This window comes from Photorhabdus sp. RM96S, assembly GCF_042879335.1.
Classification (GTDB): Bacteria; Pseudomonadota; Gammaproteobacteria; order Enterobacterales; family Enterobacteriaceae; genus Photorhabdus; species Photorhabdus kayaii.
On the sequence record NZ_JBHFKT010000001.1, the window covers coordinates 1 to 57,671 of the forward strand.

The window sequence follows — 57,671 nt, forward strand, 5'->3', positions numbered from 1 at the left end:
CAGCTATGAGATGGACGCCGATAAAATTATCCGGGAAATCAACAGTTATCTGCACCTGAATGAACAGGCGCGGATTGTAATTCTGCATGACCCGGTAGGCCGTCAGCGGGATATTGTGGAAGCCTACTCTATCCTGAATTTGTGGCAACAGAGCTATAACGCCTCCAATATTTACCCACTGACCATCGGTTTCTATGTCGAAAAGCTCAAAGCCACCAAAAACCCGGAGCTAAAAAAGAAAATAGATGACAGTATTGATTCTGACGCCTGGGAAAATGACTGGCCGAAACTGAAAAAAGTCACCGAAGATTTTGAAGCGCGTCAGGCGATGTTTATGAAACTGTTTGAAGCCTTTGCGGATAACCCGGACCTCAGTTATCAAGTCGGCGGGCTGCAAAATTACTTTCACTACTTCTTTTCACTGCAAGATGAAAAAGAGACGCTGGAAGAAGAGGACACGCTGGAGTTCCGGTTTTTCAGTGAAATCCTCTCCGGTCTGCTCGGCAACCTGCAATCATCCTTGCCCGGCCAGCAGGTTTTGGCAAAGCTGGCGGCCAAAGAGTCAGACGGCAACGGGGATGGCAACTTCTGGCGCACCATTACCAGTGGGGTTATCGCTGTGCTGAATAACGACAAAGTAAAATCACCGCTCCTGAAGGGCCCGTTTATTAGTGGAGTCGATAATATTCTGTTAGGTATGGGGACCTTTCTGGCTGACCCGGCGGTGCGTCAACAGGCTATCGGGGAACGGATAATTAACTGGAGTAAACGTCTGGAATCACTCGGCACTAAACCGGTAATAACTCTGCCGGAAGTCAAGACCAGTGTGGACTCGCCGGTTCAACTTTTTACCTTAGAAGGGGCTGGTAAACCCTCTATTGGTTTACTGTTTGATTCTTCATTGACCGGTGTCAGCCTGTTTCTGAATGCCTTCACCCTGGCCGATGTGGTTATGCAGACAGAATATGCCCGCAACAACCCGTTACAACCCGGACCTACCTATATGAATCTGATGCGCTTTAGTACCGCGGTAATTGGTATGAGTGCCGATTTGACTTCTATTGGTTCGCCGCTGGCTCTGTCATGACAGCAGGATTGCTAGCATGGCTGGCTGCGGGAATCAGTTTGCTTGTCGGTGGCAGTATTGGACAGGCCAGCAGTGCCTGGTCAGATTTGGAGAAGGTACTGAATAACTGTTTTTGGGGAGCGGGAAATAAATATGCTTTTTGGCCAGTGGATGAACGACCAACTATCTTAAAGCAATTACAAGATGCTAGAGAAATGAGCGATACCATTAAGAATGCTTTTCTTATCGAAAACCAGGAATTTTTAAATCTGTTTATTCAGCCACAACTAAAGATACATAGAGAATATAGAAAAACCACCTATAGATTTACCTTACCTGCTTTCCAAATGGGTGTTTCAGAAATATACGGACTATTCGTTAAAGAAAACGAAATATACTATCTTGGTGCACAAGTTATCACTATCACCATTAACCATCGCCAGTATACGCGGGACACTTTTCGTGATGCTACATTTGAGGCTGCACGAAAACAGGCAAAACTGATTTTGAATGGAAATACAGCCACACTAGAAATAGTCACTACAGAAGGGCGCGAAACAAATCCTTATCGCAGCAAGTTATATTGGTATTACCAACAGTCAGACAATGTTATTGCCCCTCTGCGCTATTTCTGGGGAGAGAAACCAACAGAGGAAAATACGCTTAAAGGCAGCTTTGACGGAGAATTTATATGAAACAACGATTAAAAGATCTACTCAAAAAATGGTTTCCTACGATTCATCCTCTACCAGCCAAACGGCTGGTACGCTGGGAAAAAGAAATCTTGTCTGTACCGCCGGATATTAAAGATGAAGAAACCATTAAGCATGTAGAAATACTGGATTACCTTAACGATAAGGAGTGTTGGGTTAGAAACCCTCAGCGCCGTTTCCGGAGTATCACATTAATCCCAGTAACACTGGGTATTATTAGTAGTTTGGTGTTAAACATTAACGATTTTATAGAGTCAAGAAAAAAAAACGAGGAAGCTATTCATCGATGGGTTGGTTACGCAAAAAAAAATATGGTGAAGAATTCTATCTGCGTAATGATCTACCTGTAGATATGGAAGATGTGCGTTATATCGGTAACGATAAAGAAATTTCATTAAGGAAATATTTATATTATCGTTATACCTTTTTCCCAAGTAGCTCTCAACTACTCATAATTGATATAAGTTTCCTGCTACTTTATCTACTGATTATTCCACCCTTTGTCTATTGTATATTTTTCTGGCAGAGCCAAGCGCCATTAATTATCGATCGCGAGCAGCAAATTTTTTACACCTGGTATAAAGGTAAAGCCTATGCCGCCCGTTATCCACAATTAGGTATGATGGAAAAAACCAATATTCTGTATCTCAAAGTCTACGGATTGGATGAAAATAATAACCTTATCGAACGTGTCTTTATCCCTAATGTCAGCAGTTATACTTTTGCTTTCTTAAGTAGTGGCAATGATAAAGCTCTGGCAGTCGCCTTTATGGTGAAATTCTTATTAAACGGCAAAGAAGCAGTCAGTAAAGTGGACTATAAACGCCGTGAGCCGCTTATTTGGTGGAGTAAAGATAAAAGACCCGCTGATTTAGAGACACAAATTCCGTTGATTCTGGCAGAACTGGATCGCTTAGGTCCCCCTGATGAAGATCTTTCCGAATGAAAGCTAGCGTCAAAAAATAATTTCCTACTATTCATCTTATGCCAGCCAAATGGCTGGCCCGCTGGGAAAAAGAACTTCTGGCAGCACCACCGGATATTAAGGATGAAAAAATCGTTAAACATGCGAAAGTGCCGTATTGCCTGAATGATTTCTTTCTATCCGCATTTACGATTTATTCACAAGCATAGTTGTAATAATAACGTTTATTGAGGCGAACAGTAAAAATCCTTATTTTCTGCCTTTTCCATCATATAGGGATAAAATTGCCAGAATAGTGCTTCGAAATCAGCGTAATGTTGCTCTATATCCTGAAATGATCCAGATAAAGCCGATAATCTGGGATGTCTTCGGGCCATGCCTTTTAATACATCTGCGATAAATGCAAGATCTGCATAACGGATCAGCCAGTTTTGCGGCCATAAAAACTCATTCAGTTCCTGAAATTTTTCGGGAGTGTAATAAAGATGAGGTTCAATCTGATTGCGAGCATGGTGAATAAATGTCGGTAATGAGTAGGTGGGAACCAGTTTATCCCAATTCAAGGAGAGGAAGTGATCCCAGATAATATCCAAAGTAATCGGCGCAACCCGTCGATATGAATTACTGAATAAATGACGGGCTTGAATAACCCGTGGATGGGTATCTGTTAATACGTCAACACGCCGATGCATACGAATACCTGCAACTACATCAGCGCTGTATTGTCCTTCTGGATTACCGCGCACAAAATCTGCCATCAGATTTCCTAGTAGGGAGCTGTCAGCCAGAGTAGCTAAATGAAGGTGAGCGAGAAAATTCATTTGGTGATTATAATATATACCCTATTGATTTCAAGATGCATCGCGGCGGCAAAGGAGCGAATCCCCGGGAGCATAGATAACTATGTGACTGGGGTGAGTGAGTGCAGCCAACAAAGAGGCAACTTGAAAGATGACGGGTATAAATCCGCGAAGTTATGTGCTTATTTGTTGCACCCTTAGAGCCGCGGCACTAGACTAGTCCGCCTGTTTTTCTGAATGATTAAATATAATGCGTGTCTCCGATTTTACTTTTGAACTTCCTGACGAAATGATTGCTCATTACCCTCAACCGCAACGCAGTGGCTGCCGTTTGCTCTCGCTTGATGGTGAAACGGGAAAATTAACGCATGGTATTTTTACGGATGTTCTCGATAAGCTGAATGCCGGAGATTTGCTGGTTTTCAATAATACCCGTGTCATACCTGCGCGTATTTTCGGCCGAAAAGCCACGGGCGGTAAGTTGGAAGTGTTAGTTGAAAGGGTGCTGGATGATAAGCGGGTACTTGCACATGTGCGTGCTTCCAAAGCGCCAAAAGTGGGGACTGAATTGTTATTGGGTGATAATGAAAGTCTTAAAGCAATCATGTTGGCCCGCCATGATACCCTGTTCGAAATACGTTTTGATGATGAACGTGATGTGTTGTCCATTTTGGATGACATAGGTCATATGCCTTTGCCGCCTTATATTAATCGTCCTGATGAAGAGGCAGACCGTGAGTTGTACCAAACTGTATACAGCGAACGGCCCGGGGCGGTAGCTGCACCAACGGCCGGTCTTCATTTTGATGAGCCATTATTGGAAGCGCTGTGTAAAAAAGGCGTGGAAATGGTTTTTGTGACATTGCATGTTGGTGCGGGTACTTTCCAGCCTGTGCGGGTGGAAACCATTGAAGACCATATTATGCATGCTGAGTATGCAGAAGTGCCACAGGATGTGGTTGATGCTGTGCTGGCATGTAAGGCGCGAGGTAATAAAGTTGTTGCCGTTGGCACAACGTCAGTTCGATCGCTGGAAAGTGCCGCAAAAGCCTGTCAGGATGGGTTAATTGCGCCATTTTTTAATGACACGCAAATTTTTATCTATCCGGGTTTTGAATATCAGGTTGTGGACGCGTTGATTACTAATTTCCATTTACCGGAATCGACACTTATTATGCTGGTTTCTGCGTTTGCGGGTTATAAAAATACGATGAATGCCTATCAAGAAGCGGTTGCAGAAAAATATCGTTTCTTTAGTTACGGTGATGCTATGTTTATTCGTCGTAATCCCTTCGCTTGCAAGGAAAAGATTTCTTAATGTAATAATTATGGCATTGACTGGAATATATTGTTGAATTTGTTGAAAATAGGGTTATGTGAATATCTCAGCTCAACGGTAAATTTCAACTTTGTCTGGTTTTAAATAACAGCATCGGACTGTTTATCTGATGCCTGGAGGTTAAGTGAAATTTGAATTACAAACTACCGACGGTCAAGCCCGTCGTGGTCGTCTGATTTTTGAGCGTGGCGTGGTAGAAACGCCAGCATTTATGCCAGTTGGAACTTATGGCACAGTAAAAGGAATGACACCGGAAGAAGTGAAAGAAACCGGTGCGCAGATCCTGCTTGGCAATACTTTCCATCTGTGGCTACGCCCAGGGCAGGAAATCATGAAGCTTCATGGTGATTTGCATGGATTTATGCAGTGGCATGGTCCAATCTTGACGGATTCAGGTGGTTTTCAGGTATTCAGCCTTGGCGCAATGCGTAAAATCAAAGAGGAAGGTGTACATTTCCGTAACCCAATTAATGGTACGCCGGTTTTCCTCAGCCCAGAAAAATCGATGGAAATCCAGTATGACTTAGGTTCTGATATTGTCATGATTTTTGATGAATGTACGCCATATCCTGCTGATTGGGATTATGCGAAACGTTCGATGGAGATGTCCTTACGTTGGGCGGCGCGTAGTCGTCAGCGTTTTGATGAGCTACAGAATAAAAACGCTTTGTTTGGTATTATTCAGGGAAGCATTTATGAAGATTTACGTGATATCTCAGTAAAAGGTCTGGTAGAGATTGGTTTTGATGGATACGCTGTAGGTGGTCTGGCGGTAGGGGAGCCTAAAGAGGATATGCACCGCATTCTTGAACATGTCTGTCCGCAAATCCCGCAAGACAAACCACGTTATCTGATGGGAGTAGGAAAACCAGAGGATTTGGTGGAAGGGGTTCGTCGCGGCATTGATATGTTCGATTGTGTGATGCCAACCCGTAATGCCCGTAATGGTCATCTTTTTGTGACCGATGGTGTGATTAAAATCCGTAATGCCAAACATAAAGAGGATACTTCGCCACTGGATGAGCAGTGTGACTGCTATACTTGCCGAAATTATAGTCGGGCATATTTGCATCATCTTGACCGTTGTAACGAAATTCTCGGTGCAAGGCTGAATACTATCCATAATTTGCGGTATTATCAGCGCCTGATGGCTAAGATCCGTCAAGCCATCGAGGAAGGTAATCTTGAACAGTTTGTTGAAGATTTTTATCAACGGATTGGTAAACCCGTTCCGGCATTAAGTATTTGACTTAAGTAGTGATTGACTGGTTTCAGTGTGTATAGCATATTGCGGCTGGTTTTTGATTACTATTGAATTTGATAACATTGAGGGAAGTTTAATGAGTATTATTTCTGAAGCAGCAGCATCTGCTGGCGCACCGGCTCAGGGAAGCCCATATTCTTTGATCATCATGCTGGTTGTTTTCGGCTTGATTTTCTATTTCATGATCCTGCGTCCACAACAGAAACGTACCAAAGAACATAGAAAGCTGATGGATTCTATTTCCAAAGGTGATGAGGTGATGACCAATGGTGGTTTGATTGGTCGTGTCACTAAAGTTTCTGACACCGGTTATATCGTTGTAGCACTGAATGACACTACTGAAGTAACCATTAAACGTGATTTCGTCGCTGCCGTTTTACCGAAAGGTACAATGAAGGCTCTGTAATTTCTGATTTTCCCGAAGGGAACTGCCGTGCTAAACCGTTATCCTTTGTGGAAGTATCTGATGCTGATCGCTGCGATCCTCATCGGTTTGCTTTATGCACTTCCCAACCTTTATGGTGAGGATCCGGCTGTACAAATCACTGGTGCGCGAGGCATTGCCGCCAGTGAGCAAACGCTGGTCCAAGTCCATAATGTTTTAGAAAAAAATCAAATCGCGAGTAAATCTATTGCGCTGGAAAATGGTGCGATTCTTGCTCGTTTCAATAATTCCGATATTCAGCTTCGTGCCCGTGAAGTATTGATGTCCACATTAGGCGATCAGTACGTGGTGGCATTGAACCTGGCACCAGCAACACCAACTTGGTTAAGTAAGGTTGGTGCCGAACCAATGAAACTGGGCCTTGATCTGCGAGGTGGGGTGCACTTCCTGATGGAAGTGGATATGGAAACCGCATTAGGCAAACTGCAAGAGCAGAATATTGATGGCCTGCGCACTGATTTGCGTGAAAAAGGCATTCCTTATTCCACTGCCCGTAAAATTGATAATTATGGTGTAGAAATCCGCTTCCGTGATGAAAAAGCGCGGTCTGAGGCGGAAAACTATCTTACTGGCCGCCACCGTGATTTAGTTTTCAGTATTGGAAGCAATAATACTCTGAAAGCGGTGATGAGTGATGAACGTCAGCGCGAAGCCCGATCTTATGCGGTGCAGCAGAACATTACCATTCTACGTAACCGTGTTAATCAACTGGGTGTGGCTGAACCATTGGTTCAGCGTCAGGGCGCTGACCGTATCGTGGTTGAATTACCGGGTATTCAGGATACTGCTCGTGCAAAAGAGATTCTTGGTGCGACAGCGACGTTGGAATTCCGTTTGGTCAATACCGGTATTGACTCTACCGCAGCTACATCAGGCCGTGTGCCAGGTGATTCTGAGGTGAAGAGCACCCGTGATGGTAATCCGGTTGTGTTATATAAACGTGTTATTCTGACCGGTGATCATATTACAGATTCAACCCCTGGTACCGATGAATACGGTAGTCCAGAGGTGAGTATTTCACTGGACAGTGCTGGTGGCTCCGCGATGTCTAATTTCACCAAGGACAATGTTGGTAAGCCAATGGCGACATTGTTTGTGGAATATAAAGACAGCGGTAAGAAAGATGCTAATGGTCGGGCGGTGTTAGTTAAACATGAAGAAGTGATTAACATTGCTAATATTCAGACTCGTCTGGGGAACAATTTCCGTATCACGGGCCTTTCCAACGCAACCGAAGCGCGTCAGTTATCCTTATTGTTGCGTGCGGGTGCTCTGATTGCGCCGATTCAGATTGTAGAAGAGCGTACCATTGGGCCAACCCTTGGTCTGCAAAACATTGAACAAGGTTTAGAAGCTTGTCTGTGGGGCTTAATTGCATCAATTCTGTTTATGGTGATTTACTATCGCAAATTCGGTGTGATTGCGAGCAGTGCGTTGTTGGCTAACCTAGTGCTGATTGTTGGTATCATGTCTCTGTTACCAGGGGCGACGTTAACCATGCCGGGGATCGCGGGTATTGTGCTAACGCTGGCTGTGGCGGTTGATGCGAACGTGCTGATCAACGAACGTATTAAAGAAGAGTTGAGTAATGGCCGGACAGTACAACAAGCGATACATGAAGGTTATAAAGGGGCTTTCTCCAGTATTATTGATGCTAATTTGACCACGTTGATTACCGCGGTCATTCTTTATGCTGTTGGTACCGGGTCAATTAAAGGCTTTGCGATAACAACGTCAATTGGTGTCGCGACTTCTATGTTCACCGCTATTGTAGGTACTAGAGGGATCGTCAACCTGCTATACGGCGGTAAGCGTATTAAGAAGCTGTCAATTTAAGGAGCACGTTGTGGCACAGGATTATACTGTTGAACAATTGAACTACGGTCGCAGAGTCTATGACTTTATGCGCTGGGACAACGTTGCTTTCGGAATTTCGTTGCTACTGTTGGTAGCTTCTGTTTTTGTGATGGCAACCCGCGGGTTTAACTGGGGACTCGATTTTACCGGTGGTACGGTAATCGAAATCAAGCTCAGTCAATCTGCTGATTTGGATAAGATGCGTGATAACCTGGCAAAAGCGGGCTTTGAAGATCCTCTGTTGCAAAATTTCGGTAGTAGCCGTGATGTAATGGTGCGTATGCCACCAGTTACGGGTGCGGCTAATGAGGAGCTGGGTAAAAAGGTTATTAAAGTCATTAATGACACCATTGATAAAGATGCGAGTGTCAATCGTATTGAAATTGTTGGGCCGAGTGTCGGTGCTGAGCTCGCCCAAGATGGTGCAATGGCGTTGCTGGCGGCGCTTATCTGTATCTTGATTTATGTTGGATTCCGTTTTGAATGGCGTTTAGCATTGGGTGCGGTTCTTGCGCTTGCCCATGATGTCATCATCACGCTAGGGGTTCTGTCATTGTTCCATATCGAGATTGATCTGACCATTGTGGCATCGCTGATGTCGGTTATCGGTTACTCATTGAATGACAGTATCGTGGTTTCTGACCGTATCCGTGAGAATTTCCGTAAGATCCGTCGTGGTACGTCGTATGAAATTATGAACGTCTCTCTGACGCAAACATTGAGCCGTACAATCATGACATCTGCAACAACTTTACTGGTGGTGCTGATGTTGTATATTTTCGGTGGTGCAATGTTGAAAGGTTTCTCACTAGCGATGTTAATTGGTGTTTCTATCGGTACGGTATCTTCTATCTATGTTGCTTCCGCTTTAGCGTTGAAACTGGGTATGAAGCGTGAACACATGATCCAGCAAAAGGTTGAGAAGGAAGGGGCTGATCAGCCATCTTTATTGCCTTAATTATTCTGCCTTGATGCTGTTCAAACACCCTGTGAGTATCCGGCTGACAGGGTGTTTTTTATTCAGATTAAGGATAAACTGTAAATTTAGTTCGGATTAACCATCAGGAAACGATATGCATTGCCCATTTTGTGCTGCTGTTGATACTAAAGTGATTGACTCTCGTTTGGTCGGGGATGGCTCGCAGGTGCGCCGGCGGCGTCAGTGTCTTGAGTGTCATGAACGATTCACCACTTTTGAAATGGCTGAGCTGGTTATGCCTAGAGTAATAAAAAGTGACGATATCCGAGAGCCGTTCGATGAAGAAAAATTGCGTCGTGGTATGCAAAAAGCACTGGAAAAGCGCCCGGTCAGTTCTGATGATGTAGAAATGGCGATGAGCTATATTAAATCTCAGTTACGTGCTACCGGTGAGCGGGAAATTCCATCCAAAATGATTGGTAATCTGGTCATGGATGAATTGAAGAAGTTGGATAAAGTCGCCTATATCCGTTTTGCTTCTGTCTATCGCAGCTTTGAAGATATTCGTGAATTTGGCGAAGAGATTGCTAAATTACAAGGTTGAGCCAGTGAATAACGATAAAAAATATATGGCGTGCGCTTTGGAATTGGCGCATCAAGGGCGCTTTACTACGCCACCTAATCCTAACGTTGGTTGTGTAATTGTGCGTGATGGACAAATTGTTGGGGAAGGTTTTCATTTACGTTCTGGTGAGCCACATGCTGAGGTTCACGCTTTACGGATAGCCGGAGATAAAGCTAAAGGCGCAACTGTTTATGTCACGCTTGAACCGTGCAGCCATCACGGTAAAACACCGCCTTGTGCCGATGCGTTGATTGCGGCTGGCGTTAGCCGTGTGGTTGCGGCGATGCAGGATCCCAATCCACAGGTAGCAGGAAGGGGGCTTTATAAGCTGCAACAAGCTGGTATTGCAGTAGAACATGGACTGATGATGGAAGAAGCTGAATCTCTCAACCGGGGGTTTTTGAAGCGGATGCGTACCGGGTTTCCATATATTCAGTTGAAGATGGCTTCTTCTCTTGATGGCCGAACGGCATTAGCTTCTGGCGAAAGTAAATGGATTACATCACCTCAAGCTCGCGATGATGTACAAAAATTCCGTGCTCAATGTAGCGCGATTCTGAGTTCCAGTAGCACTGTTTTAGCTGATGATCCTCACTTGACAGTTCGTTGGCGTGAATTAGACGCAGAAACCCAGGCGGTTTATCCCGAGGAAAATCTTTGTCAACCGGTACGTGTTATTGTTGACAGTCAGAATCGTGTTGGCCCTCAGCATCAGGTCATACAGCAGCCCGGTTATTGTTGGCTGGCTCGCACTAAAGCAGATGAACATGACTTATCCGAAAATGTAGAACAGATACTGTTACCTGCTCATGGTATTGGGGTAGATTTGGTGTCATTGATGATGCAGTTGGGTAAGCGCCAAATCAACACAGTCTGGACTGAGTGTGGGGCATTGCTGGCGGGGGCATTGCTAACTTTAGGGTTGGTGGATGAATTGGTTCTTTATGTTGCGCCAAAAGTGCTAGGTGATACGGCTTGTGGTTTGTTCACTATTCCTGAACTCAAAAATTTGGCAGAGGCGCCGGAATTTGACATTTTTGATGTACAGCAGGTGGGACCTGATCTTCGTCTGCGTCTGCGGCCTGTATACTGACTGAATATGTGAGTGTGGGTTAGTTTGCCTGTATTTATGCTCTGTTGCTAAATCGGCAGGCGCAGCTAACGAAAGAATATGATAGAATCCGCCCCCCTGCGGATATGAACAGATGGAAGGAAGGCTATGAACGTAATCAAAGGTGGTGTTGCAGCTCCACAAGCTCGTGTGGCGATTGCCATTGCACGTTTTAACAACTTCATTAATGACAGTCTGTTAGGCGGAGCGGTGGATGCGCTTGAGCGTATCGGTCAGGTTGCTTCAGAGAATATCACTGTTGTCTGGGTTCCTGGTGCTTACGAGTTGCCATTGGCAGTGAAGACATTGGTCGAAACTCAAAAATATGACGCTGTTGTCGCGCTAGGAACAGTTATCCGTGGTGGTACCGCTCATTTTGAATACGTTGCTGGTGAATGCAGTTCTGGTCTGTCTAGTGTGGCGATGGCTAGTGAAATTCCAGTAGCGTTTGGTGTTCTGACCACAGAAAGCATTGAACAGGCGATTGAGCGCGCTGGAACCAAAGCGGGTAATAAAGGTGCAGAAGCTGCATTAACCGCACTGGAAATGATCAATGTAATTAATGCCATTAAAGGCTGATTTTAGTTTTAATTAAGGGGAATCTTGTGAAACCTGCTGCTCGTCGTCGTGCTCGTGAGTGCGCTGTTCAGGCTATATATTCATGGCAATTATCTGGCAATAGCATTGCTGATGTTGAATTACAGTTTCTGTCGGAGCAGGACGTCACTGGTGTTGACGTAACCTATTTTCGTGAATTGCTGTCAGGAGTAGCTGTAAATGCGGCTAAGCTGGATGCTTTGATGGCCCCTTATCTTTCCCGTCAGCTCGAAGAGTTAGGTCAGGTAGAAAAAGCCATTTTGCGTGTTGCTATGTTTGAACTAAGTTATCGTGATGATGTCCCTTATAAAGTGGCTATTAACGAAGCTATCGAATTGGCAAAAGTCTTCGGTGCTGAAGATAGCCATAAGTTCGTAAACGGGGTACTGGATAAATCTGGCCCGGCAGTACGCAGAAAAAGATAAGCTACTGCTTGTCGGGTTTTTCCCACCGTAGACGATGATTTGTAAGGCCGGGATACCGGCCTTATGTTCATGATCATCAGTAACTTTTTGGGATTCTATTATGGTATGTGGCGAATTTGACCTCATTGCGCGTTATTTTGATCGTCGGGAGATTAGCCGGCGTGATGTAAATCTAGGTATTGGTGATGATTGTGCACTGATGACACTAGCCGATAAACAACAATTGGCGGTTAGTACGGATACCTTGGTTTCAGGCGTACATTTTTTACCTGATATTTCCCCTGAAGATTTAGCTTACAAATCTCTTGCTGTGAATCTGAGTGATCTGGCCGCAGTCGGCGCTGATCCTGCTTGGCTTTCATTGGCGTTAACATTACCGGAAGTGGATGAACGCTGGCTGGGTGGTTTCAGTGACAGTCTGTTTGAGCAGTTGCGTTATTATGGTATGCAGCTTATTGGTGGTGACACTACCCGCGGTCCGATGAGTCTGACGTTGACGATTCATGGTTTGGTTCCCGCAGGCAGGGCGTTACGGCGTACTAGCGCAAAAAATGGTGATTGGATTTATGTGAGTGGATCGTTGGGTGATAGTGCGGCGGGTTTGGCTCTGTTACAAAACCGTCTACAAATTTCTGATCCGGTATCCCGCAACTGGTTGGTTCAGCGTCATCTCAGGCCGCAACCTCGTATTTTACAAGGGCAAGCACTACGTGGCTTGGCAACATCAGCAATTGATTTGTCTGATGGTTTGATTTCCGATTTAGGTCACATTCTGAAAGCCAGCCGATGTGGAGCCAGAATAAATCTGGATGCGCTTCCTTACTCTGATGCAATGAAACAGTACGTTGAACCGCAACAAGCTTTGATGTGGGCTTTGAGTGGTGGGGAGGACTATGAATTGTGTTTTACCGTCCCGGAGAGGAATCGTGGTGCGTTGGAAATTGCGTTGGCGCATACCGGAGCTGGTTTTAGCTGTGTTGGACAGATTATGGCGGAATCGGAGGGCGTTCGTTATTACAGCAATAATAAAGAGATTAAATTAGATCTAAAAGGGTTCGATCACTTTATTACTGAGGAGGCACATGGATAAGGCAAAGTGTCGTTTACGGATGAGTAATCCCTGGCATCTATTAGCGACAGGTTTTGGTAGTGGGCTGTCGCCGGTTGTGCCGGGAACAATGGGATCGGCGGCGGCTATTCCATTCTGGTTATTGCTGGTCCAGTTTCCGGAATGGATTTGCTGGTTGGTTATTATTGTCGGGATGTTTTTCGGCATAATGATTTGTCAGCGTACTTCTGATGATATGAAAGTTCATGACCACGGTAGTATTGTCTGGGATGAATTTATCGGTATGTGGATCACATTGATGGCAATCCCTGTGGTTAATTGGCAGTGGATTTTGACCGGTTTTATGGTGTTTCGTATTCTCGATATGTGGAAACCGTGGCCCATTCGCTGGTTTGATCGCTATGTTCATGGCGGTTTAGGCATCATGTTGGATGATATTATTGCGGGTGTATTTTCTTTCGTGATTGTTTGGTTACTAGCGTTTTATCAGATTTTTATTTTCTGAGGTGTGGTGTAGATGGAAAGTCTAATGAAATTACTACAATTCCCGAACCCCTGAACAGGTTGCCACTGAAAGGTAATATCGTTGCTTTTTGCTTTATACTTCAGCATTTTCTTCTCTGGGCTAAGATTGCTTAATATCAAAATTAGGACTACGATAGCACTACAAAAATCAGCATGTACGAGGTATTAAATGGGTACTGAAACTTATGTTCGCACACGTATAGATTCTGCAATTAAGCAAGAGGCAACCGATGTTTTAGCTGCTATTGGGATTAAAATGTCTGACTTTCTACGCATTGCTGTAACGATGGTGGCCAAAGAAAAGGCGCTACCTTTCGAGATCAAGAAAATCCCTAACAGAGTTACTGTTGAGGCTATGAATGAGGCGAGAAGCTCAATGAATGCACGTTTTAACGATGCGGATGATTTAATTCATGACATTGAAAAAGACTGCGGCAAGTAAGCGCGCTAGCTTTCCGCGTCGCTCAGACTATACAAAACAGTTCGGTAAAGATTGGCAACGATTGAGCCGTTCTGGGCGCTATGACATGAACCGATTAAAATCTGTTGTAATGCTCCTCATTGCTAATGATTCACCTCTAGGAGCTGAATATAAAGATCATGAGTTAGTCGGAGATTGGGCTGGATTTAGAGAGTGTCATATTGGGGGGGATTTTCTTTTAATTTATCTTCTGGACGAACAGAAAAATGCAATAGAGTTTGTCAGAACCGGTACACATGCGGAATTGTTCGAGTGAGAAAGGAATTTAATAGGCTATTATTTCATTGATAACGAATTTCTATATCTTTCAAGTTGCCTCTTTGTTGGCTGCACTCACTCACCCCGGTCACATAGTTACCTATGCTCCCGGGGATTCGCTCCCTTGCCGTCGCGATCCATCTTGAAATCCATAGGGTATATACTCAGGAAAATAGCCTTTTATTGATGCTATTTTGAATACCTGCGGCATCAAGCCCTAACTCCGCTCTAATTTCTTCCTGACTACCTTGTGGCACAAATTGGTCAGGCAAGCCAATATTCAGAATTTGCACTAGGCGACCTTCCTGCATTAGTAGTTCATTAACGCCACTTCCGGCGCCGCCCATAATGGCATTTTCTTCCAGCGTGACCAATAAATCATGGTTATCAGCCATTTCTAATATCAATTCTTTATCCAGTGGTTTGACAAAACGCATATCAACAACAGTCGCATCCAGTGATTCTGCTGCTGTTATTGCATCAGGTAACAGAGTACCAAAGTTCAGGATCGCTACCTTCTTACCCTGACGGCGAATAATACCTTTACCAATTGGTAATTGTTCAAATGGTTGGGGTTCTGCCCCCGTTCCGGTTCCTCGTGGATAACGCACGGCTACAGGACCTTGCTGATAATGATAGCCAGTATGCAGCATCTGTCGGCATTCGTTCTCATCACTTGGCGCCATAATTACCATGTTGGGGATACAACGAAGGAATGAAAGATCAAAGGCACCTTGATGTGTCTGACCATCAGCACCTACGATACCGCCGCGATCTATTGCAAATAGAACAGGTAGATTCTGGATGGCGACATCATGGATAACTTGGTCATAAGCACGTTGGAGGAATGTCGAATAGATTGCAACAATTGGCCTGTAACCACCAATTGCCAAACCTGCGGCAAAAGTCACGGCATGTTGTTCTGCAATGGCGACATCGAAGTATTGATCAGGATATTCGCGGGAAAAACGTACCATACCAGAGCCTTCACGCATGGCAGGTGTGATCGCCATCAGCTTTTTGTCGCTAGCGGCCTCTTCGCATAACCAGTCTCCAAAGATTTTGGAGAAAGTAGGGCGGTTGTCTGAGCTTTTAGGTAATGCGCCAGTGGTCGGATCAAATTTAGGCACCGCATGCCAACTGATAGGATCTTTTTCGGCGGGGGCATAGCCACGACCCTTTTTGGTCATGATGTGCAGAAGCTGTGGCCCTTTCAATTCACGCATATTTTTCAGCGTTTGGGTCAATGTCAGTACATCATGTCCGTCGATGGGGCCAATGTAATTAAAGCCTAATTCTTCAAACAGAGTGCCAGGAACAACCATGCCTTTGATATGTTCTTCAGTTTTTTTCAGTAGCTCTTTAATCGGTGGTAGATTGGAAAAGACTTTTTTCCCGCCTTCCCGCAACGTGGTGTAGAGTTTACCGGATAGAAGTTGAGCTAGATGGTTGTTTAACGCTCCGACGTTCTCTGAGATGGACATTTCGTTGTCGTTAAGAATGACTAACATATCTGGGTCGATATCCCCGGCATGGTTCATCGCTTCGAAAGCCATCCCCGCTGTTATCGCACCATCACCGATAACACAAACTGTACGGCGGCCTTTGCCTTCGCGTTGAGCCGCAATTGCCATACCTAATCCAGCGCTGATAGAGGTCGATGAGTGCCCAACACATAAGGTGTCATATTCACTTTCATCTCGCCACGGGAAAGGATGAAGACCATTTTTTTGACGAATCGTATCAATGCGATCTCGACGTCCTGTCAGGATTTTGTGAGGATAAGCCTGATGGCCAACATCCCATACCAATTTATCGAAAGGCGTTTTATAGACGTAATGTAATGCTACAGTCAGCTCAACAGTACCAAGACCGGAGGCAAAATGACCACTGGAGCGACTGACACTGTTTAGCAGGAATTGCCGAAGTTCATCGCATAACTTCGGCAGGCTCTCTTTTGGCAACATACGAAGTTCTTCAGGATTTTCCGCTAATGCCAATGTGGGGTATTTGGCTATATCAATGCTCATTTGATGCTCGTTAAGAAGTGTTTATTAATAGCGCTGCCAGCAGGTAGATTTACCGGCAGACCTTAGTTATTACGTTCAATAATAAAGCTGGCAAGTGCGCGCAGCATTGTTGTGTTATAGGATTTATCTTCCAGTTTATTCAAAGCTTTTAAGGCTTCTTGATACAGTTCGTATGCTTTTTTCTGTGCTTGTTCTAACCCTAGTAATGCGGGGTAAGTGCTTTTTCCTAGCTGTTGGTCACTGCCTTGACGTTTTCCTATCATTTCGGTATCGCCAATGACATCAAGAATATCGTCCTGAACTTGGAATGCGAGACCAATAGCTTGGGCATATTGATCCAATTCAGGCAGGGCGTCATGCCCACTTTGGCCTGCGCCATATGCGCCCATTCTGATGGCGCAACGAATAAGCGCACCTGTTTTATGGCGATGAATTTGTTCCAGCATATGGAGATCAATGTGTCTGCCTTCAGCGGCCAAGTCTAGGGCTTGTCCACCACACATACCGGCTATACCACTGGCGGTTGCCAATTCAGCAACCATTTCAAGGCGATCTGCTGTTGTAACATCCGGCATTTCTCTTTTAGATAGGATTTCAAACGCCAGAGCCTGTAATGCATCTCCCGCTAGAATCGCGTGAGCTTCACCAAATTTTATGTGGCAGGTTGGTTGTCCACGGCGTAAATCATCGTTATCCATCGCCGGTAAATCGTCATGAATTAATGAAAAGGCGTGGATACATTCAACGGCTGCTGCTGGAGCATCCAGATTATTTGCGGATAATCCAAACATTTCACCAACGGCATAAACTAAAAATGGGCGCAGGCGTTTACCACCGAGTAAAGTACCATGTTGCATTGTGTGAACGAGTGGATTGTCTGCAAATGCCAGTGAAGATAGTGTGCTTATCAGAACGTTATTGACTCGTTGTTGACAGATTTTAAGCTGTTCTTTAAATTGGGTTGAATTTTGTTCAGACATAGGCTTATTCAGTATCCGGGGAGAAATGACTCAGTGGAGATTGGACATCATCGTTAAGCAGAATCTGCACTCGCTGTTCTGCTTGTTGCAACGTTTGTTGCCCTCGACGGGCTAATTGAATACCACGCTCAAACTCGCTTAGGGCTTCTTCCAGTGCCAGTTCACCTGATTCTAGCCGGGCGACAATCTGTTCCAGCTCTTTTAATGAGCTTTCAAATGTCATTGTCGCCGCAGTTTCTGGCGTACTGTTTGTACTTTCTGATATTGCATTTTTCTTTGGCATAATTTTTTACTATTTACAGAGTTCGCCTAAGGGTTGCAGACTATCTTATTATGCTGGTGCAAACAAATCCTTAACTGATTTTGTGTTTTTTCCGGGCTATATCACGAGATAGTGTTATACTTCGCGGCCTGATTTGACAACCAAGACATACCATCAGTTTTTTTTATCAAAATGCCTAACTACTACTATAACTCACTATGAAGTTTATTATTAAATTATTCCCTGAAATCACGATCAAGAGCCAAACTGTTCGTTTGCGCTTTATTAAAATTCTCGCTAGTAATATTCGCAATGTGCTTAAAACGTTAGGAGATAATATTGCAGTGGTTCGCCATTGGGATAATATCGAAGTTCGTACTAAAGATGAAAACCTTGGCGCTCAAATTTGTGATGCGCTGACACGTATCCCCGGTATTCACCATATTCTGCAAGTAGAGGAGCGTGAGTTTCGTGACATGCATCATATCTTTGAACAAGCTTATGAGGCTTATGGCGAATCGCTCCACAATAAGACATTTTGCGTGCGGGTTAAACGTCGCGGTAAACATCAATTTACTTCCAATGAAGTAGAACGTTATGTCGGTGGTGGTTTAAACCAGCATATTGAATCTGCAAAAGTAAAACTCAATCATCCTGATGTGACTGTTAATCTGGAAATTGATCAAGATGTACTGATTCTGGTAAAAGCCCGTTATGAAGGAATTGGTGGTTTTCCTATCGGAACGCAGGAAGATGTATTATCTCTAATTTCTGGAGGCTTTGATTCTGGTGTTTCCAGCTATATGCTAATGCGCCGTGGCTGTCGTGTTCACTATTGCTTCTTCAATCTTGGCGGTTCTGCTCATGAAGTTGGTGTGAAACAGGTTGCTCATTATCTTTGGAATCGTTTTGGCAGTTCCCATAAAGTCCGTTTCGTTGCCGTGGATTTTGAACCTGTTGTCGCTGAAATTTTGGAAAAAGTTGATGACGGTCAAATGGGGGTGGTGCTTAAACGGATGATGGTAAGAGCGGCATCTAAAGTTGCAGAGCGTTATGGCGTGCAGGCGATTGTTACCGGTGAGGCTTTGGGACAGGTTTCCAGCCAGACACTCACTAATTTGCGTTTGATTGATAATGCATCGGATACGTTGATTCTGCGGCCGCTGATTTCTCATGATAAAGAGCACATTATCAGGTTGGCACGTGAAATAGGCACTGAGGATTTTGCCCGTACAATGCCTGAATTCTGTGGTGTTATTTCAAAAAGCCCGACAGTAAAAGCTGTTAAAGCTAAAATTGAAGCAGAAGAGGCGAATTTCGATTTTAATATTTTGGAAAAAGTTGTCAGTGAAGCTCAGAATATTGATATTCGCCAGATCGCAGAACAAAGCAATCAGCAAGTGGTTGAAATTGAAACGGTGACAGCGTTCGCTCCGACGGATGTGTTATTGGATATTCGTTCGCCTGATGAACAAGATGATCGGCCATTGCAGTTAAATGGTGTGGAAATTAAATCATTGCCATTCTATAAGTTGAGCAGCCAGTTTGGTGATTTGCCAAAGGATAAGACTTATTTGCTCTATTGTGAACGTGGGGTAATGAGTCGTTTGCAGGCACTCTATTTATCTGAGCAGGGTTTTGATAACGTGAAAGTTTATCGGCCTTAATTGTTTTAATTATACATTTCGGGGTTCCTATTATGTGAACCCCGAATCGTATAAAGTAAGGTGTTTTTGTCTATTTTTTCAGTCCTGATAAGAATATACACCTAGTGGTAATATGAGTTGAGCTGCCACCTCGGCTGCTGTTGCTCGTCCTTTTAATAATTCAATGAGTTTTAATGCGAAATCAAAAGCTGTCGCTGGCCCTTGGCTGGTCAATAGATTGACACGATCATCAAAACAGACTCGGCAATCAATCCATTTATCGGATGAAATTTTGTCTTGCAAACCGGGGTAGCCGGTCATTTTGCCAGTAGGGAATAAATTATGGTGTTCAAGCACGATAGCAGGCACGGCACAAATTGCAGCGATAATTTTTCCTTGATAATGTGCCTTGCGGATTTTTTCGATAACGAGTGGATTATCACGGAAACACTCGGCACCCTGCATACCGCCGGGTAAGATGATGGCATCGAAAGATTCATCAATAACTTTTTCCAGAGGGACATCAGCAACCAATTTCACACCTCTGGAGCAAGTTAAAACTAATTCTCCATCGCTGGCGGTGCTGGCGATCGTAACACTGATGCCAGCGCGTACCAGTAAATCAATGGTTGCAACGGCTTCTATTTCTTCACTACCGTGAGTTAGGCAGATGAGTGCTGAAGGATTCATAATCATCTTTCCTTATGTTTTACTAGGTTATAGATACGGGTATTTTCAGGGGTAGAAAGACCATGTGCACGGGCCCGGCGTAATAAATAACCAGTGATATAGTCAATTTCAGTGCGACGCTTTGCGCGGACATCCTGCAACATGGATGAGTAGTTTTTTGCTGTAAGCTTAATCACATCGTAGACATAGGCAATCAGCTTGTCGATAGTGGTATGGATGTTTTCTCGTTGCATAACCTGAATAATTTCTTCGCACAAAATATTCAATTGTTCCGGGTAGCGAAGCAGATCTCCATTTTGGCATTCATAAAGCGCAGTCAGCGGGTTTACGACACAGTTAGCGGCAAGTTTCAGCCAACTAATCGAGAGAATTTCATTATGCCATGCAACATCTGGCAAAGATTGATGTAATACATTAGCCAGAGAGCTAAGCCCAGTTGCATTTGACGTTGCTGGGCCAATATGGGTTAGCCCGGAAGCGGTATGATAAACCCGTTGGTCATCCTGATATGCACCATGCGTTGTGACGCCAAGCAGTATTGGATTAGGCGCTGATAATAGTTCTTCTTGGGTACCCATACCATTGTGTAGTAATAAGATTGGGCAATTAGGTGAAAGTTTGGGGAGTAAATTATTCACTGCATCAGCGACTTGCCATGCTTTCAAACAGACAATCAGTAATTCGCTGTTGGCAAGATGGTCGTTGTTATTAGTTGGGATTGGTTGGTTGAAGACTTGCCCATTCATTTCGTCAATATGAACAGATAAATAAGACCGAGAACTTTTTAGCCAACCCTGTACTTGATGTTTTTGTTGTGATAATGCTGCTAGCCACAGTTTTCCTATAGCGCCACAGCCAAGAACGGTTATCTTCATATACACCTTTTGAAAGACGCTGCCATAATATTGGATGGAAATAATAAGATCCCGCTAATCCGAGTATAGCGCTTTTGCTGACAATGGAAAGCGGTTATCATGCCAACTTATTGATTATCAGGAGGTCATGGATAATGCCATCTTTCGATATTGTTTCAGAAATTGATATGCATGAAGTTCGCAACGCGGTAGAAAATGCGCAGCGCGAGCTTGCTAGCCGTTGGGATTTCCGTAATGTCAGCGCCAATTTCGAGTTAAATGAAAAAAATGAATCTATCAAGATTGCCAGTGAGTCAGATTTTCAGGTAAATCAGTTGGTTGATATCATGCGTGAAAAGTTGGCTAAACGTGGTATCGATGGTGCTGCATTGAATATCCCTGATGATATGTTGCACAGTGGTAAAACTTACAGCGTTGAAGCGACTCTGAAGCAGGGGATTGATACCCCTACGGCGAAAAAGATCGTGAAGCTGATTAAGGATAGTAAGCTGAAAGTACAGGCACAGATTCAGGGTGAGCAAGTGCGAGTGACAGGTAAAGCTCGTGATGATTTGCAAAGTGTTATGGCATTAGTTCGTGGCGCAGAGCTGGGACAGCCATTCCAGTTTACTAATTTTCGGGATTGATTTTCCGACTAATGGATTGATATATCTAGCCTAATGTGGAGTGGGGTATTCCTGACCAGGAATCCCACTCCCAATCTCCCTTAATATCGAATCGGAGTGAGTAGGGGTTATCTGGTTTGATACTTAATCTATCGTGTTATTATTAGCTATCAATTGCTCAAGTTGTGCTCTGCTTGTCAGCTTAGTATCTACTTTTATGTAAGCACTATGCTCCTCCGGAACAATAACGACCTCGCAAACGCCTGGCTGAACAAGAATTTTTTGTTCCAGCAATGCCTTATTGACTATATTTTCTGGTAGAGAAATTCTGATGTTGCTGACATATGCAGATTGTTTCATTGTTATGCTAATAATGAGCCAAATGATTGTCAGAACGATACCTGCCGCAAATACCAGCGGTGCTCCTTTTAATTCATATAACCAACCACCGAGGCCACCCCCTAAAGCGACACCTAAAAATTGGCTGGTGGAGTAGATACCCATTGCTGTACCTTTATAACCCGCTGGTGCTTCTTTACTGATAAGTGATGGCAGGATAGCTTCCATTACATTGAAAGCAATAAAGAAAATTTGTATGCCGATAAAAATCACCCATAAGTGATGTCCCGCCGCCCACAATACAATTTCAGCAATCAGTAGCATCGTGATACACAGTGAAAACACTTGTTTCATGCGGCGCTTTTTTTCTGCGTAAATAATGAAAGGTAAAACAGATAAGAATGAAACTAGCATAGTGATCAGATAAACCTTCCAGTGTTGTTGGGTAGGGAGCCCCGCTTGTTGCATCACCAAAGGAAGGGCGACAAAACTTGCCATTAACAAAGTGTGCAAACTGAGAATGCCAAAGTTAAGTTTCAGCAACTGGCTATCAGCCAGAACCTTACTGAAACTGTGACGAATAATGCCTGATTCACGGTTAATAATGTGTTTATCGGTGGAAGGAACAGCAAATAATGTTATCAGAATGGCACTACCGGCCAGAATGGTAATTCCCCAAAATAGGCCATTTAATCCAATGGCATTCGTAAGGATTGGGCCAAGTACAATGGCGATGGCGAAAGTTATTCCGAAGCTAATGCCAATAAAAGCCATTGCTTTAGTTCGATTTTGTTCACGGGTTAAATCAGAAAGTAGCGCCATAATTGCAGCAGATATCGCTCCAGCGCCTTGTAACGCTCGTCCAATTATTATGCCCCAGATGGAGTCACTGAGAGCAGCAATAATACTGCCAAGGACGAATAGCAATAATCCGCCAACAATTAAGGGCTTACGGCCAATTTTGTCAGAAAACAGGCCAACAGGGATCTGGAAAATTGCTTGGGTTAGACCATAAATGCCAATGGCGATGCCAATAAGTGTTTCGGTGGCATCTTTTAGATGAAGTCCATAGGTTGTTAATACAGGAAGAACCATGAACATGCCTAGCATTCGCAGAGAAAAAACTGAACCTAGGCCCCATGTCGCCCGAAGCTCAAGTGGCGTCATTTTATTATCGTTCATGATTACCTCGAAATATTTTGATGCGTCATTGTAGATAGGTTTTCAATAAGGGGTAAATAGTTAATTAAATTAATAATATTGAAGTATCAAGGAGAGGGGATAACAGGCTGGAAGGAAACTGATGGCAGAAGGGGTAGCCACTGCCATCAGGGAAAATTACCGGACGTAAGTTAGGAAGGCTTCTGAGGGCACATGTGGGTCAATAGACATCATGACACTCAGGGAAGTGATTGCCACAATGGAAAATATAAATAATTTACGAGCCCAAATGCGGTCATTATCAGTTTTGTAACCGGATAACGCCATTCCTAGCCACCAGACGCTCACTGCTGCTGCAACAACCAGATATTTGTAACCAGCGTAACCGCTGATGGCTAACATAAGGGTTGCAATCATAAATGCCAGGATATAAAGGATAATGTGGTTTTTCGCCACAGATATGCCTTTAATGACGGGCAGTACAGGAATATTGGCTGCCTGGTAATCTTTGAAACGAAAAATAGCAATGGCGTAGGAGTGCGGCATTTGCCACAGGCTGAAAATCAGTAACAGGATCAACGCGCCCGTATCAAACTGACCAGTTACTGCACAATAACCAATAACCGGAGGTGCAGCACCGGACAAACTGCCGATCAACGTGCCATAAACAGATTTCCTTTTCATATAGAGGCTGTAAACCCCTACATAGATGACAAAACCGATAATCGCTAATTGCATTGCTAAAGCATTGGCTGCTGCATAGAGCAGCACTATGCCAGCAATACCCAGTATTGATGCATAAATCAGGCTGATTTTCGGATCAATAAGCCCTTTTACAAGGACGCGGTTTTTTGTTCTTTCCATGATCCGATCGATGTCACGGTCAATGTAGTTGTTAAATACACAACCAGAAGCCACGACTAATGAAACGCCGAGCAGAGTCGAGATGAACAAAGGGTAATCAATCACCCCTTTCGAGGCGAGTAGAAAACCACCGATCACAGAAATTAAATTGCCGAAAATAATTCCTGGTTTAGTTACTTGCAGGTATTGCTTAATCATATATGCAGCTCTTTAATCAACCATCATATTAATGTTGAGGTTGTACATAATCCATAGTGAGCCAACAACAACAATACCGATAATCAAGATAGTGAACAGCAATGCGACTAAGTTCCAGCGCTCTTCTGACGAAGTGTTCATGTGCAGGAAGTAAATAAAATGAACAATAATCTGCACCACAGCCAGCGCGACTACTGTTGTCAGGATAGTCGTATGGGAGGCGGAACCATCCATTACCATCCAAAACGGAATCACTGTCAGGATGACCGAAAGAACAAAGCCGATCAGATAAGACTTCAGGCTACCGTGGCTAGCTCCAGTATGAGCGGTATTGGAATGACTCATTACATAGCTCCTAACAGATAAACAACGGTAAATACACAGATCCATACCACATCCAGGAAGTGCCAGAACAAGCTCAGGCAGTTCAGACGGGTTTTATTTACATCAGTTAAACCGCGGCGGGTTACTTGGATTATCATGATGATAATCCAGACCAGACCACAGGTAACGTGGATACCGTGAGTAGCAACCAGTGCGAAGAATCCGGACAAGAATGCACTGCGGTCAGGGCCGTGGCCGTCAACAATCAGGTGATGGAATTCGTACAATTCCATCGCCACGAAGCCAAGGCCGAACAGGAAAGTCATACCGAGCCAGGCGTTAACCTGGCCGACTTTTCCTTTGTTCATGCCTAACATGGCAAAGCCATAAGTGATACTACTGAATAACAGTAGGAAAGTTTCGACCAATACGAAAGAGAGGTCGAAAATCTCTTTACCCGATTTGCCGCCTGCGGTTCCGTTAACGAGTACTGCATAAGTCGCAAATAGACATGCGAACAAAATACAGTCACTCATTAAGTAGACCCAGAAACCGAATACTTTAGTGGCTCCCGCATTGTGATGCTCGTGGGCATGATTGTGGTTAGTCATAGTTTCAGTTGACATGGTTCAGACCTGCCTTGCTAATTTGTTCATGGTGTTGATTCTCAATTTGCTCAACTTCAGCAACGGGTACGTAGTAATCAACATCTTCATCAAAGCTTTTTGCAATCCAAGTGATAATCATGCCCGCAAAGCTTGCGATAGCTAGCCACCAGATATGCCAAATCATGGCGAAACCAAACAGCAAGCTGAAGCCAGCAATAATTACACCCGCACCGGCATTTTTAGGCATATGAATTTCTTCATACTTAGCAGGACGTTTATAAGCTGTGCCTTTTTCTTTCATATCCCACCATGCATCACGCGTTTGCACATGTGGAACGTCAGCAAAGTTATAAAACGGTGGTGGAGAAGATGTTGCCCACTCCAGAGTACGCCCGCCCCAAGGGTCGCCGGTCAGGTCACGGTTTTGGTCACGGTCACGGATACTAACGTAGAATTGAATGACCTGACACAGGATACCAACGGCAATCAGTGCAACACCAATCGCGGAGACGACCAGCAGAGTATGGAATTCAGGGTTGATATCTTGGCTAATACGACGAGTCATCCCCATAAAGCCGAGCGCGTAAACTGGCATAAAGGCGATAAAGAAGCCGATAATCCAGAACCAGAATGCGCGGATACCCCATTTTTCGTTCAGTGTGAAACCGAAAGCTTTCGGGAACCAGTAAGCAGTACCGGCAAAACAACCGAAGACAACACCACCGATAATAACGTTATGGAAGTGTGCGATCAGGAACAAGCTGTTATGCAGAACGAAGTTTGCGCCTGGAACTGCCAGCAGAACGCCAGTCATACCACCGATAGAGAAGGTGACGATGAAGCCAACGGTCCACAACATCGGTGTTTTATACTCAATACGGCCTCGATACATTGTGAACAGCCAGTTGAATATCTTAACGCCTGTCGGAATCGAGATAATCATGGTGGCTATGCCAAAGAAGGCGTTAACGTTCGCACCCGAACCCATCGTAAAGAAGTGGTGCAGCCATACAATGAACGACAGTACGGTAATGGCAATGGTTGCCCATACCAGAGATGTATAGCCGAACAGTCGTTTTTTCGAGAACGTCGCAGTCACTTCAGAGAAAACACCAAAGACCGGCAACACCAGAATGTAAACTTCAGGGTGACCCCAAGCCCATATCAGGTTGATGTACATCATCATGTTGCCACCCATATCATTGGTGAAGAAATGGGTGCCCATGTAGCGGTCAAAAGTTAGCAGGGCAATGGTAACTGTCAGAATTGGGAATGCGGCGATGATCAATACGTTAGTACAGAGTGCTGCCCAAGAGAATACAGGCATTTTCATCATGGACATGCCTGGAGCACGCATACGCAGGATCGTCGCAAAGAAGTTAACGCCTGTCAGCAAGGTACCAATGCCGGATATCTGAAGACTCCATATCCAATAATCGACCCCAACGCCTGGACTATACTCTATACCTGAGAGCGGAGGATAAGCTAACCAGCCGGTCTGAGCGAATTCACCTACACCCAGAGAGATGTTAATCAGTGCAACGCCGACGACGAAAAACCAGAAGCTCAGTGAGTTCAGGAATGGGAATGCCACGTCACGAGCGCCGATCTGTAGTGGAACCACGACGTTCATCAGACCGACAACAAAAGGTGTCGCCATGAAGAAAATCATGATGACGCCGTGGGCGGTAAAAATCTGGTCATAGTGATGCGGTGGCAGGAAACCTGCTTCACTCGCAGAGGCGACAGCCTGCTGACCACGCATCATGATGGCATCGGCAAAGCCACGGAGCATCATGACCAGCGCCACGATAATGTACATAATACCGATTTTCTTGTGGTCAACGCTGGTTAACCACTCGCTCCATAGCCATTTCCATTTACGGAAATAGGTCAGGGCTCCGACAATTGCGAGCCCTGCTAAGAGAATCCCTGCAAGAGTAACCATGACAATGGGCTCATGCAGTGGGATTGCATCAAGTGTTAATTTTCCCAACATTACTTTATTCCTCAACTCCGGCATGAGCAGTTTCGCTCATATTCATGTTATGACCTGTCGTTGCACCGTGGCCGCCATGCATATTCATGTTGCCCATAAATTTGGCAATAATGTCTTGATACAGGTTAGGTTTAACGCTTGAGAAGTATTCAACCGGATGATTCTGGCTTTGTTTGGCTAACTCATCAAATGCTTGCATGGTATCCAAGGTTTTGGGAGAGGCTTTCACTTTTTGAACCCATTGTTCAAAACCTTCCCGATCTGCGGTAGCGGTAGCAGTAAATTTCATGCCAGAGAAGCCGTGACCACTATAGCTACTGGACAAACCTTTATAAACGCCAGGTTCATCGGCAATTAAGTGAAGTTTAGTCTGCATACCAGCCATTGCATAGATTTGACCACCTAACTGCGGGATGAAGAATGAGTTCATCACGGAATCAGAGGTGATTTTGAAGTTAATAGGCACTCCGGTAGGAAAAGCAATTTCGTTAACTGTAGCAATACCTTGCTCCGGGTAAACGAATAGCCATTTCCAATCAAGAGAGATGACTTCAATAGTTACGGGTTTTTCATCGCTAACCAGTGGCTTATATGGGTCAAGCTCGTGGGTTGTTTTCCAGGTAATGGTTGCTAAAATAATAATGATAATGATAGGAACGGTCCATACTACCAGCTCAATTTTATTTGAGTGTGCCCAGTTAGGGCGATAGGTAGCACTTCTGTTGGCTTCGCGGTAACGCAGGGCAAAGGTGAATGCCATGATGATTACCGGAATAACGATGATCAGCATCAGGCCGATAGCCGTGAGTATCAGCGTTTTTTGTTCAGCGCCGATGGCGCCTTTAGGATTCATCAATACCATATCGCAGCCACTCAGCACAAGAGTAGCCGCTAGTATTGACAATATCCCAATACTTTTATTGTATTTCATAAGTCTCATCTAACGACTCCAAATAACAAAAGCTCTATTGTCGTTTCATCAGTGCGGGCATTCTACGGTAAGGCTACTGGAGTGTAAACATTTGTAATAGTTAGTTGAGGGGTTGTTACCCTTTATGTCGATGGGATCACATGCAAGTGGAGGATTAATCAGAAGTTAGCTTGAAAAGGTTATTTAATTGTAACGAAATAGGGCGGAAATACGAATTTATACTAAAGTTATTTTATATTTTTTAGAGAAGAGGAAAAAAATATAAAAATTTGCTTTAAAAATTTCCACCGTGGCCATTTTATTTAAGAATTAAATTAATTGTGAGCCACTTTTGGTAGCTCACAATTAAAATCAATAATTAGAAATTATATTTGATAGTGTAAACAATCCCATCCTGCCAGAAGTCTTCACCCAGTTTATGATCGGCATATCGATATTGAATGCCGGTTGTGAAGGATTGGTGAGGTGTCCACCATAACGCTATTGCACCATTGGTACCGTTCCGTCCACCGTTGCCGTAGCGTTCATTCCGATTAAGTTCTATTTCATTCCAGTTAGTTATGCTGAATTTTTCTTCCCAGAGTTGAAAGTCGTAACCTGCAACCCAACCAACGACATAGCCGTTATTACCGGAGTAGAAAGTTTGGTCAACATAGTGCAGCGCAACAAATGGTTTGAACCAGACACCGGCGAAATCAGTGTTGTAGCCAATACCATAGAGGGTATTTACTTCATGGAAGTTCCCGCCATGTGCTGTACCTGGGAGGGAGTAAGTACCATAAACATGACCATAGAGATTGAAACCCGTATCAGCCAGATAAAAACGCCCGGTTGTTTTAAAAGTGTATCTTTGGTTATCCCCTGGTTCAGCATGCTGCTTGTTGAAAGCATTTTCCAGATCAAAGAACCCGTATAATTCACCCCAGTTAAATCCGGCTCCGCCTTCCAGTTCCAGGTAGGCAAAGTCGTCTTTATGAGAGGTTTGCCCTGACTTGTGTGTGGTATGGCTAGTCCAATCGAGGTAGTTCATGCTGATATTAGCAAAGCCCCCTTGATATTCAGCATAAGCTGGAACTGAGACGGTGGTGAATAAAGCAGTAGCCAGAATGGTTGTTCTCATAAATTTCTCTAACGCATCCATGAAAAGAGGTTTTTGGGTTTTAAAGCTATATTAAATAACCCTTAAAATGGTAGTCTAATTCTACGCGGATATGAATATCGAACAATCAAATAATCACTCGAAAATAGCACTTTTGGGCAAATGACTATTTGAAGTGTGATCGCTATCACTTAACTATTTAAAAAGAGGGCAGAGATATCAAAGGCTGACAGTCGTCAACCTTTAATAAAGTCACTTAATATTTTCGTCTTTTAAGCCAATTTGTTCCTTCTTAATGCGAGATAATCTAGAAAGCTGCCGAGAATGATGCCTGTGATACCAATCTGTGCTCCCCATAATAGTAATGTTTTGGCCAGATAAGGTGCATGAGTCCAGTTAAGAGCATTGGTGGTGATGGTAAGTAACCAGAACGTGAGCAAGATGCTTGCAAATGATAGTAAGCCAAGGGCTAGACGATAGAAATTTCTAAACTCAGTACGTGGCATAAAATCGTTAGCTCGCTGGGTATAAGCCAGAGTCTGGCGGCAGATAAATAACAGTAATAAGCCTGGAACAGAGGCCGCTATAGAGAATAGATAGAAGTTTGGCCAGCCATGTAATTCAACGAACCAACCCGCGATTGGGCCGACATAGACGCGTCCAACAGCAGATAAGGCAGATAATAAAGCAAACTGTGTTGCAGAGAATGATTTATGACATAACGCCATAAGTAAGGCAACAAATGCAGCGGTTCCCATTCCGCCACAGATATTTTCCAGAAAAATGGCGCTGCCCATAGTGTAGATATTTTTGTCAGTAATGGATAACAGCCAGTATCCAATATTGGAAATCGCTTGCAGGATGCCAAAGATCATGAGTGAGCGGAATAAACTCCATCGTTGCATTAAATAACCACCATATAATGCACCAACGATAGTTGCTGCTAATCCCAGCGTTTTGTTGATCATTCCAACTTCACCAGCATCAAAGCCAATACCTCGGATAAGAAATGGGGTACTTAGGCTGGCAGCAAAGGCATCTCCCATTTTATACATGACAATTAACAGTAGTATCAGCCATGCATTATTGCGATTAAAAAAATCGACTAATGGCTCTATTGCGGCTTGCTGGAGTGTTTTTGGTGACGGAGCGTCAATTTCAGGCTCTCTAGCTTTTAACGTTGCGTAGACGCCAATCAGCATCAGTCCAGCCATCAACCAGTAGGTGTGTTGCCAGCCAATATAGCGGTCTGCGATCCATAATGCTAACCCGCCTGAAACTAACATGGCTAATCGATAACCAAGTACCGAAACGGCAGCACCTACACCCCGCTCTTCGCTACTCAATGAATCGGCTTTATAAGCATCAAAGACGATATCCTGTGATGCAGAACAGAAAGCGACGGTTACCGCCAGTGTGGCTAGCCACCATAAATGTTGAGATGGCTGGAGAAAGCCCATTGCTGCGATACTGGCTATAAGTAATAACTGTGTAACAAGTAGCCAACCACGGCGACGTCCAAGAAAAGGGGGGATAAAGCGGTCCATAAAAGGGGACCAAAGAAATTTGAAAACATACGCTTGGCCGACAAGAGAAAAGAAGCCAATTGTTTTAAGATCAATGTCTTCAACGGTCATCCATGCTTGCAGGGTGCTGGCAGTCAGTGCGAGCGGTAAACCAGAAACAAAGCCGAGTAAAAGCAGGATTCGTGAGTTATGTTGGGTAAAAACGGTGAGATAACGATAAGACATGAGCCTCCCAAAACCCTGCCCTTGGCGGGCAGAGTAAATAATTAATCCTTTAATTAGCGAGCATTTTGTTTGATGAAATTGCTGACGGAAGGATCTTGAGCCATATCTGCTATGACTTCTGATAATACAGTATTGACTGCATCCGCAATTTTTTCATTAGTTGCGCCTAAAGGGCCTTGTACATTATAGCTAGTGCGATAATTCTTAACTTGTTTACTGCCATTTTGCGCTGTACTAATGATGGAAATATCGGCTTTTGTTGAAATATTATGGCGCAGGCTACCTTCTTTAACGTCTGCATATAAATTGTTCACAATAATTTGCAGATTGGCATTGGCTGGAGAGCCAATCATATAACCACGGGCGGCCATCTGTTTTTCCAGGATTTCCTGGAGTAGAAAGCGCAGATCACGGGATGGTTTCAGTATTTCCAGCTTTGCATTGCGGTTAACTTGAGCAAGTGTCTGAGACTGACGATTGTCGGCACCGCTGATACTGATGGTAATCGCGCCCATTGTTGGATCTGCTGTTGGCAATGTAATTTTAGGTTCGATAGTCAGGGTATTGCTGGGAGCGGCACAACCAGCAAGAAGAAAAAGCGTAATGAATGGGAATAAGATTCTTTTCAACATGTTAATTTTCTCATCAGTGATAAGGATATCCAGTAATACTTATCAATAGCATAAATTACGTCAATAATAGCACTGCCTTTTGATCATGGCATATCTCTGATGGGGTAAACGCATATAAAAACCTTATGATGTGGGATTCGATTGAAAGATATTTTAATGCGTTGATGCTATAACTCATGGAGAATAGACTAAAATTATTAGTATGGTTGGCAGTATGACTACTGTGCGGTTAAGGGGAATGATATGGTGTATCAGGATATAGAAGAGAAATTACAGGTTGCATTTAATCCCTCATATCTTGAGGTCATTGATGAAAGTTATCGTCACAATGTACCCATAGGTTCTGAAAGCCATTTTAAAGTCGTCATCATCAGTAATAAATTTGCTGGTGAACGTATGCTGAACCGCCATCGTTCCGTTTACAGCGTATTATCGGCAGAGTTGGCCGCAGGTGTTCATGCTTTGGCGTTGCATACCTACACAGAAAAAGAGTGGAATGAATTACAGGATACTGTTTTAGCGTCACCGGCATGTCGTGGGGGTAATATTGTTGTCTGAAATCCGCTGATTGATGCTTAATTTGGGGCGTTTTCTTACACAACTGAATAAATCCAGTGAACGGTCTTCGGGCCGTTTTTACGTTTTATATATGATACATTTTGGATGCAAATTTAGCCGCTGAATAATCGTTATCCTGTGAAGTTGATGAATAGTTCGGGCTTTTTTCAGCAATTCTCGACTCACACCCTCTGCATCGCTATAATGTCGCGTCTAATTTTTAGAATGGTTTCGGGACGCTTCTGACATCAGGGATTCTCGGTTTTTAAATGCGACCGCCCCGGTTCTTAGAGAGTGTTGCGATTGGTGCATAAAATATGTGCTGGTTGTATGGTCTCTGGAGTTGACCGAGCACTATGATTTTTTTGAGGTAAAAAGATGCAAGTTTCTGTTGAAACCACTCAAGGCCTTGGGCGTCGTGTGACAATCACCGTTCCTGCTGCCGATGTTGAGAAAGCAGTTAGTAGTGAGTTGGTCAATGTAGCAAAAAAAGTTCGTATCGATGGTTTCCGTAAAGGCAAAGTGCCTATGAACGTTGTTAAACAACGTTACGGTGCTTCTGTCATTCAGGACGTTCTGAGTGATCTGATGCAACGTAACTTTATTAATGCAATCATCGAACAAAAAATTAATCCAGCAGGTGCGCCAAGTTATGCACCAGAACAATTCAAAAATGGTGAAGATTTCACTTACTCTGTAGAGTTTGAAGTTTATCCAGAAATTGAATTGAAAGATCTGGAATCTATTGAAGTTGAAAAGCCCGTTGTTGAAGTAAAAGACGAAGATGTTGATGCAATGCTGGAAACATTGCGTAAGCAGCAGGCTAATTGGAAAGAAACCGAAGAAGCTGTTGGTGCAGAAGATCGTGTGACTGTTGACTTCAATGGTTCTGTTGATGGTGAAGAGTTCGAAGGTGGTAAGGCTTCCGATTTTGTGCTGGCTATGGGCCAGGGCCGTATGATCCCAGGTTTTGAAGAGGGCATTGTTGGTCATAAAGCAGGGGAAGAATTTACCATTGATGTCAATTTCCCAGAAGATTATCACGCTGAAAATCTGAAAGGTAAAGCGGCTAAGTTTGCAATCACGTTGAAAAAAGTGGAACAGCGTGAGCTGCCAGAGTTTAATGAAGAATTCATCAAACGTTTCGGTATTGCTGATGGCACTGTTGATGGTCTGCGTGCAGAAGTACGTAAAAATATGGAGCGTGAACTGAAAAATGCAGTTCGTAACCGTATTAAGTCTCAGGTTATCGATGGATTAGTTAAGGTTAACGAAATCGACGTTCCTGCTGCTGTTGTTGATAGCGAAATTGATGTTCTGCGCCGTCAATCTGCTCAGCGTTTCGGTGGCAATGAAAAACAAGCTTTGGAACTGCCTCGTGAACTGTTTGAAGAACAAGCTAAGCGTCGCGTTGTTGTTGGTTTGTTATTAGGCGAAGTTATCAGTAGTAATGAACTGAAAGCTGATGAAGAACGTGTTAAAGCATTAATTGAGGAAATGGCTTCTGCCTATGAAGCTCCTCAAGAAGTGATCGAATTCTATGGTAAAAACCAAGAATTGATGAATAATGTTCGTAATGTTGCTTTAGAAGAACAAGCTGTTGAAGTTCTTTTGGGTAAAGCAAAAGTTTCTGAAAAAGAAACAACTTTCAATGAGTTAATGAATCAGAATCAAATGGCATAAGTTTTAGTTTTGTCATGAGATAATGAATTTATCATCTCAGTGAAATGAACCCGCAGATTAACCTGCGGGTTTTTTTATAAATTAAGAGGCAAGATTTTTCTTGAAAAAAGTGGGTTTACCCTCAGATCCTTTTTAATATTATGTATATGATTGCCAAATTTTTCAGGGGGAATTCCCCCTTGACTGGCTAACTTTGAATCATGGTCATCATCGCTTATCTCAAGTAGAATTGGTTATGAATGGCACCAACATGAATTCTATTAGGAGACGAAAATGTCATATAGCGACAAGCGGGATCAATATGCGCCTCACATGGCTTTGGTGCCGATGGTAGTTGAACAGACTGCTCGTGGAGAACGTTCATACGATATCTATTCTCGCTTATTAAAAGAGCGTATTATTTTCCTGACCGGTCAGGTTGAAGATCACATGGCAAATCTGGTTGCAGCTCAGATGTTGTTTCTTGAAGCAGAGAATCCGGAAAAAGATATTTTCTTATATATTAATTCACCAGGTGGTGTGATTACTGCGGGAATGTCCATCTATGATACGATGCAGTTTATTAAACCGGATGTCAGTACTATTTGTATGGGGCAGGCATGTTCAATGGGAGCATTCTTGTTGACTGCTGGGGCAAAGGGAAAACGTATCTGCTTGCCAAATTCCCGGGTTATGATTCATCAGCCATTAGGCGGTTTCCAGGGGCAAGCTACAGATATTGAAATTCACGCTCAGGAAATACTGAAAGTAAAATTGCGTATGAATGAGTTGATGGCAAAACATACGGGAAGACCGATTGAAGAGATCGCGAAAGATACAGAACGTGATCGTTTCTTGTCAGCAGACGAAGCCGTAGAATATGGATTGGTTGATAAGATTTTCACCCATCGCGATTAATTTATTATTCCCAGAAGCTATAATATACCCTATGGATTTCAAGATGCATCGAGACGGCAAGAGAGCGAATCCCCGGGAGCATAGGTAACTATGTGACCGGGGTGAGTGAGTGCAGTCAACAAAGAGGCGACTTGAAAGATAACGGGTATATAAACATTCGGCTTACCACTTGGTAAGGCTATGACGTTCGGGGTAATAGCAGAAGTTTCCTGCTTTGCCAGACGAATCTGGGTGAGCAGTTGATAAAGTGAGGTTGTGACTGATGACAGATAAGCGCAAAGACGGTTCAGGAAAGCTGCTGTATTGCTCTTTCTGCGGGAAAAGCCAACATGAAGTGCGAAAATTGATTGCTGGCCCGTCAGTGTATATCTGCGATGAATGTGTGGATTTATGTAACGACATCATTCGCGAAGAAATTAAAGAGCTTGTACCACATCGTGAGCGTAATGCATTACCAACGCCTCATGAAATTCGTCAGCATTTGGATGATTATGTGATCGGCCAGGAAACGGCGAAAAAAGTGTTGGCGGTTGCTGTTTATAACCATTACAAGCGGTTACGTAATGGCGATACCAGTAACGGTGTTGAATTAGGTAAAAGTAATATCCTGCTGATTGGGCCGACAGGGAGTGGTAAAACACTATTGGCTGAAACATTGGCCCGTTATCTTGATGTTCCTTTTACTATGGCAGATGCGACTACGCTGACTGAAGCGGGATATGTGGGAGAAGACGTAGAAAACATTATTCAGAAATTACTGCAAAAATGTGACTACGATGTGCAAAAAGCTCAGCGCGGTATTGTTTACATTGATGAAATTGACAAGATTTCACGTAAATCTGATAACCCGTCAATTACTCGGGATGTTTCAGGTGAGGGTGTACAGCAAGCGCTGCTGAAATTGATTGAAGGTACAATTGCTGCGGTTCCTCCTCAGGGGGGGCGTAAACATCCACAACAGGAGTTTTTACAGGTAGATACCTCTAAGATCCTGTTTATTTGTGGTGGTGCGTTTGCAGGTCTGGATAAAGTGATTGGTCAGCGTCTAAATACCAGTACAGGTATTGGATTTAGTGCGAAAGTCAAAGGTGAGTCAGAAAAAGCGACTGAAGGCGAATTGCTTGCACAGGCTGAGCCAGAAGATCTCATCAAATTTGGTCTTATCCCTGAATTTATTGGGCGGTTACCTGTTGTTGCCACGCTCAGTGAATTGAGTGAGGAAGCGTTGATCCAGATTTTGAAAGAGCCTAAAAATGCGTTGACTAAGCAGTATCAAGCACTGTTTAACCTTGAAGGTGTTGATCTGGAATTCAGAAGTGAAGCCCTGACGGCTATTGCTAAGAAAGCAATGGTTCGTAAGACAGGTGCCCGCGGCCTGCGTTCTATCGTTGAAGGCGCATTGCTGGACACTATGTATGATCTGCCATCAATGGAAAACGTTGGGAAAGTTGTTGTAGATGAATCGGTTGTCAATGGTCAATCTGCGCCTTTACTGATTTACAGCAAACCGGATGCCCAGGTTTCTGGTGAATAATTGAGTCTAGGATAGGGAATTCGCTAAACGAGATATTATTAAATAAAATGAGGGGACTACCCTCATTTTATTTTTATTAAAGTATCATACTATTGAATGTCAAATTCCTGTCCCCATATATTTTATATTCTATGGAGTGAAACTCGTGAGAACCGCGTTTCACGAGATTCCCTAAAAACTGGCGAAAGCTAAACGAAGAGAGAGCTCTATGAATCTTGAGCGTTCCGAACGCATAGAAATCCCTGTATTGCCTCTGCGCGATGTGGTGGTTTACCCGCATATGGTGATCCCATTGTTTGTAGGGCGTGAGAAGTCTATTCACTGCCTAGAAGCAGCAATGGATCATGACAAACAGATCATGTTGGTTGCGCAAAAAGAAGCTTCAACTGATGAGCCAGGGGTTAATGACCTTTTCTCCGTTGGTACAGTAGCTTCTATTTTACAGATGTTAAAATTGCCTGACGGCACCGTAAAAGTGCTTGTCGAAGGGTTGAAACGTGCCCGCATTACAACTCTGACTGACAATGGCGAACATTTTTCTGCTCATGCTGAGTATCTTGACTCACCGATCGTTGATGAACGTGAGCAGGAAGTGATGATCAGGACAGCTATTAATCAGTTTGAAGGCTACATTAAGCTAAATAAAAAAATCCCGCCAGAGGTTTTGACTTCGCTACACAGTGTTGAAGATGCAGCTAAATTAGCTGATACAATTGCTGCGCATATGCCATTGAAACTCAGTGATAAACAGACTGTTTTGGAAATGTCTGATGTCGTTGAGCGTCTTGAATATCTGATGGCAATGATGGAATCAGAAATTGATTTGTTACAGGTAGAAAAGCGCATCCGTAACCGCGTGAAAAAACAAATGGAAAAAAGCCAGCGCGAGTACTACCTGAATGAACAGATGAAAGCGATTCAAAAAGAACTGGGTGAAATGGATGATGCGCCTGATGAGTATGAAACCCTGAAGCGCAAAATTGAAGCGGCAAAAATGCCCAAAGAAGCTCGTGAAAAAGCCGAAGCTGAATTGCAAAAGCTGAAAATGATGTCTCCTATGTCGGCGGAAGCGACGGTTGTCCGTAGCTACATCGATTGGATGGTGCAGGTTCCGTGGGTTGCTCGCAGTAAAGTTAAAAAAGATTTAATTAAAGCTCAGGAAACTCTGGATACCGACCATTATGGTTTAGAGCGTGTGAAAGAGCGTATCCTTGAGTATCTAGCAGTACAAAGCCGAATTAGCAAAATTAAAGGACCGATTTTATGTCTGGTTGGTCCTCCTGGGGTGGGTAAAACCTCTTTAGGTCAGTCTATTGCACGAGCGACCGGGCGGAAATATGTGCGTATGGCATTGGGTGGGGTCCGTGATGAAGCGGAAATTCGTGGTCATCGCCGTACCTATATTGGCTCTATGCCGGGCAAATTGATTCAAAAAATGTCCAAAGTTGGAGTGAAAAATCCCCTATTCCTACTGGACGAGATTGATAAGATGTCGTCCGATATGCGTGGTGATCCAGCTTCTGCCTTATTGGAAGTTTTGGACCCAGAACAGAACGTGGCATTTAACGACCATTATCTAGAAGTCGATTACGATCTGTCAGATGTCATGTTTGTTGCAACATCCAACTCTATGAATATTCCAGCACCATTGTTGGATCGCATGGAAATTATTCGTCTTTCCGGTTATACCGAAGATGAAAAGTTAAATATTGCCAAGCGTCATTTGCTGCCTAAGCAGATTGAACGTAATGCTCTGAAAAGAAATGAATTAATTATTGATGACAGTGCTATTATTGGCATTATCCGTTATTACACTCGTGAAGCCGGAGTGCGTAGTTTAGAGCGAGAAATTTCTAAGCTGTGCCGTAAGACGGTGAAGACATTGTTAATGGATAAAAATTTAAAACATATTGAAATCAATGCAGATAACTTGAAAGATTATTTGGGTGTTCAACGTGTGGATTATGGCCGTGCAGATACAGAAAACCGTATTGGTCAGGTTACAGGGCTTGCATGGACTGAGGTTGGTGGTGATTTACTGACCATTGAAACCGCATGTGTTCCAGGGAAAGGTAAACTAACCTATACCGGCTCACTCGGTGAGGTTATGCAGGAATCCATTCAGGCAGCATTAACAGTTGTTCGTGCTCGTGCTGATAAGTTGGGTATCAACTCTGATTTCTATGAGAAACGGGATATTCATGTCCATGTTCCGGAAGGGGCGACGCCAAAAGATGGCCCAAGTGCAGGTATCGCCATGTGTACAGCATTAGTCTCCTGTCTGACTGGTAATCCAGTTCGGGCGGATGTTGCTATGACGGGTGAGATCACGTTGCGTGGTTTAGTTCTGCCAATCGGTGGCTTGAAAGAGAAACTATTAGCTGCCCATCGAGGTGGAATTAAAACGGTCTTAATTCCGGAAGAGAATAAACGTGATCTGGAAGAAATTCCCCAGAACATTGTTGCAGATCTACAGATCCATCCAGTTAAACGTATTGAAGATGTTTTGTCTATTACATTGCAGAACCCTGCGTTTGGCGCAGAATTAGTGTCAGTCAAGTAATACAAAATAGTGAATTTTTTCAATAAGTATGAATGAAATATAGGCTGGTAAGTGAATTCAGGCTTACCAGCTTTTTTACATTATTAACTTGGGTAAACTGCTTAATAAATATTTTGTTGTCTTATGATTTCTTGCCAATATCGGGAAGGATTGATATAACGGCACTGCTATCGGGTTATCCGTTGGGATTCTGATGCGGTAGTAAAAACTATATGGGGATGATAAGAGTGAATAAATCACAACTGATCGACAAAATTGCTGCTGACTCTAATATTTCTAAAGCAGCTGCGGGGCGTGTAGTAGATGCATTCATTTCTTCTGTAACGGGTGCATTGAAGGATGGTGATGATGTTGCTCTGGTGGGATTCGGTACTTTTGCTGTTCGTGAACGTTCTGCACGTACAGGCCGTAACCCTCAAACAGGAAAAGAGCTCAAAATTGCTGCGGCTAAAGTACCTGCTTTCCGTCCAGGTAAAGGTTTGAAAGACGCTGTTAATGGGTGACACGAACCAAATATTGTTTATCAGTCCTTGTTATATTGGCAAACATAGACTGACGAGATAGGTTTGGTAAGTTAAAATAGAAGCGCATCAATTGATTGGTGCGCTTTTTTTCTCTTAGCGCTTGAATTAGCGTAATATGGTATTTTCAATTTCACCAAAGCGGAGTTTTGCCTCTTTATGATGGACAACCTACGCACGGCGGCAAACAGTCCTGTGCTTAAAATCGTGCTGGCTCTCATTATCCTGTCTTTTGTTTTGACGGGAGTTGGGGGCTACCTGACAAGTGGAGCTGGTAGTTATGCTGCCGAAGTGAATGGTCAGACTATCAGTCGTGTTGAATTGGAGAGGGTGTTTCAGCAAGAGAGAGACACCTTGAAAGATCAATTGGGAGATAAATTCTCTGTGTTGGCAAGTGACGAACAAAGCATGAAGCAGATTCGTAATCAGGCTTTGGAGCGTCTAATTAATAATGTATTAATTGAACAATATTCCCGTGAATTAGGTTTATCTGCCAGTGATGAGCAAGTTAAGGATTTTATCCGAAATACTTCTTACTTTCAGATAAATGGTAAATTTGATAACAACAAATATCTGGAGTTGCTCAACCGTTCCAATATGAGTCCGGATCTTTTTGCTGAACAAACACGCCAGAATTTAGTTAATCAACAATTAATTATGGCTTTTTCTGGTAGTGAAATAGCCTTGCCGAGTGAAGTGAAACTCAATGCTGAATTGTTTTTGCAACAGAGAACTGCCCGTTTGGCTACACTGGAGCTGAAGAAAATTCAGGCGCAGCAGGAAGTAACAGATAAAGATTTGCAAGATTACTATAATCTGAATAAGAGCAGCTTTATTGCTCCTGAGGAAGTGAAAGTCAGCTATATCAAAATGGATGCTGTAGATGAAATGAATAAGGTTTCGGCTACGTCTGCTGACATTGATGCTTACTATGAGCACAACTTAAAACGCTATACACAACCAGAGCAGAAAAAGTACAGTTTAATTCAGCTTGCAACTGAAGCTGAGGCTAAAACAGTAGTTGATGAGTTAAATAAAGGGGCTGATTTTGGTAAATTGGCGGCTGAAAAGTCCACCGATAAATTTTCAGCGAAAAATCACGGTGATATCGGCTGGATGGAAGAAGATGCTCTTCCTGAAGAGTTGAGACAAGCTAATTTAAAAGAGAAAGGCCAAATTTCTTCTTTGGTTAAGGTTCCTAATGGTTTCGCTATTTTCCATTTGGATGATATTAAACCTCAAATAATTAAACCCTTATCTGAAGTTCGCTCTGAAATTGAAAAAACGGTTAAGCAAGAAAAAGCAGTAGATGCTTTCTATGCTCTGCAACAGAAAGTCAGTGATGCTGCTACCAGCGATAATGAATCTTTAGCTGCTGCTGAGGAAATTTCAGGTATTAAGGTTGTGACGACTGATTGGTTTGATCGTAATCATGTGCCGGCAGAGATTAACTTTAGTTCTGTCATTCATGCCATTTTTGAAGGCAATCTTGTTGATGGGCAGGGGCCAACAGGAACTAACTCTGATGTTATCTCCGTTGAAGGTGATCGTGCATTTGTTCTGCGTGTAGACAATTATAAACCAGAAACAGTACAACCCTTCGAAAAAGTTAAAGAACAGGTTACTGAACTGGTTAAACGTCAGAAAGCTGAAAAACAACTTCAAGTCGAAAGCGATAAGTTACTGGCCGCCTTAAAAGAAGGTAAAGGTGAGCAAGCTTTGAAAAATGCAGGTATTCAGTTTGGTGAGTCCCAGGTTATTCAGCGTACATCTCAAGATAATATGTTAGTTAATGCAGTGTTCGCGTTACCACAGCCAAAAGAAGGTCAGGCAGAATATGGTTTGACGAAAAATAGTTTGGATGACGTTGTGCTGATTCAACTGGATAAAGTGACTCCAGGTGTTGTATCGGAGGAACAAATTAAAAGCATGACGGGTGTTTACCAGAGTGAAATGGGTAACGCTATGCTGGAATCTTTGCTGATAAGTCTGCGTGAAAAAGCCAAAATTAAGTTAGGTCATATCGAATAAAAATTTGCGGAGAGTATCGCAAATATCTTTGTAATTATCTTGTCAATAAAGGCCGCTTTCGCGGCCTTTCGCATATCTGATCTTCGTCCATTGTGCTCAAATTTATCTGTGGCAATCTTTTTCTCGCTAATAAAACATGGAGGAATTCATATATGAAAAAATCGGGAATTTTATCTGTTCTGGTTGCTGGCTTGCTTTATGCGTGTGGCGGACAATTTGCGATTGCCGCCGAACAAGTAAAAGACAAAGTAGCTAAAACAGTCAGTACTACCAGCCATTCTTCATCAGAAAAGCAGCTACAGCAGCAGGAAGCTTTGAAAGTAGAGGAAAAAGGAAAGGTGAATATTAATACTGCAAGTGCAGAAGAGTTAGCAAAAGCACTGAATGGTATTGGAGTAAAAAAAGCACAGGGGATTGTTGAATATCGGGAAAAACATGGTGCATTTACTACGGTGGAACAATTACAAGAGGTTCAGGGAATAGGGCCAGTTTTCGTTGAACGAAACAGAAATAAGTTAAGCTACTAGTATATATCTCCCTCATCCTTATTCATGATTTATTTTGTGAATGAGGATGTTGTGATCAAGGTTGCAAATAAATCACTTTAATTAGTATGAATTTTTTGTTTTGCTATTGTGAAATCAACTTGATCAGACGAGTGACGTTAACATTAAGGCAATATTATGAGTTCAGTTATAAAAGTTCATGGTTATCATATAGATTTATTTCAACATGTGAACAATGCTCGCTACTTGGAATTTCTAGAAAGTGCTCGATGGGAGTGGCTGCATAAACACTCTGTAGTGGAATGGATACAGAAAAACAATGTTGGGTTTGCAGTGGTTAATATTAATATTAATTATCGCAGTTCAGCGGTTCTTGGTGATGAATTAGAGGTGGATTGTCGGTTGACGGAGCTGAGAAACAGAAGTGGCGTATTTTCTCAGGAAATTATACGCAAGAGGAATAATCAACTCATTGCAGATGCTAAAACTACGTTTGTCTGGATTGATAGAAAAACACAAAGAGCTTTGTCTATTGAAGGTGAATTACGTGAAATAATGGGAGTTTTGGTGAAAACAGGACAATGAGAGGAAAAAGCTCTCATTGCCATTTGGATTAAACTAAATGTGTTTTTGCTTTCATTTCAGTCATAATTTTCTCAGGCGCATTGAGATATTGTTCTAATCCGTTAGCTCTGAGATGACAAGCTGCACATGTACCACACCCATTACCTTGAATACCGTTGTAGCAAGTCAATGTCTGACTACGAACAAAGTCTAAGTGCTGGTAGTAGTCGGACAATGCCCAAGTTTCAGCTTTGTTGAGCCACATCAATGGCGTCTCAAAGCGGATATCACGGGCAATGCCAAGGCTTACTGCTTTATTCAGTGCCTTGACAAATTCATCACGGCAATCAGGGTAGCCGGAAAAATCAGTTTCGCATACGCCGGTAATGACTGCTTTGGCTTCAACTTGGTAAGCATATATAGCAGACAGCGTCAGGAATAAGATATTACGGCCAGGGACAAATGTACTGGGTATGGCACTTTTTTCACTTTCATTGTAATCGGGAACAGGAATATTATCACGAGTCAGACTGCTGAGAGCCAATTCGTTAAGTAATGTGACATCCAATACTTTATGTGCGACAGCACCAAGAGAATGACTGATATTACGTGCAACATCAATTTCGGCACGATGGCGCTGACCATAATCAAAAGTGACACAATGTACTTCATCATATTGATTAATTGCCTGAATCAGGCAGGTAGTGGAATCTTGCCCCCCACTGAATACAACAACAGCTCGTCTCATTGTAACATCCTCATTGGAATAAAATGGTCATGTTACTTATAACTACAGAAATTGGGTAGTTGTTTGAGATAAGGTGAGATATCGCCGATGTTATTTTTTACCCAATCTGGATTGTAGTAAGTATCGAGATAACGTTCACCACTGTCGCACAGTAAAGTTACTATTGCACCTTGTTCTCCACGGTCATGCATTTGGTTAGCAAGCAGAAGCGCTCCCCAGACATTAGTCCCCGTAGATGCGCCAACTTTTCTGCCTAGTAATTTTTCCAACCAGTAAATTGTTGCAATGCTGGCGCAATCGGGTATTTGGATCATGTCATCAATGACTGAGGGAATAAAAGAAGGCTCTGCTCTAGGGCGGCCAATACCCTCAATCTTGCTGCTATAATTGCCACGAATATCACAGCAATTTTGACGGTAATAGTCATAAAATATAGAGTTTTCTGGATCGACAACAATTAGTTTAGTGTTATGCCCTTGGTAACGGATATAGCGTCCTAAAGTTGCAGAAGTTCCCCCAGTACCAGCGCTCATAACAATATAATCTGGTTCAGGAAATGGTTCCATTTGCATCTGGCGAAAAATACTTTCAGCAATATTGTTGTTACCTCGCCAGTCTGTTGCTCGTTCGGCGTAGGTAAATTGATCCATATAATGACCATTTAGTTCTTTCGCTAGTCGTTCTGACTCGTCATATATTTGTGCTGAATGGTTAACAAAATGGCATTTACCACCATAAAATTCAATTTCCTGAATTTTACGTTTCGCAGTGTATGAGGGCATAACAGCAATAAAAGGTAGCCCAAGCAGGCGGGCAAAATAGGCTTCGGATACAGCAGTGCTACCCGATGAGGATTCAATAACCGGGGTACCTTCCTTTATCCAACCATTACTAAGTGCGTAAAGGAATAAAGAACGAGCAAGCCTATGTTTCAGACTGCCAGTTGGATGGGTGCTTTCATCTTTTAGATATAAATGGATACCTGGAAAAACTGGCAAATTAAGGAGGATAAGATGAGTGTCAGAGCTGCGTTGATGGTCTGCTTGAATCTCTCTGATTGCCTTGGTGGTCCAACTGTGTGACATTAATTATTAACTCTATAATTTAAAAATAATTGGCAGCGGATAGATTAACTTGATACTGGGAGAAATAGATTGTTATTTTTCTTAGTATGTGGTTTCTTTATGGAAAATTTTTCTATAAGAGGTAGCTATGTTGGATAAAACAGACCGCAAGTTGCTTAAGTTACTACAGAAAGATTGTAGTCTGTCTCTGAATGCATTGGCGGAAGCTGTTAATCTTACCTCTACTCCTTGTTGGAAACGGCTAAAACGACTTGAAGATGAAGGCTATATCGTTGGCAAAGTTGCTTTGCTTGATAGCGAAAAATTAGGATTAGGGCTGACAGTGATTGTTATGATCAGAACTCAGCAGCATAGCAGTGGTTGGTATGAGCAATTTGTTGCATTTATAAAGCAAATGCCAGAAGTCCTAGCTTTTTATCGTATGGCTGGTGAGTGTGATTATTTAATGCACGTAGAAGTTGTGGATATGAAAAGTTATGATCTTTTTTACAAGCGTATGGTTAATGGTGTTCCGGGGTTGATTGATGTGACATCGAGTTTTGCAATGGAAAAAATCAAATACACTACAGCATTACCGATACCAGATTAACCAATTATTAATTTATTGCGTTAATTCAATTATTCTGAGTATCGTTCAACATTTCTACTATCTATTTCATTTCGGGATATACACGCGTGAGATTGTTTTCTCAATTAAGTTGGTACTTCCGTAGCGAGTGGCGTCGCTATCTTGGGGCAGTGACTCTGCTTATTATTATCTCTATTCTACTACTCATTCCGCCATATCTGGTGGGTGTAATCGTTGATGGGATCAGTACTGCATCTATGTCATTTTACCAATTGATGGTGTGGATTGGTGTTATGCTGGTTATTGCATTGATTGTCTATATCTTGCGTTATATATGGCGTTTATGGTTGTTTGGGGCGTCATATCAATTAGCCGTTAAATTACGGAATAATTTTTACCAGCAACTTAGCCGACAAAACCCTGAATTTTATTTGCGTCACCGTACGGGAGATTTAATGGCTCGTGCTACTAATGATGTGGATCGTGTGGTGTTTGCTGCGGGTGAAGGTGTACTTACGTTAGTTGATTCGCTAGTTATGGGCTGTGCAGTGCTAATTATGATGAGTATACAAATTAGTTGGCAATTAACTTTACTGTCTCTGTTACCTATGCCGATTATGGCAATCATTATTAAACGATATGGTGATCAACTTCATCGTCGCTTCAAATCTGCACAAGGCGCATTTTCTGCTTTAAATAATCAGGCTCAAGAGAGTTTGACCAGTATTCGCATGATTAAAGCGTTTGGCCTTGAAGATCTGCAATCAAGTCAGTTTGAACAAGTTGCAGTGGAAGCCGGCCGTAAGAATATGTATGTGGCTAGGGTGGATGCTCGGTTTGATCCGACAATTTTTATTGCCATCGGTATGTCAAACTTTTTGGCTATCGGTGGTGGTAGCTGGATGGTGCTAAATGGTGTTTTAACACTTGGTGAGCTTACTAGTTTCGTGATGTATCTTGGCCTGATGATTTGGCCAATGTTGGCGTTGGCATGGATGTTTAATATTGTTGAACGAGGAAGTGCTGCTTATAGCCGTATCCGTAGCTTGTTGCAGGAGCCTCCGGTCATTAAGGATGGTATTGGCAATTTATTGCCTGAGCGCGGTATTTTGGATGTGAATATCAAAGCGTTTAATTATCCGCAAAGTAACAAAACTGTTCTCAGTCAAATTCATGTCCAGTTATTACCTGGGCAGTTATTAGGGATCTGTGGTCCAACTGGTTCAGGTAAAAGCACACTACTTGCGTTGATACAGAGGCAGTTTGATGTGACTGAGGGTGAAATTCTTTTCCAGTCGCTCAAAATTGCGGATATTAGATTAGATGAATGGCGAGCACGATTTGCTGTTGTCAATCAAATTCCCTTTTTATTTTCAGACACCGTTGCCAGGAATATCGCTTTGGGACGTCCTGATGCAACACAGGAACAGATTGAAGAAGTTGCCCGCCTTGCCAATGTCCATGAAGATATTCTTCGTTTACCTGAGGGGTATCAGACAGAAGTAGGCGAGCGTGGGGTAATGCTTTCTGGTGGGCAGAAGCAGCGTATTTCCATTGCAAGAGCATTACTTTTAGATGCCGAGATTCTGATTCTGGATGACGCTTTATCTGCGGTTGATGGGCAAACTGAATACAATATCCTACAAAACCTCAGTCAGTGGAGGCAACAACGGACGATTATTATTAGTGCCCATCGCCTGTCTGCATTAACTGATGCGGATAATATCCTGGTGATGCAGCAAGGTTCTGTTATACATCAGGGACGGCATCTGCAACTGGCAGAGCAGCCGGGATGGTATCGTGATATGTATTATTATCAGCAACTCGAAGCAGAATTGGATGACGAGGAAACAGTAGAAGGGGATAAAGATGACTAAAGTTCGTCAATTGTGGCCGTCTCTGAAGCGCCTGCTGGTTTATGGAAAAAATTATCGTAAGCCGTTGGGGCTGGCTGTGCTCATGTTATGGGGGGCTGCAATTGCGGAAGTCAGTGGTCCGGTTCTCATTAGTTACTTTATCGATAATATGGTTGCAACGGGTAATATGCCTACTAGAGTGGTTATCGGGCTAGCTATAACCTTTATTATTCTGCAACTGATTACGGCTGCGTTACACTATTTTCAGGCTTTATTGTTCAATCAAGTGTCAGTCGATGTGGTTCAGCAGCTTCGTACTGATGTGATGAATGCAGCATTGCGCCAACCTCTGAGTGCTTTTGATAATCAGCCGGTAGGGCAGTTGATTTCCCGTGTAACGAATGACACCGAAGTCATTAAAGATCTTTATGTTAATGTAGTTCCAGCGGTATTTCGCAGCATGGCATTGATTGGTGCGATGCTGATTGCCATGTTTATGTTGGAATGGTGCATGGCATTGATTGCAATTCTTATTTTTCCTGTCGTATTGATTGTTATGGCAATATATCAGCATTTTAGTACACCAATTGTCCGTCGGGTACGTAGTTATTTGGCTGATATTAATGATGAGTTTAATGAAGTCATTAATGGAATGAGTGTTGTTCAGCAGTTCCGGCAGCAGGCGCGTTTTGGTGAACGTATGTTGTTAACCAATCGGGCTCATTATCAGGCGAGAATGCAAGCGTTGAGATTAGATGGGCTTTTGTTACGCCCATTGCTGAGTTTGCTATCTGCTATGGTATTGTGCGGTTTTATCGTGTTGTTTGGAATTAGTGGGCCAGGGGCGATTGGTGTCGGGGTATTGTATGCTTTTATTAATTATTTGGGGCGGTTGAATGAACCTCTTATTGAGCTGACATCTCAACAATCGATTTTGCAACAAGCTGTCGTTTCTGGCGAGAGAATATTTGAATTAATGGATAGTCCTCAACAAGGTTATGGGATGGATAGTCAGCCACTGTCCAGTGGTCGAATTGATATAGAAAATGTCAGTTTTTCCTACCGACATGGAAAAATAGTTTTGCAAGATATTAACTTACAGATTTCGGCTCATGGTTTTGTTGCTTTGGTTGGTCATACCGGTAGCGGTAAAAGTACGCTGGCAAATTTGCTGATGGGGTATTATCCGTGGCAGAAAGGGGAAATTTATCTTGATGGCCGGCCTGTATCATCTCTGTCTCATTCGGTATTACGCAATGGTGTGGCAATAGTTCAGCAGGACCCGGTTGTTCTTGTGGGCTCTTTCTTTGACAATATTACGCTTGGTCGGAATATTTCAGAAGAGAAGGTTTGGCAAGTACTGGAAACTGTTCAATTAGCTGAGTTAGTACGTACATTGCCTGATGGACTTCATACTATCTTGGGAGAGCAGGGTAATACGTTGTCAGCCGGTCAAAAACAATTGCTTGCTATGGCGAGAGTGTTAGTGCAAACGCCACAAATTTTGATCCTTGATGAAGCGACTGCAAATATTGATTCTGGTACGGAACAGGCGGTACAACAGGCTTTGAGATTGATTCGTCAACAAACAACATTGATCGTGATTGCTCATCGTTTATCTACCATTGTGGAGGCTGATACTATTCTGGTGCTGCATCGTGGTGCAGTTGTTGAACAGGGATGCCATCAACAATTATTTGTGAGTCGTGGACGTTACTATCAGATGTATCAGTTGCAACAAGTAGGTGAGACATTAAATGAATGTGGCACAATCTCTGAGAAAGAGGTGCTAATTTAATCAAGCTTGCACTAATTCGGTGCACTTATGGGAGAGTATATTCGCTGCTCTCCTCCCTTCTTAATTCTCCATAATTTTTACTCTCTTTATTATTTGATTTTTATATGTTTTTAATTTCTGGCACGCTCCTTGCTATTTCCTTATTGAAAACATAATAGCCGGATGGAAGGAGGATGTATGAAGCTCATTACGACAATTATAAAGCCATTCAAATTGGAGGATATTCGGGAAGTTCTCTCTGGTCTTGGTGTTCAGGGGTTGACCATAACAGAGGTAAAAGGATTTGGGCGTCAGAAAGGACATGCGGAGCTTTATCGTGGAGCGGAATATAGTGTCAATTTTTTACCTAAAATAAAGATAGATATTGCTGTAGCAGATGAATTGGTTGAGGAGGTAATTCATGCTATTCAGCAATCAGCTTTCACTGGAAAAGTTGGCGACGGTAAAATCTTTGTCATCGAATTGCAACAGGCTATTCGTATTAGAACAGGAGAAACTAACGATGAGGCACTGTAACTCACTGATAGAGAAGATAGATATGAAAAGAAAATTCTCTGTGGCTGCCGGTATTGTAGCCAGTTGCTTACCATCATTATCTCAGGCAGCGGAAGGTGTTGTTGATAAAGCTGATAATGCTTTTATGATGATTTGTACAGTCCTTGTTCTGTTTATGACGATTCCAGGAATTGCTCTGTTTTATGGTGGATTGCTACGGAATAAAAATGTTTTATCGTTAATGGCTCAGGTCATGGTGAGCTTTGCTTTAGTATGTGTATTATGGGTGATTTACGGTTACAGCTTGGCTTTTGAGCCAGGGAATGGTTTTTTCGGTGGTGTTAGTCAAGTGATGCTAAAGAATTTGGCATTCACTGACTTAAGTGGCAATTTTTATCAGCTAATTCATGTGGCATTTCAGGGCTCTTTCGCTTGTATCACAGTTGCTTTGATTATTGGTGCGTTAGGGGAGCGTATTCGCTTTCCGGCTTTGTTAGTTTTTAGTGTGCTGTGGTTGACATTTTCTTACCTGCCTATGGCGCATATGGTTTGGGGTGGGGGTGTGCTTTCACAAGATGGAGCATTGGATTTTGCTGGTGGTACGGTTGTTCATATTAATGCTGCTGTAGCTGGATTGGTTGGTGCTTACTTACTGGGAAAACGTACTGGTTTTGGGAAAGAAGCATTTAAACCACATAACTTGCCGATGGTCTTCACTGGTACTGCTGTGCTCTATATTGGTTGGTTTGGTTTTAATGCTGGTTCTGCTAGTGCTGCTAATGAGATAGCTGCTCTGGCATTTTTAAATACCATTGTGGCGACTGCCGCCGCTATCCTGTCATGGGTTTTTGCAGAATGGTTTTTCCGTAATAAACCGTCTCTTTTAGGGGCATGTTCAGGCTGTATTGCTGGGCTGGTTGGTATTACACCTGCGGCGGGAATGGTTTGTGTTGGTGGTGCATTAATCATTGGTCTGATCGCGGGTTTTACCGGACTTTGGGGGGTGGTGGCCTTAAAACGGTGGTTACGTGTTGACGATGTGTGTGATGTATTCGGCATACACGGCGTATGTGGGATCGTAGGTTGCCTCCTAACAGGGGTTTTTACGGCTAAATCTTTGGGAGGGACCGGCCATGCAGAGGGTATAACCATGTTGGAACAAGTTGGTATTCAGGCTCTTAGTATACTGGTTTGTGTGATTTGGTCAGCCGTTGTTGCCTTTATTGCTTTTAAAATAGCAGATCTGTTGGTAGGGCTGAGGGTTACGGTTGAAATTGAAAGGGAAGGGTTGGATATTAATTCTCATGGAGAGAGTGCTTATAATTAAGTTGTAATATAAAAGGGCAGCAATAAAGCCATGAAATGTAATGCTGGTTTCTTAATTTGCTGCCTTATTCATTTATCTATTGCGTTTCCTAATCAGACCTTCCTGTACAGTGGAAGCAACAAGTATCCCTTCACGATTATAAATCTGTCCCCGAACAAAACCACGGGCACCGGAAGCTGACGGACTATCTACAGCATATAGCAGCCAGTCGTCTAGTCTAAACGGGCGGTGGAACCACATAGAATGGTCAATTGTTGCTATCTGAATATTTTTCTCAAGGAACCCGACACCATGTGGCTGTAATGCTGTTGGCAGAAAGTTAAAATCGGAGGCATAGCCAAGTAGATATTGATGAATAAAAGGATTATCAGGCATATTGCCGTTACTGCGGAACCAAACATAGCGTATAGGCTCTTCTGGTGGACAATTGAATGGACTGTGATATTTTACGGGTCTCATTTCTAACGGGCAGGGAAAAAGAAGATTATTCTGCATCTTTTGTGGCAGTAGATGCGACATTTTTTTCACGATTTCATCCTGAGGGATAAGTTCTTCTGGATAGGGTACATCCGGCATTATATTTTGGTGTTCAAAACTTTCTTCGTGACTTTGAAATGAGGCAGTCATATAAAAGATAGGCTTACCATTCTGAATTGCACTAACTCGCCGGGCACTAAAACTTCCTCCATCACGCAAAACCTCAACATCATAGACGATAGGTTTGTGACTGTCACCGGGACGTAAGAAATAGCTATGGAAAGAGTTGCCCATTCTGTCATCGACAACGGTTTGTTTGGCAGCATACAGTGCCTGACCAATCACTTGTCCTCCGAAAACCTGAGGAAAACCGAGATCTTCGCTTTGCCCTCGGTAAATACCTTCCTCAATTTTTTCCAATTTCATCAAATTTATCAGATTCTGTAATGACTTGCTCATAATATGCCTTTGTTTTCTATTAGGTTATCGAGAGTACAAGGGATGATTATTGTCTCATTAATAGATGATTAATAAATAACTAAATTGTAAATGTTTTAAGTCCTAACAGCAGTGCAATAAAGAATGTGAGATTTATTGGCGTCTTATGTTCAAATTTTTAATCTATAATTCAAATGAGTTAGATTTAATGATTTGATATTTCAATTTATTTTAATATTTATATAGATTAGTTAATAATGGAGGAATGTGTATGAAATTATGGCAGTTCCCCGCTGGCGTATTACTAGCGGTTGCTTTGGTTGGGTGTAATGCCAAAGGTGCTGAGGTAGTAGATACTCAGGTGGGAAAGATTGAAAATCCAATGAAACGGTCTTTTGTTGAAGGTAATATTAATATACTACAGCGTATAGCATTGCCAGCAGATGCTGTTCTGACAGTGGCATTATCTGATGTATCTTTAGCTGATGCACCTTCAGTTACTCTGTCTCAGAAGGTAGAGCGTTTAGGTGGGAAACAATCACCTTTCCATTTTGTTTTGCCTTATCAGCCAAACAAAATTAAGCCGAATGCACGCATTGTTGTCAGAGCTTCTGTTTCGCTGCATAGCCGCTTGATGTTTGTTACAGATACCGCATATGAAGTGATTAATAATGGGAAGACTAAAGATGTCGAAATTACGTTGAAAGCCGTTAAATAATACATTTCCTTATTGTATTGATTTGCAATGTGCAATAAATCAGCATTCGGGTCTGCCTGTCTTGCTATTTAAGTAGGTATGAATGATAATGGCACCGCTTTAGAGTTAAAGCAACACGTCACAATGGGGGCTCTGTTGGTTCTCCCGCAACGCTAACTTGTTAACTTGGTCAGGTCCGGAAGGAAGCAGCCATAGCAGGGGATGTGTGTGCCGGGATGCCGCTGGCAGAGCCCTCGCCAATTTCATCGGTAACCTAATAAGCCGATAGCACTTTACCGGCTCGGATCACTTTCTATCTGATAAAGACTATCTTAGCGAACATATTTCCATACTGAAGGTGGAATTCTGTCATACAGTTTATTCATGGTCAGCTCAGCCAGGCGGTGATCCGCAGCAGAGTAGAATAGTTCAAGTTCATCTCCTGAAAGTTCATACTTGTTCTTTTCAATCACACGTTCCAGTGTATCAATCGTGGTGCATTTTCTTAAACGCATCAGATAATCAGTTTTAGTCATAATCGCCTTTCTTATTTAACATATATAAAAAATTATTGAGGGAAATATCCAATCAAATTTTGCTCAAGGAGCAATTTAAATCCTGTAACAGGACGCTGGTTAAGCGTTCATTAGTTTTTTTACCATTCCATAAGTTTATACCCGTCATCTTTCAAGTTGCCTCTTTGTTGGCTGCACTCACTCACCCCGGTCACATAGTTATCTATGCTCCCGGGGATTCGTTCCCTTGCTGCCGCGATGCATCTTGAAATCCATTGGGTATAGAAACGCTAATCTTAATTTGTTTCCAAACAAAGCATAACTCTATGTATTATCAATACATTTATCAATTCAAGTGAGAAGACTGAAATCATCAGAATATTTTATTTTAAAGTACCAAACGAAAGTTGATATGTATTCAATCTATTTGTTTAGCTTTAAAATCTCCTGAGATGTAGAAGCTATTTCCACAACCAGTCTCATCTCTGTGTACTCTGCACTAGAAGTGCTTCTTGCCTTAGATTTTCACATAAGCATTCTAATTCATCAATATTATGTCATCTTGAGTGAATATTCATCCATGCTATGTTGATCTTGCTGTATATGCCATTACTTAATTTTTCGAGTTAAACACTAAGCATATACACGTATTATAAATTTTTTCGAGAGATTATTATTATGTATCTATAATCGTTCTTTGGGATTATTTATCTTTTCTACAGATGGCTCTGATTTGCTTCTAGTAAATCAGAATCAGCTCTTAACAAAATTCATACCTTAACTCAATAAACTATAAATAGCGGCTAGTATGTGTGAGTTAATATGTAGGTTTATATAAAACAGTATTTCCCTCAGATACCAGTAATGGCAGATTATAGCCTGATGGCTACAATAATCAATGAATATAACATCATTATTACATAAGTCACTATGTGCTGGTATTGTTTTTTGTCATTTAGTGTAAAAAAAGATAAAGTAATTTTTGTCCGACAACTTTCATATTAATTTTATTAAAGTTACTAATGCTTGGATTTTTAAAGCTATTTCATACTCATAAGTGGTGATTATAATTAAATTTAAACGAAATTACTTAAATATTAAGCGGATAGATTAATGATCAGAATCTTGTCAAATGTAAGCAACGATTATATTTAAGAAGGCCGATTTGACGGCCTTCTGGTTATTGTTGGTAGCATTTAATGAGATTCTGATGCGAGTTCAATCTCCTCCGCTTTCTTACTGAAACGTCGTCTTATAACCACAAAGAATACCGGCACGAAAAAGATGGCTAGCGAGGTTGCTGCAATCATTCCGCCTAATACCCCAGTACCCACTGCGTTTTGAGAGCCAGATCCCGCACCATTACTCAGTACTAGGGGGATAACACCTAACATAAATGCTAATGATGTCATTAGGATTGGGCGAAGACGCATTCTTACCGCATCTAGCGTAGCTTCTATCAACCCCTTGCCCTCTTTTTCCATCAAGTCCTTGGCGAATTCAACGATGAGTATCGCGTTCTTAGCCGACAAACCGATAGTGGTCAACAAGCCAACTTTAAAGTAAACATCGTTATCTAAACCGCGGAATGTTGTTGCTAACAAGGCTCCAACGATACCTAATGGTACTACTAGCATAACTGAGAATGGAATTGACCAGCTTTCATACAGTGCAGCCAGACAGAGGAATACTACTATCAATGATAATGCATATAGAGCTGGAGCTTGATTACCAGACAGGCGTTCCTGATAGGACATACCTGTCCAGTCGAAACCGATTCCATTTGGTAACTGCGATGCTAATTCTTCCATCAAAGCCATTGCATCACCGGTACTTTTACCAGGGGCTGCTTCACCCAATATTTCCATGGATGGTAAACCGTTATAGCGTTCCAGACGTGGTGAACCGTAGGTCCAGGGTTCTTTGGACGTATCTGTAAAGGCAGAGAATGGAACCATTTCACCCTGTTTATTACGGACATACAGCTTGTAAATATCACTTGGTAGCATACGATAAGGAGCTTCCGACTGAACGTAAACTTTTTTGACTCGACCGCGATCGATAAAGTCGTTTACGTAATTACTGCCAAACATCGTGCTGAGTGTAGAGTTGATATCCACGATGGAAACACCGAGAGCTTCAGCTTTTTCCTGATCGATTCTGATCCGATATTGAGGGGTATCTTCCTGACCATTAGGACGAACACCTACTAACATATCTGGATGCTGTTGTATCATGCCAAGTAATTGGTTACGGGCTTCTGTCAGTTTGTCATGTCCAAGGTTTGCTTTATCAATTAATTCAAAATCAAAGCCAGTTGCTGAACCTAACTCTACAATTGCCGGGATGTTAAACGCAAAAACCATACCTTCTTTGATTTTCTGGAAGTGAGCACTAGCCCTGGCAACAATAGCAGGTACTTTGTTTTCAGCACCTGGACGTTCACCCCAGTCTTTCAGGCTTATAAATCCCAACCCCGTGTTTTGACCTTGCCCACTAAAACCAAAGCCACTGACGGTAAATACAGAAACCACACGATCTTTTTCTTCTGTATTGAAGTAATCGCTTATTTTATCTAGAACTTTTTCTGTTTGTTCCTGTGTCGCCCCCGCAGGTAATTGAACCATTGTCAGCAATACTCCCTGATCTTCTTCGGGAAGAAAAGAGGATGGTAAACGTGTGAACATGACGGCCATACCCGCCACCAGGAATACATAAATTACCAGATAACGGCCTGTATTGCGTAGAATACGACCAATGCTGTCAGTATAGTGGTGGGTACTTTTGTCAAATATGCGGTTGAACCAGCCAAAGAAGCCGGTCTGCTTACCGTGGCTACCTTTGGCAATAGGTTTCAACATGGTGGCACATAGAGCTGGTGTCAGGATTAGTGCTACCAGCACAGACAATACCATTGCAGATACGATAGTGATCGAGAATTGACGATAAATTGCACCGGTTGAACCACCGAAGAAGGCCATTGGGATAAATACAGCAGACAGTACCATTGCAATACCAACTAGGGCGCTTTGGATTTGTCCCATTGATTTCTTGGTTGCTTCTTTCGGCGATAGACCTTCTTCCTGCATAACACGTTCAACGTTTTCTACAACAACAATGGCATCATCTACCAATAAGCCAATGGCGAGAACCATAGCAAACATGGTTAATGTATTTATTGAATAGCCAAATGTAGCGAGTATTGCAAATGTTCCTAAGAGTACGACTGGAACCGCAATGGTTGGAATGAGTGTTGCACGGAAATTTTGGAGAAATAGATACATTACCACGAACACCAGCATGATGGCTTCAACCAGTGTTTTTACCACTTCGTTTATAGAGATTTTAACGAATGGTGTGGTGTCATATGGATAGACGATTTTCAGCCCGTGAGGGAAGAAAGGTTCCATATTTTTTAGCGCTTCTTTTACTGCTTTGGATGTATCCAAAGCGTTAGCGCCTGTCGCTAGTTTGACACCGATACCCGCAGCAGGTTTTCCATTATAGCGGGCAATGATGTTGTAGCTTTCTGCACCTAGTTCCACCTTTGCTACATCTTTCAGACGGACCTGAGAACCGTCAGTATTGACACGCAGAAGAATATTGCTGAACTCTTCCGGTGAGGTTAGACGTGTTTGAGCAATGATCGACGCATTCAAGCGTTGACCTGGAACCGGAGGGGTTCCCCCTAATTGACCAGCAGCTATTTGGTTATTTTGTGCTTTGATGGCATTTATTATATCCAGAGTCGTCATTTTGTAGTTAATGAGCTTGTCAGGATTTAACCAGATACGCATAGCATACTGGTTACCAAAAAGCATTGTATCACCCACACCAGTTACACGGCTCAGAGGGTCTTTGACGGTTGCACCAACATAGTCAGAGATATCGTCTTGTGACATAGAGCCATCTTCAGAGATGAATCCGGCAACCATCAAGAAAGAGGACGTGGACTTATCTACACGTATACCTTGCTGTTGCACTTCTTGTGGTAACAGAGGCATAGCGAGTTGTAGCTTGTTTTGTACTTGTACCTGTGCAATATCGGGATCAGTACCGGCCTCAAAGGTTAGTGTAATATTCATGTTTCCAGCAGAATCACTGTCGGAAGACATATAAACTAGGTTATCGATACCATTCATGTTCTGTTCGATAACCTGTGTCACTGTGTTTTGCACAGTAGTGGCATCTGCGCCGGGATAAGTTGCAGAGATAGAAATCGCCGGTGGTGCAATAGTAGGGTATTGCGCTACGGGTAATTTCATAATTGCCAGCAGGCCAGCCAGCATGGTGATAATTGCGATTACCCATGCAAAGATTGGCCGATCTATAAAAAATTTAGGCATGAATCACTGACTCCTATGACTCCTAAATTAAGACTTTTTCGCAGGTTCAGCTTGGTTCGCAGCAGATTTTGCATTTAAGTCCACTTCTTCTGCTTTAACCGGGATGCCGGGTTTAATTTTTTGCAAACCAGTAACGATAACCCGATCACCTGCTTTTAGACCGGAAGCTACTAGCCATTTATCACCAATAGTTTGGTTGGCAGTGATAATGCGCGGTTCGACTTTTTCGTCTGCACCAACCACCATGACAGTAGCTTCACCACGAGGTGTACGGGTAACTCCTTGCTGAGGAACCAGTATTGAATCCTGGCGAATACCTTCTTCCAGTTTTGCACGAACAAACATACCTGGAAGCAGCTCTTCATTCGGGTTAGGGAATATTGCACGGATAGTGATAGAGCCCGTTGTTTCATCTACAGTAATATCAGAGAATTCCAAATAACCTGTTTCACTGTAGTTTTTACCATTTTCCATGATCAGGTGAACTTTAGCCTTATTGTCCCCTTTCTGTACAATACCTTTGGCGATTTCATTTTTAAGACGCAGATAATCATCACTTGACTGAGTGACATCCACATAAATCGGATCCAGTTGTTGAACAGTTGTCAGTGCTGTTGGTTGACCAACAGAAACTAGAGCACCTTCAGTTATAGTAGATTTACCGGAACGACCACTAATCGGTGCTGTAACTTTGGTATATGCCAAATTGATACGGGTGGTCTCTACGGCCGCTTTTGCTGCCTGTACTATAGCATTCGCTTGTGCATAGTCGGCACTGGCTTTATCAAATTCCTGTTGACTAACATAGTTTGTACCTAACAGTGATTTATATCGGTTCACTGTCAAGCGTTCGATCTCTGCATTAGCCTGAGCTTTTGCCAAATCAGCTTTAGCTTTGTCATAGTCAGCTTGGTAAGTTGCTGGATCTATCTGATATAAAGAAGTGCCTGCTTTTACATCGCTACCTTCTTTATAATTTCGTTTCAGAATTATACCACTTACTTGTGGACGAACTTCTGCAATGCGGAAGGCTGATGTTCGGCCTGGAAGT

At 42.8% G+C, this 57,671-nt stretch carries 55 protein-coding genes, 1 other RNA gene and 1 pseudogene (1 of these 57 running past the window's edge); 36 read left to right on the forward strand and 21 right to left on the reverse strand.

Going from position 1 to position 57,671, the window contains the following annotated elements:
- From ACGF49_RS00005 to ACGF49_RS00020, 4 genes are all read left to right on the forward strand, one after another.
- A partial coding sequence (locus tag ACGF49_RS00005; protein ID WP_387488789.1) for a hypothetical protein occupies nucleotides 1–1,087 on the forward strand: 1,087 nt, incomplete at its 5' end.
- Nucleotides 1,084–1,761 carry a hypothetical protein gene (locus ACGF49_RS00010; protein ID WP_228899828.1) on the forward strand — a complete coding sequence of 226 codons (678 nt, stop codon included), beginning with the start codon at nucleotides 1,084–1,086 and terminating at the stop codon, nucleotides 1,759–1,761. The genes ACGF49_RS00005 and ACGF49_RS00010, both read left to right, overlap by 4 nt.
- On the forward strand, nucleotides 1,758–2,129 hold the full coding sequence (locus ACGF49_RS00015) for a hypothetical protein (RefSeq protein ID WP_228899826.1): 372 nt from the start codon (nucleotides 1,758–1,760) through the stop codon (nucleotides 2,127–2,129). The genes ACGF49_RS00010 and ACGF49_RS00015 overlap by 4 nt, the downstream gene beginning before the upstream one ends.
- The gene (locus ACGF49_RS00020) at nucleotides 2,066–2,725 is read left to right on the forward strand and encodes a hypothetical protein (protein ID WP_387488792.1); all 660 of its coding nucleotides are present in this window, start codon (nucleotides 2,066–2,068) and stop codon (nucleotides 2,723–2,725) included. Before ACGF49_RS00015 ends, ACGF49_RS00020 begins: the two co-directional genes overlap by 64 nt.
- Before the next feature lie 203 nt (nucleotides 2,726–2,928).
- Here the strand turns inward: ACGF49_RS00020 and ACGF49_RS00025 are convergent, their stop codons facing one another.
- Entirely contained in the window at nucleotides 2,929–3,525 is a 597-nt protein-coding gene (locus tag ACGF49_RS00025) for an ACP phosphodiesterase (protein ID WP_113040791.1), read from the reverse strand.
- On the opposite strand from ACGF49_RS00025, the gene ACGF49_RS00030 reads away from it, so the two are divergent.
- From ACGF49_RS00030 to ACGF49_RS00095, 14 genes are all read left to right on the forward strand, one after another.
- On the forward strand, nucleotides 3,508–3,705 hold the full coding sequence (locus ACGF49_RS00030) for a hypothetical protein (RefSeq protein WP_191214717.1): 198 nt from the start codon (nucleotides 3,508–3,510) through the stop codon (nucleotides 3,703–3,705). The genes ACGF49_RS00025 and ACGF49_RS00030 overlap by 18 nt on opposite strands.
- A 49-nt stretch (nucleotides 3,706–3,754) precedes the next feature.
- The gene (gene queA / locus ACGF49_RS00035) at nucleotides 3,755–4,822 is read left to right on the forward strand and encodes a tRNA preQ1(34) S-adenosylmethionine ribosyltransferase-isomerase QueA (RefSeq protein ID WP_113040792.1); all 1,068 of its coding nucleotides are present in this window, start codon (nucleotides 3,755–3,757) and stop codon (nucleotides 4,820–4,822) included.
- A gap of 145 nt (nucleotides 4,823–4,967) precedes the next feature.
- The gene (gene tgt, locus ACGF49_RS00040; RefSeq protein ID WP_113040793.1) at nucleotides 4,968–6,092 is read left to right on the forward strand and encodes a tRNA guanosine(34) transglycosylase Tgt; all 1,125 of its coding nucleotides are present in this window, start codon (nucleotides 4,968–4,970) and stop codon (nucleotides 6,090–6,092) included.
- Between the two features lie 91 nt (nucleotides 6,093–6,183).
- The gene (gene yajC, locus ACGF49_RS00045; RefSeq protein WP_011148038.1) at nucleotides 6,184–6,513 is read left to right on the forward strand and encodes a preprotein translocase subunit YajC; all 330 of its coding nucleotides are present in this window, start codon (nucleotides 6,184–6,186) and stop codon (nucleotides 6,511–6,513) included.
- Nucleotides 6,514–6,540: 27 nt separating this feature from the next.
- On the forward strand, nucleotides 6,541–8,388 hold the full coding sequence (secD, locus tag ACGF49_RS00050; protein WP_112879369.1) for a protein translocase subunit SecD: 1,848 nt from the start codon (nucleotides 6,541–6,543) through the stop codon (nucleotides 8,386–8,388).
- A 10-nt stretch (nucleotides 8,389–8,398) separates the two neighbouring features.
- Nucleotides 8,399–9,367 (forward strand): protein translocase subunit SecF, encoded by a 969-nt coding sequence (gene secF, locus ACGF49_RS00055; RefSeq protein ID WP_112879368.1) that lies wholly within the window; start codon nucleotides 8,399–8,401, stop codon nucleotides 9,365–9,367.
- 115 nt (nucleotides 9,368–9,482) lie between these two features.
- Nucleotides 9,483–9,932 carry a transcriptional regulator NrdR gene (gene nrdR / locus ACGF49_RS00060; protein WP_113040794.1) on the forward strand — a complete coding sequence of 150 codons (450 nt, stop codon included), beginning with the start codon at nucleotides 9,483–9,485 and terminating at the stop codon, nucleotides 9,930–9,932.
- Between the two features lie 4 nt (nucleotides 9,933–9,936).
- A complete protein-coding gene (ribD, locus tag ACGF49_RS00065; RefSeq protein ID WP_387488798.1) occupies nucleotides 9,937–11,046 on the forward strand; it encodes a bifunctional diaminohydroxyphosphoribosylaminopyrimidine deaminase/5-amino-6-(5-phosphoribosylamino)uracil reductase RibD in 1,110 nt (369 codons plus the stop codon).
- 126 nt (nucleotides 11,047–11,172) lie between these two features.
- Complete coding sequence (gene ribE, locus ACGF49_RS00070) at nucleotides 11,173–11,643, forward strand: 6,7-dimethyl-8-ribityllumazine synthase (protein ID WP_113040795.1); 471 nt, start codon at nucleotides 11,173–11,175, stop codon at nucleotides 11,641–11,643.
- Between the two features lie 26 nt (nucleotides 11,644–11,669).
- Nucleotides 11,670–12,086 (forward strand): transcription antitermination factor NusB, encoded by a 417-nt coding sequence (nusB, locus tag ACGF49_RS00075; protein WP_112879366.1) that lies wholly within the window; start codon nucleotides 11,670–11,672, stop codon nucleotides 12,084–12,086.
- Between the two features lie 100 nt (nucleotides 12,087–12,186).
- Nucleotides 12,187–13,176: a thiamine-phosphate kinase gene (thiL, locus tag ACGF49_RS00080; protein WP_113040796.1), complete on the forward strand. Its 990-nt coding sequence runs from the start codon at nucleotides 12,187–12,189 to the stop codon at nucleotides 13,174–13,176.
- Entirely contained in the window at nucleotides 13,169–13,660 is a 492-nt protein-coding gene (gene pgpA / locus ACGF49_RS00085) for a phosphatidylglycerophosphatase A (RefSeq protein WP_113040797.1), read from the forward strand. Before thiL ends, pgpA begins: the two co-directional genes overlap by 8 nt.
- A gap of 189 nt (nucleotides 13,661–13,849) precedes the next feature.
- Complete coding sequence (locus ACGF49_RS00090) at nucleotides 13,850–14,122, forward strand: type II toxin-antitoxin system RelB/DinJ family antitoxin (protein ID WP_228899808.1); 273 nt, start codon at nucleotides 13,850–13,852, stop codon at nucleotides 14,120–14,122.
- Entirely contained in the window at nucleotides 14,094–14,417 is a 324-nt protein-coding gene (locus ACGF49_RS00095) for a type II toxin-antitoxin system YafQ family toxin (protein WP_113040799.1), read from the forward strand. Before ACGF49_RS00090 ends, ACGF49_RS00095 begins: the two co-directional genes overlap by 29 nt.
- Before the next feature lie 166 nt (nucleotides 14,418–14,583).
- Here ACGF49_RS00095 and dxs read toward each other — a convergent pair whose 3' ends face one another.
- The 3 genes from dxs to xseB all read right to left on the reverse strand — a co-directional run bounded on the left by dxs (nucleotide 14,584) and on the right by xseB (nucleotide 17,712).
- Nucleotides 14,584–16,449 (reverse strand): 1-deoxy-D-xylulose-5-phosphate synthase, encoded by a 1,866-nt coding sequence (gene dxs / locus ACGF49_RS00100; protein ID WP_228899806.1) that lies wholly within the window; start codon nucleotides 16,447–16,449, stop codon nucleotides 14,584–14,586.
- 62 nt (nucleotides 16,450–16,511) lie between these two features.
- A complete protein-coding gene (gene ispA / locus ACGF49_RS00105) occupies nucleotides 16,512–17,429 on the reverse strand; it encodes a (2E,6E)-farnesyl diphosphate synthase (protein WP_387488804.1) in 918 nt (305 codons plus the stop codon).
- 4 nt (nucleotides 17,430–17,433) lie between these two features.
- Nucleotides 17,434–17,712 (reverse strand): exodeoxyribonuclease VII small subunit, encoded by a 279-nt coding sequence (xseB, locus tag ACGF49_RS00110; RefSeq protein ID WP_387488806.1) that lies wholly within the window; start codon nucleotides 17,710–17,712, stop codon nucleotides 17,434–17,436.
- Nucleotides 17,713–17,909: 197 nt separating this feature from the next.
- Here xseB and thiI point away from each other — a divergent pair, with 197 nt between their 5' ends.
- Complete coding sequence (thiI, locus tag ACGF49_RS00115; protein ID WP_113040803.1) at nucleotides 17,910–19,358, forward strand: tRNA uracil 4-sulfurtransferase ThiI; 1,449 nt, start codon at nucleotides 17,910–17,912, stop codon at nucleotides 19,356–19,358.
- A gap of 78 nt (nucleotides 19,359–19,436) precedes the next feature.
- Here the strand turns inward: thiI and yajL are convergent, their stop codons facing one another.
- Together yajL and panE are read right to left on the reverse strand one after the other, a co-directional pair.
- Nucleotides 19,437–20,027, reverse strand: a complete 591-nt coding sequence (yajL, locus tag ACGF49_RS00120) for a protein deglycase YajL (RefSeq protein WP_228899803.1) — start codon at nucleotides 20,025–20,027, stop codon at nucleotides 19,437–19,439.
- Nucleotides 19,990–20,902, reverse strand: a pseudogene (panE, locus tag ACGF49_RS00125) (2-dehydropantoate 2-reductase). Before panE ends, yajL begins: the two are co-directional and overlap by 38 nt.
- Nucleotides 20,903–21,036: 134 nt before the next feature.
- On the opposite strand from panE, the gene ACGF49_RS00130 reads away from it, so the two are divergent.
- Nucleotides 21,037–21,528: a YajQ family cyclic di-GMP-binding protein gene (locus ACGF49_RS00130; RefSeq protein ID WP_112879731.1), complete on the forward strand. Its 492-nt coding sequence runs from the start codon at nucleotides 21,037–21,039 to the stop codon at nucleotides 21,526–21,528.
- A 123-nt stretch (nucleotides 21,529–21,651) separates the two neighbouring features.
- Here ACGF49_RS00130 and ACGF49_RS00135 read toward each other — a convergent pair whose 3' ends face one another.
- The 9 genes from ACGF49_RS00135 to ACGF49_RS00175 form a co-directional block, all read right to left on the reverse strand.
- On the reverse strand, nucleotides 21,652–23,028 hold the full coding sequence (locus ACGF49_RS00135) for an MFS transporter (RefSeq protein ID WP_228899802.1): 1,377 nt from the start codon (nucleotides 23,026–23,028) through the stop codon (nucleotides 21,652–21,654).
- Nucleotides 23,029–23,184: 156 nt separating this feature from the next.
- Nucleotides 23,185–24,069, reverse strand: coding sequence for a heme o synthase (cyoE, locus tag ACGF49_RS00140; RefSeq protein WP_113040807.1), 885 nt, complete (start codon nucleotides 24,067–24,069; stop codon nucleotides 23,185–23,187).
- A 12-nt stretch (nucleotides 24,070–24,081) separates the two neighbouring features.
- Entirely contained in the window at nucleotides 24,082–24,414 is a 333-nt protein-coding gene (locus tag ACGF49_RS00145; protein WP_036775099.1) for a cytochrome o ubiquinol oxidase subunit IV, read from the reverse strand.
- Complete coding sequence (locus ACGF49_RS00150) at nucleotides 24,414–25,019, reverse strand: cytochrome o ubiquinol oxidase subunit III (RefSeq protein ID WP_228899800.1); 606 nt, start codon at nucleotides 25,017–25,019, stop codon at nucleotides 24,414–24,416. Before ACGF49_RS00150 ends, ACGF49_RS00145 begins: the two co-directional genes overlap by 1 nt.
- Nucleotides 25,009–27,000 carry a cytochrome o ubiquinol oxidase subunit I gene (gene cyoB / locus ACGF49_RS00155; protein ID WP_112894577.1) on the reverse strand — a complete coding sequence of 664 codons (1,992 nt, stop codon included), beginning with the start codon at nucleotides 26,998–27,000 and terminating at the stop codon, nucleotides 25,009–25,011. The genes ACGF49_RS00150 and cyoB overlap by 11 nt, the downstream gene beginning before the upstream one ends.
- A 4-nt stretch (nucleotides 27,001–27,004) precedes the next feature.
- Nucleotides 27,005–27,940 carry a cytochrome o ubiquinol oxidase subunit II gene (gene cyoA, locus ACGF49_RS00160; RefSeq protein ID WP_113040810.1) on the reverse strand — a complete coding sequence of 312 codons (936 nt, stop codon included), beginning with the start codon at nucleotides 27,938–27,940 and terminating at the stop codon, nucleotides 27,005–27,007.
- Nucleotides 27,941–28,289: 349 nt separating this feature from the next.
- A complete protein-coding gene (locus ACGF49_RS00165; RefSeq protein WP_112894575.1) occupies nucleotides 28,290–29,051 on the reverse strand; it encodes an outer membrane protein OmpK in 762 nt (253 codons plus the stop codon).
- Between the two features lie 251 nt (nucleotides 29,052–29,302).
- Complete coding sequence (gene ampG / locus ACGF49_RS00170; RefSeq protein WP_228899799.1) at nucleotides 29,303–30,781, reverse strand: muropeptide MFS transporter AmpG; 1,479 nt, start codon at nucleotides 30,779–30,781, stop codon at nucleotides 29,303–29,305.
- Between the two features lie 53 nt (nucleotides 30,782–30,834).
- Nucleotides 30,835–31,413, reverse strand: a complete 579-nt coding sequence (locus ACGF49_RS00175) for a lipoprotein (protein WP_113024560.1) — start codon at nucleotides 31,411–31,413, stop codon at nucleotides 30,835–30,837.
- Nucleotides 31,414–31,656: 243 nt separating this feature from the next.
- Here ACGF49_RS00175 and bolA point away from each other — a divergent pair, with 243 nt between their 5' ends.
- The 9 genes from bolA (at nucleotide 31,657) to ACGF49_RS00220 (ending at nucleotide 42,291) form a co-directional block, all read left to right on the forward strand.
- Nucleotides 31,657–31,971 carry a transcriptional regulator BolA gene (gene bolA / locus ACGF49_RS00180; protein ID WP_011148010.1) on the forward strand — a complete coding sequence of 105 codons (315 nt, stop codon included), beginning with the start codon at nucleotides 31,657–31,659 and terminating at the stop codon, nucleotides 31,969–31,971.
- Nucleotides 31,972–32,349: 378 nt separating this feature from the next.
- Nucleotides 32,350–33,654 (forward strand): trigger factor, encoded by a 1,305-nt coding sequence (tig, locus tag ACGF49_RS00185; RefSeq protein ID WP_058588442.1) that lies wholly within the window; start codon nucleotides 32,350–32,352, stop codon nucleotides 33,652–33,654.
- A gap of 273 nt (nucleotides 33,655–33,927) precedes the next feature.
- Nucleotides 33,928–34,551, forward strand: coding sequence for an ATP-dependent Clp endopeptidase proteolytic subunit ClpP (clpP, locus tag ACGF49_RS00190; RefSeq protein WP_228899797.1), 624 nt, complete (start codon nucleotides 33,928–33,930; stop codon nucleotides 34,549–34,551).
- Between the two features lie 262 nt (nucleotides 34,552–34,813).
- Entirely contained in the window at nucleotides 34,814–36,085 is a 1,272-nt protein-coding gene (gene clpX, locus ACGF49_RS00195) for an ATP-dependent protease ATP-binding subunit ClpX (RefSeq protein ID WP_011148007.1), read from the forward strand.
- A gap of 208 nt (nucleotides 36,086–36,293) precedes the next feature.
- Nucleotides 36,294–38,648: an endopeptidase La gene (lon, locus tag ACGF49_RS00200; protein WP_228899795.1), complete on the forward strand. Its 2,355-nt coding sequence runs from the start codon at nucleotides 36,294–36,296 to the stop codon at nucleotides 38,646–38,648.
- Between the two features lie 218 nt (nucleotides 38,649–38,866).
- Nucleotides 38,867–39,151 carry a nucleoid-associated protein HU-beta gene (gene hupB, locus ACGF49_RS00205; RefSeq protein ID WP_202926130.1) on the forward strand — a complete coding sequence of 95 codons (285 nt, stop codon included), beginning with the start codon at nucleotides 38,867–38,869 and terminating at the stop codon, nucleotides 39,149–39,151.
- Between the two features lie 177 nt (nucleotides 39,152–39,328).
- Nucleotides 39,329–41,200, forward strand: a complete 1,872-nt coding sequence (gene ppiD / locus ACGF49_RS00210) for a peptidylprolyl isomerase (RefSeq protein WP_113040814.1) — start codon at nucleotides 39,329–39,331, stop codon at nucleotides 41,198–41,200.
- A gap of 152 nt (nucleotides 41,201–41,352) precedes the next feature.
- On the forward strand, nucleotides 41,353–41,727 hold the full coding sequence (locus ACGF49_RS00215; RefSeq protein ID WP_112877935.1) for a ComEA family DNA-binding protein: 375 nt from the start codon (nucleotides 41,353–41,355) through the stop codon (nucleotides 41,725–41,727).
- A gap of 156 nt (nucleotides 41,728–41,883) precedes the next feature.
- A complete protein-coding gene (locus tag ACGF49_RS00220; RefSeq protein ID WP_112894567.1) occupies nucleotides 41,884–42,291 on the forward strand; it encodes a thioesterase family protein in 408 nt (135 codons plus the stop codon).
- Between the two features lie 28 nt (nucleotides 42,292–42,319).
- On the opposite strand, the gene queC is transcribed toward ACGF49_RS00220, so the two are convergent.
- A complete protein-coding gene (gene queC / locus ACGF49_RS00225) occupies nucleotides 42,320–43,018 on the reverse strand; it encodes a 7-cyano-7-deazaguanine synthase QueC (RefSeq protein WP_113040815.1) in 699 nt (232 codons plus the stop codon).
- Nucleotides 43,019–43,050: 32 nt separating this feature from the next.
- On the reverse strand, nucleotides 43,051–44,103 hold the full coding sequence (locus tag ACGF49_RS00230; RefSeq protein WP_113040816.1) for a PLP-dependent cysteine synthase family protein: 1,053 nt from the start codon (nucleotides 44,101–44,103) through the stop codon (nucleotides 43,051–43,053).
- A gap of 127 nt (nucleotides 44,104–44,230) precedes the next feature.
- Here ACGF49_RS00230 and ACGF49_RS00235 point away from each other — a divergent pair, with 127 nt between their 5' ends.
- From ACGF49_RS00235 to amtB, 5 genes are all read left to right on the forward strand, one after another.
- Nucleotides 44,231–44,692, forward strand: a complete 462-nt coding sequence (locus ACGF49_RS00235; protein ID WP_113024566.1) for an Lrp/AsnC family transcriptional regulator — start codon at nucleotides 44,231–44,233, stop codon at nucleotides 44,690–44,692.
- Between the two features lie 86 nt (nucleotides 44,693–44,778).
- Entirely contained in the window at nucleotides 44,779–46,548 is a 1,770-nt protein-coding gene (locus ACGF49_RS00240) for a SmdA family multidrug ABC transporter permease/ATP-binding protein (protein WP_113040817.1), read from the forward strand.
- Nucleotides 46,541–48,325 (forward strand): SmdB family multidrug efflux ABC transporter permease/ATP-binding protein, encoded by a 1,785-nt coding sequence (locus tag ACGF49_RS00245; RefSeq protein WP_113040818.1) that lies wholly within the window; start codon nucleotides 46,541–46,543, stop codon nucleotides 48,323–48,325. The genes ACGF49_RS00240 and ACGF49_RS00245 overlap by 8 nt, the downstream gene beginning before the upstream one ends.
- A gap of 177 nt (nucleotides 48,326–48,502) precedes the next feature.
- The gene (glnK, locus tag ACGF49_RS00250; protein WP_113040819.1) at nucleotides 48,503–48,841 is read left to right on the forward strand and encodes a P-II family nitrogen regulator; all 339 of its coding nucleotides are present in this window, start codon (nucleotides 48,503–48,505) and stop codon (nucleotides 48,839–48,841) included.
- 22 nt (nucleotides 48,842–48,863) lie between these two features.
- Nucleotides 48,864–50,147 carry an ammonium transporter AmtB gene (gene amtB / locus ACGF49_RS00255; RefSeq protein ID WP_228899831.1) on the forward strand — a complete coding sequence of 428 codons (1,284 nt, stop codon included), beginning with the start codon at nucleotides 48,864–48,866 and terminating at the stop codon, nucleotides 50,145–50,147.
- 72 nt (nucleotides 50,148–50,219) lie between these two features.
- Here amtB and tesB read toward each other — a convergent pair whose 3' ends face one another.
- The gene (gene tesB, locus ACGF49_RS00260) at nucleotides 50,220–51,083 is read right to left on the reverse strand and encodes an acyl-CoA thioesterase II (RefSeq protein ID WP_113040820.1); all 864 of its coding nucleotides are present in this window, start codon (nucleotides 51,081–51,083) and stop codon (nucleotides 50,220–50,222) included.
- 250 nt (nucleotides 51,084–51,333) lie between these two features.
- On the opposite strand from tesB, the gene ACGF49_RS00265 reads away from it, so the two are divergent.
- Entirely contained in the window at nucleotides 51,334–51,780 is a 447-nt protein-coding gene (locus ACGF49_RS00265) for a YbaY family lipoprotein (protein WP_113040821.1), read from the forward strand.
- Between the two features lie 133 nt (nucleotides 51,781–51,913).
- An RNA gene (gene ffs / locus ACGF49_RS00270) (signal recognition particle sRNA small type) lies at nucleotides 51,914–52,010 on the forward strand.
- A gap of 81 nt (nucleotides 52,011–52,091) precedes the next feature.
- On the opposite strand, the gene ACGF49_RS00275 is transcribed toward ffs, so the two are convergent.
- From ACGF49_RS00275 to ACGF49_RS00285, 3 genes are all read right to left on the reverse strand, one after another.
- Nucleotides 52,092–52,295 (reverse strand): HHA domain-containing protein, encoded by a 204-nt coding sequence (locus ACGF49_RS00275; RefSeq protein ID WP_011147992.1) that lies wholly within the window; start codon nucleotides 52,293–52,295, stop codon nucleotides 52,092–52,094.
- A 1,175-nt stretch (nucleotides 52,296–53,470) separates the two neighbouring features.
- Nucleotides 53,471–56,620 carry an efflux RND transporter permease subunit gene (locus ACGF49_RS00280; protein ID WP_113040823.1) on the reverse strand — a complete coding sequence of 1,050 codons (3,150 nt, stop codon included), beginning with the start codon at nucleotides 56,618–56,620 and terminating at the stop codon, nucleotides 53,471–53,473.
- 27 nt (nucleotides 56,621–56,647) lie between these two features.
- On the reverse strand, nucleotides 56,648–57,671 hold the 3' portion of the coding sequence (locus ACGF49_RS00285) for an efflux RND transporter periplasmic adaptor subunit (protein ID WP_113040824.1). 170 nt of this gene lie beyond the right edge of the window; 1,024 of the gene's 1,194 nt are visible here — the last part of the coding sequence; its start codon lies off the right edge, out of view; its stop codon occupies nucleotides 56,648–56,650.

Bases quoted from the DNA above. Each gene is read 5' to 3' on its own strand.
- ispA (WP_387488804.1), bottom strand. From the start codon at position 17,429: ATGTCTGAACAAAATTCAACCCAATTTAAAGAACAGCTTAAAATCTGT.
- clpP (WP_228899797.1), top strand. From the start codon at position 33,928: ATGTCATATAGCGACAAGCGGGATCAATATGCGCCTCACATGGCTTTG.
- ACGF49_RS00090 (WP_228899808.1), top strand. From the start codon at position 13,850: ATGGGTACTGAAACTTATGTTCGCACACGTATAGATTCTGCAATTAAG.
- ACGF49_RS00095 (WP_113040799.1), top strand. From the start codon at position 14,094: ATGACATTGAAAAAGACTGCGGCAAGTAAGCGCGCTAGCTTTCCGCGT.
- ACGF49_RS00025 (WP_113040791.1), bottom strand. From the start codon at position 3,525: ATGAATTTTCTCGCTCACCTTCATTTAGCTACTCTGGCTGACAGCTCC.
- ribE (WP_113040795.1), top strand. From the start codon at position 11,173: ATGAACGTAATCAAAGGTGGTGTTGCAGCTCCACAAGCTCGTGTGGCG.
- cyoE (WP_113040807.1), bottom strand. From the start codon at position 24,069: ATGATTAAGCAATACCTGCAAGTAACTAAACCAGGAATTATTTTCGGC.
- bolA (WP_011148010.1), top strand. From the start codon at position 31,657: ATGGTGTATCAGGATATAGAAGAGAAATTACAGGTTGCATTTAATCCC.
- ACGF49_RS00020 (WP_387488792.1), top strand. From the start codon at position 2,066: ATGGGTTGGTTACGCAAAAAAAAATATGGTGAAGAATTCTATCTGCGT.
- ACGF49_RS00280 (WP_113040823.1), bottom strand. From the start codon at position 56,620: ATGCCTAAATTTTTTATAGATCGGCCAATCTTTGCATGGGTAATCGCA.
- ACGF49_RS00215 (WP_112877935.1), top strand. From the start codon at position 41,353: ATGAAAAAATCGGGAATTTTATCTGTTCTGGTTGCTGGCTTGCTTTAT.
- ACGF49_RS00275 (WP_011147992.1), bottom strand. From the start codon at position 52,295: ATGACTAAAACTGATTATCTGATGCGTTTAAGAAAATGCACCACGATT.
- tesB (WP_113040820.1), bottom strand. From the start codon at position 51,083: ATGAGCAAGTCATTACAGAATCTGATAAATTTGATGAAATTGGAAAAA.
- hupB (WP_202926130.1), top strand. From the start codon at position 38,867: ATGATAAGAGTGAATAAATCACAACTGATCGACAAAATTGCTGCTGAC.
- ACGF49_RS00230 (WP_113040816.1), bottom strand. From the start codon at position 44,103: ATGTCACACAGTTGGACCACCAAGGCAATCAGAGAGATTCAAGCAGAC.
- ACGF49_RS00135 (WP_228899802.1), bottom strand. From the start codon at position 23,028: ATGAACGATAATAAAATGACGCCACTTGAGCTTCGGGCGACATGGGGC.
- ACGF49_RS00245 (WP_113040818.1), top strand. From the start codon at position 46,541: ATGACTAAAGTTCGTCAATTGTGGCCGTCTCTGAAGCGCCTGCTGGTT.
- yajL (WP_228899803.1), bottom strand. From the start codon at position 20,027: ATGAATCCTTCAGCACTCATCTGCCTAACTCACGGTAGTGAAGAAATA.
- queA (WP_113040792.1), top strand. From the start codon at position 3,755: ATGCGTGTCTCCGATTTTACTTTTGAACTTCCTGACGAAATGATTGCT.
- ACGF49_RS00235 (WP_113024566.1), top strand. From the start codon at position 44,231: ATGTTGGATAAAACAGACCGCAAGTTGCTTAAGTTACTACAGAAAGAT.
- dxs (WP_228899806.1), bottom strand. From the start codon at position 16,449: ATGAGCATTGATATAGCCAAATACCCCACATTGGCATTAGCGGAAAAT.
- queC (WP_113040815.1), bottom strand. From the start codon at position 43,018: ATGAGACGAGCTGTTGTTGTATTCAGTGGGGGGCAAGATTCCACTACC.
- ACGF49_RS00130 (WP_112879731.1), top strand. From the start codon at position 21,037: ATGCCATCTTTCGATATTGTTTCAGAAATTGATATGCATGAAGTTCGC.
- clpX (WP_011148007.1), top strand. From the start codon at position 34,814: ATGACAGATAAGCGCAAAGACGGTTCAGGAAAGCTGCTGTATTGCTCT.
- ACGF49_RS00265 (WP_113040821.1), top strand. From the start codon at position 51,334: ATGAAATTATGGCAGTTCCCCGCTGGCGTATTACTAGCGGTTGCTTTG.
- tig (WP_058588442.1), top strand. From the start codon at position 32,350: ATGCAAGTTTCTGTTGAAACCACTCAAGGCCTTGGGCGTCGTGTGACA.
- ACGF49_RS00015 (WP_228899826.1), top strand. From the start codon at position 1,758: ATGAAACAACGATTAAAAGATCTACTCAAAAAATGGTTTCCTACGATT.
- glnK (WP_113040819.1), top strand. From the start codon at position 48,503: ATGAAGCTCATTACGACAATTATAAAGCCATTCAAATTGGAGGATATT.
- amtB (WP_228899831.1), top strand. From the start codon at position 48,864: ATGAAAAGAAAATTCTCTGTGGCTGCCGGTATTGTAGCCAGTTGCTTA.
- pgpA (WP_113040797.1), top strand. From the start codon at position 13,169: ATGGATAAGGCAAAGTGTCGTTTACGGATGAGTAATCCCTGGCATCTA.
- ACGF49_RS00010 (WP_228899828.1), top strand. From the start codon at position 1,084: ATGACAGCAGGATTGCTAGCATGGCTGGCTGCGGGAATCAGTTTGCTT.
- thiL (WP_113040796.1), top strand. From the start codon at position 12,187: ATGGTATGTGGCGAATTTGACCTCATTGCGCGTTATTTTGATCGTCGG.
- ppiD (WP_113040814.1), top strand. From the start codon at position 39,329: ATGATGGACAACCTACGCACGGCGGCAAACAGTCCTGTGCTTAAAATC.
- yajC (WP_011148038.1), top strand. From the start codon at position 6,184: ATGAGTATTATTTCTGAAGCAGCAGCATCTGCTGGCGCACCGGCTCAG.
- ACGF49_RS00145 (WP_036775099.1), bottom strand. From the start codon at position 24,414: ATGAGTCATTCCAATACCGCTCATACTGGAGCTAGCCACGGTAGCCTG.
- xseB (WP_387488806.1), bottom strand. From the start codon at position 17,712: ATGCCAAAGAAAAATGCAATATCAGAAAGTACAAACAGTACGCCAGAA.
- cyoB (WP_112894577.1), bottom strand. From the start codon at position 27,000: ATGTTGGGAAAATTAACACTTGATGCAATCCCACTGCATGAGCCCATT.
- thiI (WP_113040803.1), top strand. From the start codon at position 17,910: ATGAAGTTTATTATTAAATTATTCCCTGAAATCACGATCAAGAGCCAA.
- lon (WP_228899795.1), top strand. From the start codon at position 36,294: ATGAATCTTGAGCGTTCCGAACGCATAGAAATCCCTGTATTGCCTCTG.
- ACGF49_RS00165 (WP_112894575.1), bottom strand. From the start codon at position 29,051: ATGAGAACAACCATTCTGGCTACTGCTTTATTCACCACCGTCTCAGTT.
- nrdR (WP_113040794.1), top strand. From the start codon at position 9,483: ATGCATTGCCCATTTTGTGCTGCTGTTGATACTAAAGTGATTGACTCT.
- cyoA (WP_113040810.1), bottom strand. From the start codon at position 27,940: ATGAGACTTATGAAATACAATAAAAGTATTGGGATATTGTCAATACTA.
- ampG (WP_228899799.1), bottom strand. From the start codon at position 30,781: ATGTCTTATCGTTATCTCACCGTTTTTACCCAACATAACTCACGAATC.
- ACGF49_RS00150 (WP_228899800.1), bottom strand. From the start codon at position 25,019: ATGTCAACTGAAACTATGACTAACCACAATCATGCCCACGAGCATCAC.
- ACGF49_RS00220 (WP_112894567.1), top strand. From the start codon at position 41,884: ATGAGTTCAGTTATAAAAGTTCATGGTTATCATATAGATTTATTTCAA.
- ACGF49_RS00175 (WP_113024560.1), bottom strand. From the start codon at position 31,413: ATGTTGAAAAGAATCTTATTCCCATTCATTACGCTTTTTCTTCTTGCT.